General features: G+C 66.6%; 58 protein-coding genes and 4 tRNA genes (2 of these 62 running past the window's edge). 30 read left to right on the forward strand and 32 right to left on the reverse strand.

Translation table 11 applies throughout. From position 1 onward, the window contains the following. Together tsaE and ACSYAO_RS15145 are read right to left on the reverse strand one after the other, a co-directional pair. On the reverse strand, positions 1–292 hold the 5' portion of the coding sequence (tsaE, locus tag ACSYAO_RS15140; RefSeq protein ID WP_032130506.1) for a tRNA (adenosine(37)-N6)-threonylcarbamoyltransferase complex ATPase subunit type 1 TsaE. Its footprint begins 191 nt before the window's first position; only the first 292 of its 483 coding nucleotides appear in the window; it begins with the start codon at positions 290–292; its stop codon lies off the left edge, out of view. After that, on the reverse strand, positions 289–1773 hold the full coding sequence (locus tag ACSYAO_RS15145; protein WP_049463077.1) for an NAD(P)H-hydrate dehydratase: 1485 nt from the start codon (positions 1771–1773) through the stop codon (positions 289–291). The genes tsaE and ACSYAO_RS15145 overlap by 4 nt, the downstream gene beginning before the upstream one ends. A gap of 23 nt (positions 1774–1796) precedes the next feature. On the opposite strand from ACSYAO_RS15145, the gene queG reads away from it, so the two are divergent. The 3 genes from queG (at position 1797) to ACSYAO_RS15160 (ending at position 5782) form a co-directional block, all read left to right on the forward strand. Then, on the forward strand, positions 1797–2867 hold the full coding sequence (gene queG / locus ACSYAO_RS15150) for a tRNA epoxyqueuosine(34) reductase QueG (RefSeq protein ID WP_049463076.1): 1071 nt from the start codon (positions 1797–1799) through the stop codon (positions 2865–2867). A gap of 45 nt (positions 2868–2912) precedes the next feature. Continuing rightward, positions 2913–4244, forward strand: a complete 1332-nt coding sequence (gene xseA, locus ACSYAO_RS15155) for an exodeoxyribonuclease VII large subunit (RefSeq protein WP_049463075.1) — start codon at positions 2913–2915, stop codon at positions 4242–4244. Between the two features lie 186 nt (positions 4245–4430). After that, positions 4431–5782 (forward strand): IS3-like element ISStma2 family transposase gene (locus ACSYAO_RS15160; protein WP_197656034.1). Its coding sequence is split into 2 segments (ribosomal slippage): positions 4431–4878 and positions 4878–5782, totalling 1353 coding nucleotides; the frame shifts between segments, so codons are not numbered across the junction. A 436-nt stretch (positions 5783–6218) separates the two neighbouring features. Here ACSYAO_RS15160 and ACSYAO_RS15165 read toward each other — a convergent pair. Next, positions 6219–7115, reverse strand: a complete 897-nt coding sequence (locus tag ACSYAO_RS15165; RefSeq protein ID WP_049401698.1) for a M48 family metallopeptidase — start codon at positions 7113–7115, stop codon at positions 6219–6221. Positions 7116–7204: 89 nt separating this feature from the next. Further along, entirely contained in the window at positions 7205–9091 is a 1887-nt protein-coding gene (locus tag ACSYAO_RS15170; protein WP_049423890.1) for a formylglycine-generating enzyme family protein, read from the reverse strand. Positions 9092–9175: 84 nt separating this feature from the next. Between ACSYAO_RS15170 and rnd the strand changes: the two genes are divergently transcribed. Both rnd and ACSYAO_RS15180 read left to right on the forward strand, forming a co-directional pair. Further along, the gene (gene rnd, locus ACSYAO_RS15175) at positions 9176–10255 is read left to right on the forward strand and encodes a ribonuclease D (protein ID WP_149909444.1); all 1080 of its coding nucleotides are present in this window, start codon (positions 9176–9178) and stop codon (positions 10253–10255) included. Between the two features lie 156 nt (positions 10256–10411). Next, positions 10412–12451, forward strand: a complete 2040-nt coding sequence (locus ACSYAO_RS15180) for a DUF4034 domain-containing protein (RefSeq protein WP_223224730.1) — start codon at positions 10412–10414, stop codon at positions 12449–12451. Positions 12452–12539: 88 nt separating this feature from the next. On the opposite strand, the gene ACSYAO_RS15185 is transcribed toward ACSYAO_RS15180, so the two are convergent. Both ACSYAO_RS15185 and ACSYAO_RS15190 read right to left on the reverse strand, forming a co-directional pair. After that, positions 12540–14870 (reverse strand): TonB-dependent receptor, encoded by a 2331-nt coding sequence (locus ACSYAO_RS15185; protein ID WP_032130294.1) that lies wholly within the window; start codon positions 14868–14870, stop codon positions 12540–12542. Between the two features lie 180 nt (positions 14871–15050). Continuing rightward, entirely contained in the window at positions 15051–15632 is a 582-nt protein-coding gene (locus tag ACSYAO_RS15190) for a TetR/AcrR family transcriptional regulator (protein WP_049461862.1), read from the reverse strand. Between the two features lie 101 nt (positions 15633–15733). On the opposite strand from ACSYAO_RS15190, the gene ACSYAO_RS15195 reads away from it, so the two are divergent. The 4 genes from ACSYAO_RS15195 to ACSYAO_RS15210 all read left to right on the forward strand — a co-directional run bounded on the left by ACSYAO_RS15195 (position 15734) and on the right by ACSYAO_RS15210 (position 18756). Next, the gene (locus ACSYAO_RS15195; protein ID WP_134951933.1) at positions 15734–16789 is read left to right on the forward strand and encodes a sugar phosphate isomerase/epimerase family protein; all 1056 of its coding nucleotides are present in this window, start codon (positions 15734–15736) and stop codon (positions 16787–16789) included. 20 nt (positions 16790–16809) lie between these two features. Next, complete coding sequence (locus tag ACSYAO_RS15200) at positions 16810–17703, forward strand: alpha/beta fold hydrolase (protein WP_134951934.1); 894 nt, start codon at positions 16810–16812, stop codon at positions 17701–17703. After that, positions 17693–18619 (forward strand): alpha/beta hydrolase, encoded by a 927-nt coding sequence (locus ACSYAO_RS15205; RefSeq protein ID WP_149909446.1) that lies wholly within the window; start codon positions 17693–17695, stop codon positions 18617–18619. Before ACSYAO_RS15200 ends, ACSYAO_RS15205 begins: the two co-directional genes overlap by 11 nt. Before the next feature lie 61 nt (positions 18620–18680). After that, positions 18681–18756 (forward strand) — tRNA-Ala (locus ACSYAO_RS15210). 62 nt (positions 18757–18818) lie between these two features. On the opposite strand, the gene ACSYAO_RS15215 is transcribed toward ACSYAO_RS15210, so the two are convergent. Further along, positions 18819–18989 (reverse strand): hypothetical protein, encoded by a 171-nt coding sequence (locus ACSYAO_RS15215; protein ID WP_165929940.1) that lies wholly within the window; start codon positions 18987–18989, stop codon positions 18819–18821. Between the two features lie 161 nt (positions 18990–19150). On the opposite strand from ACSYAO_RS15215, the gene ACSYAO_RS15220 reads away from it, so the two are divergent. Beyond that, positions 19151–19636 carry a hypothetical protein gene (locus ACSYAO_RS15220; RefSeq protein ID WP_134951937.1) on the forward strand — a complete coding sequence of 162 codons (486 nt, stop codon included), beginning with the start codon at positions 19151–19153 and terminating at the stop codon, positions 19634–19636. A 6-nt stretch (positions 19637–19642) separates the two neighbouring features. Here ACSYAO_RS15220 and ACSYAO_RS15225 read toward each other — a convergent pair whose 3' ends face one another. Then, positions 19643–20404: an SDR family oxidoreductase gene (locus tag ACSYAO_RS15225; RefSeq protein ID WP_032130300.1), complete on the reverse strand. Its 762-nt coding sequence runs from the start codon at positions 20402–20404 to the stop codon at positions 19643–19645. A 132-nt stretch (positions 20405–20536) separates the two neighbouring features. Here ACSYAO_RS15225 and ACSYAO_RS15230 point away from each other — a divergent pair, with 132 nt between their 5' ends. Continuing rightward, positions 20537–21379 carry a bifunctional transcriptional activator/DNA repair enzyme AdaA gene (locus tag ACSYAO_RS15230; protein ID WP_134951936.1) on the forward strand — a complete coding sequence of 281 codons (843 nt, stop codon included), beginning with the start codon at positions 20537–20539 and terminating at the stop codon, positions 21377–21379. A gap of 79 nt (positions 21380–21458) precedes the next feature. On the opposite strand, the gene ACSYAO_RS15235 is transcribed toward ACSYAO_RS15230, so the two are convergent. Continuing rightward, complete coding sequence (locus tag ACSYAO_RS15235; protein ID WP_149909447.1) at positions 21459–22484, reverse strand: NADP-dependent oxidoreductase; 1026 nt, start codon at positions 22482–22484, stop codon at positions 21459–21461. A 336-nt stretch (positions 22485–22820) separates the two neighbouring features. Between ACSYAO_RS15235 and ACSYAO_RS15240 the strand changes: the two genes are divergently transcribed. The 8 genes from ACSYAO_RS15240 (at position 22821) to dxs (ending at position 30050) form a co-directional block, all read left to right on the forward strand. Further along, a tRNA-Phe gene (locus ACSYAO_RS15240) sits at positions 22821–22896 on the forward strand. A gap of 73 nt (positions 22897–22969) precedes the next feature. Further along, a tRNA-Phe gene (locus ACSYAO_RS15245) sits at positions 22970–23045 on the forward strand. Between the two features lie 99 nt (positions 23046–23144). Beyond that, a complete protein-coding gene (locus ACSYAO_RS15250) occupies positions 23145–23720 on the forward strand; it encodes a hypothetical protein (protein WP_134952088.1) in 576 nt (191 codons plus the stop codon). 96 nt (positions 23721–23816) lie between these two features. Continuing rightward, positions 23817–24368, forward strand: a complete 552-nt coding sequence (locus ACSYAO_RS15255; RefSeq protein ID WP_049401708.1) for a lipocalin family protein — start codon at positions 23817–23819, stop codon at positions 24366–24368. Between the two features lie 162 nt (positions 24369–24530). Then, the gene (locus tag ACSYAO_RS15260; RefSeq protein WP_049401709.1) at positions 24531–25007 is read left to right on the forward strand and encodes an LEA type 2 family protein; all 477 of its coding nucleotides are present in this window, start codon (positions 24531–24533) and stop codon (positions 25005–25007) included. A gap of 65 nt (positions 25008–25072) precedes the next feature. Beyond that, a complete protein-coding gene (locus ACSYAO_RS15265) occupies positions 25073–26863 on the forward strand; it encodes an acyl-CoA dehydrogenase C-terminal domain-containing protein (RefSeq protein WP_149909448.1) in 1791 nt (596 codons plus the stop codon). Positions 26864–27371: 508 nt separating this feature from the next. Continuing rightward, the gene (locus tag ACSYAO_RS15270; RefSeq protein WP_019336875.1) at positions 27372–28037 is read left to right on the forward strand and encodes an HNH endonuclease; all 666 of its coding nucleotides are present in this window, start codon (positions 27372–27374) and stop codon (positions 28035–28037) included. A gap of 105 nt (positions 28038–28142) precedes the next feature. Next, on the forward strand, positions 28143–30050 hold the full coding sequence (dxs, locus tag ACSYAO_RS15275) for a 1-deoxy-D-xylulose-5-phosphate synthase (RefSeq protein ID WP_049462121.1): 1908 nt from the start codon (positions 28143–28145) through the stop codon (positions 30048–30050). A gap of 152 nt (positions 30051–30202) precedes the next feature. Here dxs and ACSYAO_RS15280 read toward each other — a convergent pair whose 3' ends face one another. From ACSYAO_RS15280 to ACSYAO_RS15290, 3 genes are all read right to left on the reverse strand, one after another. Continuing rightward, a complete protein-coding gene (locus ACSYAO_RS15280) occupies positions 30203–30406 on the reverse strand; it encodes a hypothetical protein (RefSeq protein ID WP_005417823.1) in 204 nt (67 codons plus the stop codon). 166 nt (positions 30407–30572) lie between these two features. Further along, positions 30573–31136 carry a DUF3011 domain-containing protein gene (locus tag ACSYAO_RS15285; protein ID WP_049401711.1) on the reverse strand — a complete coding sequence of 188 codons (564 nt, stop codon included), beginning with the start codon at positions 31134–31136 and terminating at the stop codon, positions 30573–30575. 132 nt (positions 31137–31268) lie between these two features. Beyond that, complete coding sequence (locus ACSYAO_RS15290) at positions 31269–31475, reverse strand: hypothetical protein (RefSeq protein WP_049423877.1); 207 nt, start codon at positions 31473–31475, stop codon at positions 31269–31271. Between the two features lie 404 nt (positions 31476–31879). Here ACSYAO_RS15290 and ACSYAO_RS15295 point away from each other — a divergent pair, with 404 nt between their 5' ends. The 4 genes from ACSYAO_RS15295 to ACSYAO_RS15310 all read left to right on the forward strand — a co-directional run bounded on the left by ACSYAO_RS15295 (position 31880) and on the right by ACSYAO_RS15310 (position 33415). Then, complete coding sequence (locus ACSYAO_RS15295; RefSeq protein WP_049401204.1) at positions 31880–32164, forward strand: hypothetical protein; 285 nt, start codon at positions 31880–31882, stop codon at positions 32162–32164. 12 nt (positions 32165–32176) lie between these two features. Next, complete coding sequence (locus ACSYAO_RS15300) at positions 32177–32410, forward strand: DUF1653 domain-containing protein (protein WP_049401205.1); 234 nt, start codon at positions 32177–32179, stop codon at positions 32408–32410. Positions 32411–32496: 86 nt separating this feature from the next. Next, positions 32497–33069 (forward strand): TetR/AcrR family transcriptional regulator, encoded by a 573-nt coding sequence (locus ACSYAO_RS15305; RefSeq protein WP_134951706.1) that lies wholly within the window; start codon positions 32497–32499, stop codon positions 33067–33069. Positions 33070–33082: 13 nt separating this feature from the next. Continuing rightward, positions 33083–33415, forward strand: coding sequence for an SMR family transporter (locus tag ACSYAO_RS15310; protein ID WP_005410423.1), 333 nt, complete (start codon positions 33083–33085; stop codon positions 33413–33415). Between the two features lie 22 nt (positions 33416–33437). On the opposite strand, the gene ACSYAO_RS15315 is transcribed toward ACSYAO_RS15310, so the two are convergent. From ACSYAO_RS15315 to ACSYAO_RS15335, 5 genes are all read right to left on the reverse strand, one after another. Next, complete coding sequence (locus tag ACSYAO_RS15315) at positions 33438–33611, reverse strand: DUF1328 domain-containing protein (RefSeq protein ID WP_149909449.1); 174 nt, start codon at positions 33609–33611, stop codon at positions 33438–33440. A gap of 94 nt (positions 33612–33705) precedes the next feature. Beyond that, positions 33706–34347 (reverse strand): LysE family translocator, encoded by a 642-nt coding sequence (locus ACSYAO_RS15320; RefSeq protein ID WP_032128667.1) that lies wholly within the window; start codon positions 34345–34347, stop codon positions 33706–33708. 98 nt (positions 34348–34445) lie between these two features. Next, positions 34446–35054: an ATP-dependent Clp protease proteolytic subunit gene (locus ACSYAO_RS15325; RefSeq protein ID WP_032128666.1), complete on the reverse strand. Its 609-nt coding sequence runs from the start codon at positions 35052–35054 to the stop codon at positions 34446–34448. Between the two features lie 37 nt (positions 35055–35091). Next, complete coding sequence (locus ACSYAO_RS15330) at positions 35092–35442, reverse strand: polyketide cyclase (RefSeq protein WP_149909450.1); 351 nt, start codon at positions 35440–35442, stop codon at positions 35092–35094. After that, positions 35442–35753 carry an ArsR/SmtB family transcription factor gene (locus tag ACSYAO_RS15335; protein WP_032128664.1) on the reverse strand — a complete coding sequence of 104 codons (312 nt, stop codon included), beginning with the start codon at positions 35751–35753 and terminating at the stop codon, positions 35442–35444. Before ACSYAO_RS15335 ends, ACSYAO_RS15330 begins: the two co-directional genes overlap by 1 nt. 86 nt (positions 35754–35839) lie before the next feature. Between ACSYAO_RS15335 and ACSYAO_RS15340 the strand changes: the two genes are divergently transcribed. Beyond that, the gene (locus tag ACSYAO_RS15340) at positions 35840–36532 is read left to right on the forward strand and encodes an aspartate/glutamate racemase family protein (RefSeq protein ID WP_149909451.1); all 693 of its coding nucleotides are present in this window, start codon (positions 35840–35842) and stop codon (positions 36530–36532) included. 24 nt (positions 36533–36556) lie between these two features. Here ACSYAO_RS15340 and ACSYAO_RS15345 read toward each other — a convergent pair whose 3' ends face one another. After that, complete coding sequence (locus ACSYAO_RS15345; protein ID WP_012511691.1) at positions 36557–36952, reverse strand: hypothetical protein; 396 nt, start codon at positions 36950–36952, stop codon at positions 36557–36559. A gap of 240 nt (positions 36953–37192) precedes the next feature. Here ACSYAO_RS15345 and ACSYAO_RS15350 point away from each other — a divergent pair, with 240 nt between their 5' ends. Further along, positions 37193–37702: a DUF3011 domain-containing protein gene (locus tag ACSYAO_RS15350; protein WP_149909452.1), complete on the forward strand. Its 510-nt coding sequence runs from the start codon at positions 37193–37195 to the stop codon at positions 37700–37702. Positions 37703–37787: 85 nt separating this feature from the next. Continuing rightward, positions 37788–38225 (forward strand): GNAT family N-acetyltransferase, encoded by a 438-nt coding sequence (locus tag ACSYAO_RS15355; RefSeq protein WP_149909453.1) that lies wholly within the window; start codon positions 37788–37790, stop codon positions 38223–38225. Here ACSYAO_RS15355 and ACSYAO_RS15360 read toward each other — a convergent pair. From ACSYAO_RS15360 to thrS, 11 genes are all read right to left on the reverse strand, one after another. Next, positions 38204–38545 (reverse strand): low molecular weight protein tyrosine phosphatase family protein, encoded by a 342-nt coding sequence (locus tag ACSYAO_RS15360; RefSeq protein WP_149909454.1) that lies wholly within the window; start codon positions 38543–38545, stop codon positions 38204–38206. The two genes, ACSYAO_RS15355 and ACSYAO_RS15360, sit on opposite strands and share 22 nt — an antisense overlap. After that, the gene (locus ACSYAO_RS15365; protein WP_014037933.1) at positions 38542–38742 is read right to left on the reverse strand and encodes a hypothetical protein; all 201 of its coding nucleotides are present in this window, start codon (positions 38740–38742) and stop codon (positions 38542–38544) included. The genes ACSYAO_RS15360 and ACSYAO_RS15365 overlap by 4 nt, the downstream gene beginning before the upstream one ends. 117 nt (positions 38743–38859) lie before the next feature. Further along, positions 38860–38936, reverse strand: a tRNA-Pro gene (locus tag ACSYAO_RS15370). Between the two features lie 68 nt (positions 38937–39004). Further along, a complete protein-coding gene (locus tag ACSYAO_RS15375; protein ID WP_005410431.1) occupies positions 39005–39361 on the reverse strand; it encodes a MerR family transcriptional regulator in 357 nt (118 codons plus the stop codon). Then, on the reverse strand, positions 39342–39641 hold the full coding sequence (locus ACSYAO_RS15380; protein WP_005410432.1) for an integration host factor subunit alpha: 300 nt from the start codon (positions 39639–39641) through the stop codon (positions 39342–39344). The genes ACSYAO_RS15375 and ACSYAO_RS15380 overlap by 20 nt, the downstream gene beginning before the upstream one ends. 27 nt (positions 39642–39668) lie before the next feature. Continuing rightward, entirely contained in the window at positions 39669–42065 is a 2397-nt protein-coding gene (pheT, locus tag ACSYAO_RS15385; protein WP_149909455.1) for a phenylalanine--tRNA ligase subunit beta, read from the reverse strand. An 85-nt stretch (positions 42066–42150) separates the two neighbouring features. Beyond that, the gene (locus ACSYAO_RS15390) at positions 42151–43146 is read right to left on the reverse strand and encodes a phenylalanine--tRNA ligase subunit alpha (protein ID WP_110712975.1); all 996 of its coding nucleotides are present in this window, start codon (positions 43144–43146) and stop codon (positions 42151–42153) included. Positions 43147–43339: 193 nt separating this feature from the next. Then, positions 43340–43699: a 50S ribosomal protein L20 gene (rplT, locus tag ACSYAO_RS15395; protein WP_006380762.1), complete on the reverse strand. Its 360-nt coding sequence runs from the start codon at positions 43697–43699 to the stop codon at positions 43340–43342. 11 nt (positions 43700–43710) lie between these two features. Continuing rightward, positions 43711–43908 (reverse strand): 50S ribosomal protein L35, encoded by a 198-nt coding sequence (gene rpmI / locus ACSYAO_RS15400; protein ID WP_005410436.1) that lies wholly within the window; start codon positions 43906–43908, stop codon positions 43711–43713. Between the two features lie 266 nt (positions 43909–44174). Next, complete coding sequence (infC, locus tag ACSYAO_RS15405) at positions 44175–44717, reverse strand: translation initiation factor IF-3 (RefSeq protein ID WP_005410437.1); 543 nt, start codon at positions 44715–44717, stop codon at positions 44175–44177. Positions 44718–44765: 48 nt separating this feature from the next. Next, the gene (thrS, locus tag ACSYAO_RS15410; protein ID WP_049401217.1) at positions 44766–46667 is read right to left on the reverse strand and encodes a threonine--tRNA ligase; all 1902 of its coding nucleotides are present in this window, start codon (positions 46665–46667) and stop codon (positions 44766–44768) included. A 429-nt stretch (positions 46668–47096) separates the two neighbouring features. Here thrS and ACSYAO_RS15415 point away from each other — a divergent pair, with 429 nt between their 5' ends. The 3 genes from ACSYAO_RS15415 to ACSYAO_RS15425 are packed head-to-tail and all read left to right on the forward strand — an operon-like array spanning position 47097 to position 49226. Further along, positions 47097–47393 carry a hypothetical protein gene (locus ACSYAO_RS15415; protein ID WP_005410439.1) on the forward strand — a complete coding sequence of 99 codons (297 nt, stop codon included), beginning with the start codon at positions 47097–47099 and terminating at the stop codon, positions 47391–47393. Beyond that, positions 47393–47656 carry a membrane protein gene (locus ACSYAO_RS15420; RefSeq protein WP_032128657.1) on the forward strand — a complete coding sequence of 88 codons (264 nt, stop codon included), beginning with the start codon at positions 47393–47395 and terminating at the stop codon, positions 47654–47656. Before ACSYAO_RS15415 ends, ACSYAO_RS15420 begins: the two co-directional genes overlap by 1 nt. A gap of 10 nt (positions 47657–47666) precedes the next feature. Next, the gene (locus ACSYAO_RS15425; protein ID WP_149909456.1) at positions 47667–49226 is read left to right on the forward strand and encodes a PepSY-associated TM helix domain-containing protein; all 1560 of its coding nucleotides are present in this window, start codon (positions 47667–47669) and stop codon (positions 49224–49226) included. Between the two features lie 129 nt (positions 49227–49355). On the opposite strand, the gene ACSYAO_RS15430 is transcribed toward ACSYAO_RS15425, so the two are convergent. Both ACSYAO_RS15430 and ACSYAO_RS15435 read right to left on the reverse strand, forming a co-directional pair. Continuing rightward, a complete protein-coding gene (locus tag ACSYAO_RS15430) occupies positions 49356–49748 on the reverse strand; it encodes a VOC family protein (RefSeq protein ID WP_049401221.1) in 393 nt (130 codons plus the stop codon). A gap of 90 nt (positions 49749–49838) precedes the next feature. Beyond that, positions 49839–51029: a glycoside hydrolase family 18 protein gene (locus tag ACSYAO_RS15435; RefSeq protein ID WP_149909457.1), complete on the reverse strand. Its 1191-nt coding sequence runs from the start codon at positions 51027–51029 to the stop codon at positions 49839–49841. A 222-nt stretch (positions 51030–51251) separates the two neighbouring features. On the opposite strand from ACSYAO_RS15435, the gene ACSYAO_RS15440 reads away from it, so the two are divergent. Further along, positions 51252–52238 carry a hypothetical protein gene (locus ACSYAO_RS15440; protein WP_223224731.1) on the forward strand — a complete coding sequence of 329 codons (987 nt, stop codon included), beginning with the start codon at positions 51252–51254 and terminating at the stop codon, positions 52236–52238. 134 nt (positions 52239–52372) lie between these two features. Here the strand turns inward: ACSYAO_RS15440 and pnp are convergent, their stop codons facing one another. Next, positions 52373–54360: the 3' portion of a polyribonucleotide nucleotidyltransferase gene (pnp, locus tag ACSYAO_RS15445; protein WP_134951918.1), read on the reverse strand. Its footprint extends 121 nt past the window's final position; 1988 of the gene's 2109 nt are visible here — the last part of the coding sequence; its start codon lies beyond the right edge, outside the window; its stop codon occupies positions 52373–52375.

Consider the following 54360-nt stretch of genomic DNA (forward strand, 5'->3'; position numbering starts at 1 on the left):
TGCCCTCGTCCAGCCCGAGAAAATCGAGCTCGCCGGCCTGGCCGATCCGGTACAGATCCAGATGCCAGGCCTCGCCACCGCTGGCCAGCGGATAGCGCTCGACCAGGGTGTAGGTCGGGCTGCGGATCGCCCCCTGCACGCCCAGTGCGCGCAGCAGTGCGCGGGCGGTGGTGGATTTGCCGGCGCCCAGGTCGCCGCGCAGTTCGACCAGCGCCTGCGGCGGTCGGGTGGCGGCCAGCCACTGCCCGAGCAGTTCAGTGGCATCGCTGTCGGCAAGGAAGAAATCGATCATCGGGAAAGTTCCGGGTTGGCCAGTCGCCGCAGCGGCGACAGCAGATCAGTTGGAAGCAGGCCGCGCGCGCCGTCGGCGGCAGCGACGTCGCCGGCAAGCGCATGCAACAGCGCACCAGCGGCAGCGGCATCGAAGGCGGCCAGGCCTTGCCCACGCAGGCTGGCGATGATGCCTGTCAGCAGGTCTCCCATGCCACCCACGGCCATGCCGGGATTGCCAGCCGCGATCAGTCGTGGCCGTTGCCCCGGCGCTGCGACGATGCTGCCGGCGCCCTTCAGCACCACCACGGCGTGGAAGCGCTCGGCCAGTGCCTGTGCGCAGGTGAAGCGATCGGCCTGGATGTCAGACGTGCTGCAACCCAGCAGGCGCGCGGCCTCGCCCGGGTGTGGCGTAAGGATGGCGTCGGGCAGCGCGCGCGGATCCTGCGCCAGCAGGTTCAGTGCATCGGCATCGACCACCAGTGGCCTGGCGCTGGCCAGCACCCGCGCAAACAGTGCGCGCGCCCATTCGTCCTGGCCCAGACCGGGGCCGATCGCCACCACCCTGGCCTTGTCCAGCAGTGCCGGCAGCGCGTCACCATCTTCCAGTGCATGGGTCATGGCTTCGGGCAGCCGCGCCAGCAACGGGCCAACGTGGTCGCGGCGGGTGCCCAGGCTCAGCAATCCAGCACCCGCGCGCAACGCCGCTTCAGCCGCCATGGCGATGGCGCCGCCGCTGCCATGGTTGCCGCCGACGCACAGCACGTGCCCGGATTCGCCCTTGTGGGTATTGGTGCGGCGCGGCGGCAGCAGGGCTGGCAGGCGCACCTGCGTCCAGAGCTGCGCAGCGGGTGACACGCCCTGCCATGCGGCCGCGGGTAGCTGCAGCGGCGCCAGCGCCTTCCGCCCGCAATGGTCCAGCGCATCGCCGGTGTACAGCCCGCGATGCGGCACGATGAACTGCACGGTCAGCGCCGCCCTCACCGCCTCGCCCGGTACGGCGCCGCGGTCGGCATCCACGCCACTGGGGACGTCCAGCGCCAGAACCGGTGCCGCCTGCGCGTTGAGCGCGGCAATCAGCGTCCGCGCCACGCCCTCCGGCACGCGATCGAAGCCCAGCCCGAACAGTGCATCGACCCAGATATCGGCCTCGGGAAGCGCGCCGTCGAAATCGGTGATGGTGCCGCCGTCGGATGTGAATTCCGATGCTGCACGCTGTGCCAGCGCGGTTGACGGTGGCTTCCCCGGCAAGGCGATCACCGTCACCTCACGTCCGGCCTGCAACGCATGGCGGGCCAGCACATGGCCGTCGCCGCCGTTGTTGCCCGCACCAACCACCACGCCGATCCGCTGCGCCTGCGGCCAATGCTGCAGCAGGCACTGCCAGGCGGCCTGGCCGGCCTGTGCCATCAGGCCCCAACCGCCCTCGGCGGCCAGCGCCGAGGCCTGCGCATCAAGCGCACGCGCGGCAGCGGAATCGAACAGATCGGCAAGGTTGGCCATGCGGGGATTTTATACTGGTGCACATGTCCCCCGTCCCCGCCCCTGTCCATCCGGCCCAGGCCGTGCAGCGCATCCGCGAACTCGCCCGTGCGCATGGCTTCCAGCGCTGTGGCATCGCCGGCATCGAGCTGGGCGAGGATGAAGCGCACCTGGCCGACTGGCTGGGCCAGGGCCTGTACGGCACGATGGACTGGATGGCGCGCCACGGCACCCTGCGCGCGCGCCCGGCCGAACTGCTGCCCGGCACCGTGCGGGTGATCTCGGTGGGCATGGACTACAGCCACAAGGACGACACCGAAGCCTGGGCAACCCTGGCCGACCCGGGCCGCGCCTACGTGGCCCGTTACGCTTTGGGTCGCGACTACCACAAGCTGATGCGCAACCGCCTGCAGAAGCTGGCCACGCAGATCAACGATGAAGTGGCACCGCTGGGCTACCGCGTATTCGTCGATTCCGCCCCCGTGCTGGAACGCGCACTGGCGCGCAATGCCGGCCTGGGCTGGATCGGCAAGCACACCTGCCTGATCGACCGCCATGGCGGCTCCTGGTTCTTCATCGGCGAGATCTACATCGATATCCCGCTGCCGATCGATGCAGCGGCCACAGCACACTGCGGTACCTGCACGCGCTGCATCGATGTCTGCCCGACCCAGGCCATCACCGGCCCGCAGCGGCTGGACGCGCGGCGCTGTATCTCCTACCTGACCATCGAGCACGACGGCGCCATTCCCGAAGAGATGCGGCCGTTGATCGGCAACCGCATCTACGGCTGTGATGACTGCCAGCTGGTCTGCCCCTGGAACAAGTTCGCCAAGCGTACCGACGAAGCCGATTTCCGCGCGCGCAACAACCTCGATGCCGCGCGGTTGGACCAGCTGTTCGCCTGGGATGAAGCCGAGTTCCTGCGCCGTACCGAAGGCAGCCCGATCCGGCGCAGTGGCCATGAACGCTGGCTGCGCAACATCGCCGTGGCACTGGGCAACGCACCGTCCTCTGCCGAAGCGCTCGCCGCATTGCATACCCGCATCAATGATCCCTCGCCGCTGGTGCGTGAACACGTGCAGTGGGCGCTGGGCCAGCACACGGTGCGCTGACGTGCGATCCTGAGCCCCCCGTTCCGCCCGCAGCACGCCGTTCCCATGCAGCCACGCAACAACGACATCCTCACCCCCAGCCAGCTCAACACCCTGGCCCGCGACCTGCTGGAAGGCAGCTTCCCGGCGATCTGGGTCGAGGCCGAACTGGGCAGCGTGGCGCGCCCTGCCTCCGGGCACCTGTATTTCACCCTGAAGGACGCACGTGCGCAGCTGCGCGCAGCAATGTTCCGGATGAAGGCGCAGTACCTGAAGTTCGTGCCGCGCGAAGGCATGCGCGTGCTGGTGCGCGGCAAGGTGACCCTGTACGACGCCCGTGGCGAGTACCAGATGGTGCTGGACCACATGGAAGAAGCCGGCGAAGGCGCGCTGCGCCGCGCCTTCGAGGAGCTGAAGGCACGCCTGGAGGCCGAGGGCCTGTTCGACCCCGCACGCAAGCGGCCGCTGCCGGCGCACGTGCAGCGCCTGGCAGTGATCACCTCGCCCACCGGTGCCGCCGTACGCGACGTGCTGAGCGTGCTCGGCCGCCGCTTCCCACTGCTGGAAGTGGACCTGCTGCCGACCCTGGTCCAGGGCAGCAGTGCCGCCGCGCAGATCACCCGCCTGCTGCAGGCCGCCGACGCCAGTGGCCGCTACGACGTGATCCTGCTGACCCGCGGCGGCGGCTCGCTGGAAGACCTGTGGGCCTTCAACGATGAAGCCCTTGCCCGAGCGATCGCCGCCAGCCGCACCCCGGTGGTGTCGGCGGTGGGACACGAAACCGACTTCAGCCTCAGCGATTTTGCCGCCGACCTGCGCGCACCGACGCCGTCGGTGGCGGCCGAGCTGCTGGTACCCGACCAGCGCGAACTGGCCCTGCGCCTGCGCCGCACGGCGGCGCGCATGGTGCAGCTGCAACGGCATGCAATGCAGCAGGCGATGCAGCGCGCCGATCGTGCCCTGCTGCGCCTGAACGCACAGAGCCCGCAGGCGCGGCTGGACCTGCTGCGCCGCCGCCAACTGGATCTGGGTCGGCGCCTGCATGCCGCCTTCAACCAGCAGCAGGAACGCCGTGCCGCGCGCCTGCGCCATGCGGCGGCGGTGCTACGCGGGCACCATCCGCAGCGCCAGCTCGATGCGATGCAGCGCCGTCTGGCTGCCCTGCGCGGGCGCCCGCAGATTGCGATGCAGCGTCTGCTGGAACGCGATGCACTGCGCCTGCGCGGGCTGGCGCGTTCGCTGGAAGCGGTCAGCCCGCTGGCGACTGTGGCACGTGGCTACAGCATCCTGACCCGCAGCGATGATGGTGCCCTGGTGCGGCACGTCGACCAGGTGCAGCCTGGTGACGCCCTGCAGGCCCGTGTTGGCGACGGCGTGATCGAGGTGCAGGTCAAGTAAAGGGGTGTTCGGCAGGGCTGCGCCCTGCACCTGCAGAAGCGTTCAAGCAACAGCAACAGCCGAAGCAACAGCCAAAGCTTGTACTCCGTGGGATGGCGGGGCGGTGTGGCTGTGCAGGACACGCCGTAAACCCATCCATGAAGTGACCCCCGGGAGTTGGACACCAGATCCAACCCCGAGGGATACATGAACAAATACGACGCGCGTTTCAAACTGCAGGTCGCCAAAGAGGCCTGCAAGACCTCCACATCGGTCAAAGCCATTGCCCGTCGCCACGGCCTGGAGTTCTCCACGGTCAGGCGCTGGGTGGCGACCTATCGGCTGCATGGTAGGCGGGGATTTCATCGCCAGGCCCGGTCCTATGACCTCCCGTTCAAGCTGGCTGTCCTGGAGAAAATGAGCCAGGACGGCCTGTCCGGGCGCGAGGCCACCACCTACTTTCAAATTGGCGATGCCGGCGCGGTGGGGCGATGGCGGCGCCTGTATGCTCAAGGCGGTGCCCAAGCGTTGGCACCCCCTCCGCCGCCGCCCCGAAAGCCGATGAAGAAGACCCGTTCGTCCAAGCCGCCTGAAGATATGAGCCGCGATGAGCTGCTCAAGGAAGTCGCCTATCTGCGTGCGGAGACCGACTACCTAAAAAAACTCGATGCCTTGATCCGGGAAGAGCAGGCGGCGCAGGACGCAAAGCGCAAGCCGTCCAAGGATTGAGGCAGGTTCATACGCTGTCGCTTCTGCTCGAAGCAGCTGAGCTGTCACGCAGTACGTTCTATTACCAGAACCATGTCCTGGCCCATCCGGATCAGGATGAGGCAGCCCTGTGCGAGCGCATCCGTGCAATCTACGATCAAAGCCAAGGGCGCTATGGCTATCGCACGGTGACGCTGGAATTAGCCAATCAGGGTCATCGGACCAATCACAAGCGGGTTCAGCGCCTGATGGGGGAGATGGGACTGAAATCGCGGGTGCGCGTAAAGCGCTACCAGGCCTTCAAGGGGGCGGCCAATGTTGTGGTTGGCAATGACCTCAATCGCCAGTTCCATGCCGAGCGGCCCAACCAGAAGTGGGTGACTGACGTGACCGAGTTCAAGGTGCAGGGCATGAAGCTATACCTGTCGCCGATCATGGACCTCTACAACGGCGAAATCGTGGCTTATCAGATCAAGCGTCGGCCCGTATTTGATCTGGTGGGTCAAATGCTGGAGGAGGCCATCAAGAAGCTTCCCCCGGATGAGCGCCCCATGATCCACTCCGACCAGGGCTGGCAGTACCAGCATGAAAACTACCGGCACATGCTGGAAAAGCACTCGTTGAAACAAAGCATGTCCCGGCGCGGCAACTGCCTGGACAATGCGGCGATGGAAAGCTTCTTTGGGACGCTGAAGTCGGAATTCTTCTACCTGAACAGCTTTGACAGCATCGAGAGTCTGGAAGCTGGGCTGGTGGAATACATCCAGTACTACAACGAAGAGCGCATCAAACTGAAACTGAAAGGTCTGAGCCCGGTAAAGTACCGGGAGCAGGCCCAATCGGCCGCCTGACCCCGTCCAAGTCTCGGGGGTCACTTCACCATGGGGGCTTGATGGCGCCATCCATGGCGCCAACGGTCCTGCACAACCACACCGCCCCGCCTCTGACAGATTCCGGTGGCTGTTGGTAGTTGTCGACCTTGGTCAACACGGTAGATCCACGCATGCGTGGATGAATCTCCATCGGAATCGAATATTTCGAATCGAGATCGAAGAGCATCCACGCACGGCGTGGATCTACTGCAGGTCGCGAGAATCTGTCGAAGGCGGGGCGGGTCCGGTTGCGGGAGTGTCCGCGGCATGGATGCCGCGGCCAAGCCCCCATGGACGGGTTTACGGCGTCTCCCGCAACCGGACCCACCCCGCCATCCCACGGAATGCACGCTGTTGCTGTTGCTGTTGCTCTGGCTTGTAGCAGGTGCAGGGCGCAGCCCTGCCGAACAACCCCCTACTTTGCCTGCTCGCAGAACTTCTGCCGGTACTCGAGCGCCTTCGGCATCAACGCCTGCAGGTTCTGGATGCGGGTACCCGGGTTGGGATGGGTCGAGGAGAATTCCGGCGGTGACTGGCCACCGCTGGCCTGGCCCATGCGCTGCCACAGCGGCACCGCCTCGCGTGGATCGAAGCACGCCGCTGCGGCCAGCATCAGCCCCACTTCATCGGCCTGCGTCTCGTGGCTGCGCGCATACGGCAGCAGATACCCATAACCCATCGCCGACATCATCATCTGTTGCTGCTGCGCATCCATGCCGCTGGCGGCGCCGGCCACCTGCCCGATCTGGGTCAGCTTCTGCTGGGCCATCCGCTGTGCACCGTGGCGCAGCAGCGCATGGGCAATCTCATGGCCCATCACCACCGCCATCGCATCACGGGTGCGCGCCACCGGCACCAGCCCGGTGTAGACCGCCATCTTGCCGCCCGGCAGGCAGAACGCATTGGCCTGCTCGGATGGGATCACATTCACTTCCCACTGGAAATCCCGCGCGAAATGCGCCGGCTGCACGCCGTGCTCCTGGGCCAGCGCGGTCTCCACCACATCGACCTTGGCAATCAACCGCTGGGCGATGTCGCGCACATCGCGCGCGATCGGCGCATTGGGATCCATCGGCCGTTCCTGCGACAGGATCTGCTGGTAGGCCTGCAGCCCCAAAGCGGTCTCCTGCCGCGCATCCAGGCTGCTGTCGATCATCACCTTCTCGCCGGTATACGGATCCACCGTGCGGTTGGAAAACCAGTAGAAGACCGCATAGCCGGCGGCCAGCAACAGCACCCACCAGCGGATGTTGCCGAACAGGCCGCGCCGTTGCGGGCCTTGCGGCGAGCGGGAGAAGGGATCATTGCGCATCGGGTCGGCTTCCAGCAGGCCCCGCCGGCCGGCGGGCACGGCGCAATCTTAGTGCGCCGATGCCAGCAACGGGTGAAGCCGGCCGCCGATCAGATGCCGCGTACCAGGCGGAAGCCGATGCGCGCGTTGGTGGTATCCGAGTCCTGGGATTGCCGCCAGGCGGCACGGGTCTGCTCCGGCGCATTGGCCCAGTTGCCGCCCCGGATCACCCGTGCGCGGCAGCCCGGGTTGAACCAGGCGGCGCCATCGGAGGGCGCGCGCCGGTAGCTGGCATGCCAGCAATCGGCCACCCATTCGCTGAGATTGCCGCCCATGTCGTGCAGGCCGAAGGCATTGGCCTGGAAACTCCCTACCGGTGCCGGCCCCCACCAGCCATCGCCATAGCCGATGAAGGCGTTGTGCCAATGCCGCCCTGACGGCGACACGTCCTTGCTGCCGGTGAAATTGCCGCTGCCCGGCGGCGGCGTGCCGGCATCGCCCCAGGGGTAGCGACCACTGCTGCCACCGCGCAGCGCGTACTCGAACTCTGCTTCACTGGGCAACCGGTAGCTGCGCCCGGTCTGCTCGGACAACCACGCCGCATAGTTTTCGGCATCGCGGATGCTGACGTGCATCACCGGCGAATTGGCCATCGCGCGGCCACCGTCGTAATCCGAGCGCCAGTCCACGCCGCTGCGGCGGATGAAGTTGCCGCTGCGTTCGTCATAGACCACCGAATGGCCGCGCCGCGTCGCCCGTGGGCGCGCATTGGTCGCCTTCACGTAGCGCTGGAAATCGCTGACCGTGACCTCGGTGATCGCCATCGCAAAGCCTCGATCAAAGCGCACATAGTGCGATGGTCGCTCGGCATCGCTCGAGCCCGGCTCGGCATCGCCGGCGCCCATCTGGAAACCGCCATGCGGCACCACCACCATCTGCGGCCCGCGTCCGCCATCGCGCATGGCGTCGCTGAACACCTGTCCAGGGCGGAAGCTGCCGTAGTGGGTGGCCAGGTCGATACGCTCACGCAGCTGGGCCACCACCGCGTCTCCCGGCAGGGCGATGCGCAGGGCCTCGGCCAGTTTCTCGCGCGCCGGCTTCAGGCCCTGCGGCGTGGACAGGTCGCGCAGGCCGTCATCGCGCAGCTGCAGCAATGCCGCCGCGCGGATCTGCTCGATGCGCTCGAACGCGTCGGCGATGGTGGGCGACGAGTCGCGCACCTTGCTCGCTTCGGCCAGCCAGGTGCCGGCGCTGGCGAAATCGCGCGTGCGTGCCGCGTCTTCGGCGCGGCGGATCAGTCCACTTTCGGCCGCGGCCAGTCCCTGCCGTGCGCGGCTGTTGTCCTCATCCAGTGCCAGTGCCTCACGGAAGTTGCCGATGGCCCCATCCCCGTCTTCACCGATCCGGTCCGAGCGCAGGTCCTCTTCGCCGGCGCGGTTATAGGCCACCACACGCTGGGCAAGCTCCACCCGTCCCTGCAGCGCACGCACCTTCTCGTCCTTTGGCGCCAGCGTCAGCAACACCAGCGCCTGGCGGCTGGCCTCAGCCAGCGCCTCGCGCTGCTTCAGCGGCCGCACCAGCAACGCATCCGCCTGCTGCTGCAGGCGCTGGCGGGCGCGCTGCAGGCCTTGGCGAGCCTGGCGGTCATCCGGATCCTCTTCCTGTACCGCCAGCCACAGCGGGATGGCGGCATCGGCATCCTCATAGAGCCGTCCTTCGGCGAACGCCTGCTCGGCGGCGCGGCGCAACTGGGCCAGGCTGCGGCCCTGGCGGTCCACCCGCGGCGGCGTCCACTGCTGTACATCCTCGGCGGCATCCTCACCGGCGATGGTCACGCTGCCCTGCCCGGCCTGCGGGCGCTCGTCGCTGTCTGCGTCCGCGGACGGGCGCGCCTGTTCCCCGGCACTCCGGTCCGTTGCCGTGGGGGGCGACGGCGTGCAGCCGGCCAGGGCCAAGGCCAGGGCGGTGCACAGCACGGGCGACAACGAAAAACGCAAGCAGAGCCTCCTTCGGCACGGACGCGCACCGACGTTAGGCTATTCTCCCCTGCCTGAGCAAACCCGAGTAGTAGGCCCTGACCCGTGGCAACCTGGATCACCACCCCCGCCGAGCTGGATGCGTACTTCCAGCAGCGCCCGACCCGCATCGGCCTGGATACCGAATTCATCCGTGAGCGCACCTTCTGGCCGCAGCTGGCCCTGGTGCAGATGGCGGTCGGGCAGGACATCCTGCTGATCGACCCGCTGATTCCCGGCATGACCGAGGCGCTGGCGCCGTGGCTGGCCGATGAATCCATCACCAAGGTGATGCACAGCGCCAGCGAAGACCTGGTCGCCTTCAAGTGGGCGTGCGGCGTGCTGCCACGGCCGCTGTTCGACACCCAGATCGGTGCTGCGCTGGCCGGCATCGGCGGCGGCATGGGCTACCAGAAGCTGGTGGCGGAAATCACCGGCGTCGCCCTGGCCAAGGGCGAAACCCGTTCGGACTGGATGCGCCGCCCGCTTTCGGAGTCGCAGCTGCAGTATGCCGCCGACGACGTCGAGCACCTGTTCGCGCTGCATGACGCCATTGATGCCAAGCTGCAGGCACTCGGCCGCCAGCAGTGGCTGCACGACGATGGCGAGCGCCTGCTGGCCAGCGTCGCCAATGACGAAGACCGCTGGCCGCATCTGGCGATGCGCTCGGCGCAGTTCCTCGACGCGGCCGCACAGCACCGCCTGCTGCGCCTGCTGCGCTGGCGTGATGTGCAGGCACGCAACAGCGACCGCCCGCGAAGCTGGATCCTGGACAACGAACTGGCCGCCACCCTGGCGCGCACGCCACCGGCCGACGAGGCTGCGCTGGGCAAGCTGTTCGAGCAGTTCCCGAAGGCACCGCGCAAGCTGGCCGGCGCGGTCTGGCAGGCGCTGTCCACACCGCTGGCCGATGAGGCCGGGGCACCGCTGGCGCTACCCGCCAATGACAGCAACAAGCAGGCGGTGAAGAAGCTTCAAGACGCGGTGGCCGAGCGCAGCCGCGAGTTGGGCCTGCCGGATGGCGTGCTGGCCTCCCGCAAGCATCTGGAAAGCTATCTGGAACGCCGCCAATGGCCGGCAGCACTGGCCGGCTGGCGCCAGCAGGAACTGGAATCGCGGTTGCAGGCGCTGCTGCCCGCACACTGAGATCAACCGGCGCCGGGCAACCCGGCGCCGGCGCCGGCGCCGCAAACATGAGCATCTGCCATGCTTGCCGACGCGGGCGCGGGCCTGTCCAATAGCGTCCCCGCTATTGTTGGATTGCATCAGATGACAAATGGACTTGTAAAAGACGGCCTTTCCATGGACGACCTGGCCTGGCGCGCGCAGGCGCGCACCGCGCTGCAGGAACACGACCATGCAGCACTTGAGGCGCTGCTTGCCCCACACGAACAGGCCTGGCTGAACGGCACCCGGCCGCTGCCCGGCATCCGCTGGCGCCTGCGCAACCTGCAGGACACGGCGCTGCCCCTGGATGAGCGCCTGCAGCAGGCGCAACGATGGGTTGCCGCCGCTCCCCACAGCTATTACGCACACCTGCGCCTGGGTGCCTGCTGGGAGTCGGCCGCTGGCGCCCTGCGCAGCGCCGATGTGGCCGCACTGGTGGAAGACAGCCAGTGGCTGGCCGCACAGCAGGCACGCGACCACGCCGTGCATGCCTACCTGCAGGCGATCGCGCTGTCGCAGCGCCCGGCGTTGGCGCTGGATGGCATCAAGCGCATCACCAGCTACCTGCGCGAGCCAAACTGGCTGCGCGCACTGCAGGCGGGGCAATCGCCCGAATCCGATGAAGCCGCCTTGGCCGAGCACTATCCGCAAGCCTGGCCGCAGGCATTGCAGCTGCTTTCGCGCTTCGGTGCCCCGTTGCAGACGCTGCCGGATACGCTGCCCACGTTGCTGCGCGATCGCAGCGAGGACGATTTCGATGCGCCTCTCGCGTACTGGATGCGCCTGGTGCTGGAGCAGCGACCGGACGACCTGGGCACGCTGGAAGACACCCTCTACTACCTGTACCCGCGCTGGGGCGGCAGTCACGAAGCGATGGAGGATTTCATCGATGGCGGCTGGTGTCGTGGCCTGGAGCTGGCACAGCGCAATGCGTTGCGCTGGTGCAAGGAACAGGACTGGATGGGAGACCTGCCGCGCCGCGGGGATGCCGAAGCGGTAGCCGTGCATGAGCGCGCGTATGCACAGATCCTTGACTGGCACCTGGAGGGCTACGTGCGTGCTGAAGTCCTGACCCAGCGTGCTGCACTCCGCTTTCATCTCGGGCGCATCGAGGAGATCGAAGACCAGGTGCAATGGGATGCCGGATGCATGCAGGCCGTGCTTGAGGACCTGCAGCAGGCCTGGGTGCTGGATCGAGACATGGTCCTGCACGGAGGTTTCAGCAGCCTGGAAGCCTGCACCTGGTTCGCCCATGTTGACGGCGCCGAAGCGCTGTTCGCGCAGGTGGTGGACTACGCCGCGCGCGAAGGTGATTCCGCGCTCGGCCTGCTCTGGGCCGCAACCGCCATCGAGCATGGGCTGCTCGGCCAGGCAGCCGATCCGGCACGTGCGCACCCCCTGCTGCAGCGCGCCCTGAAACTGGCGGCGCAGCAGAAGACGTCCACGGTCACCTTCGCTTCCAATCTGTTCTGCGATGTCTCGCAGGCCGCAGGCCTGTCGCTGTTGCAGCGCATGGCCGACGACGGCGACGCCGGTGCGATGGCCGCGCTGTGCGACCTGTACAAAGGCCGGTTGGGCGGCCGCGACCAGCCGGACTTCGTCGATGCCCAGAAAGCCCTGTACTGGCAGGAGCGTGCCGTCGAAGGCGGCGACCTGATCGCCACCTACAACCTGGCCGTGCGCCTCGTCGCTGCAGGCGGCGCGGATAATGAAGCGCGTGCGCGCGAGCTGTACCTGCGCTGCCTGCGCGAAGCCGACGCCGGTGAGCGCGTGTGGGGCCCGACCTGCCGCAACCTGGCCTGCCTGGCATTCGATGGCCAGAGCGACGCGCACAAGCGCGAAGCGGTCGAACGCGCCTTGATTCCGCTGTGGTGGCGCGGTGAGGACGACGACAAACTGTGGGCAGCCGGCTACCTGGCCGACGTCTACCACTTCGGCAACGGCGTCCCGGCCAATGCGTTCCTGGCGCTGACCTGGCTGCAGCGCGCCAGCGAGATCGATCCGGAGTATGTGGACGTGGTGCGCATGGCGCCGCTGATCAACGGCGAGGGCCGCTGGTTCGGTGCCAGCCGCGCACGCAAGCAGCAGGAACAGGACCGCCAGCAGGTGGACAGCGCAACCTGGGCCCTGACCTTCGGCCAGCGCAGCCAGGACAGCGACCTCACTGCGGTCTGACGCAACGAAAAGGGCGGCCCGGATCACCGGGCCGCCCTCTTGATTCAGGCAGTGCGATGGCAGGCTGGCCCGCCATCGCGACAGCGCATTACCAGTTCATGTTCAGCGAGACACCGACGGTACGCGGCTCGTTGTAGACCGCGGCCATGTAGTTCTCGATCACACCCTTGAGGTTCTTCTCGTTGGTGATGTTGCGCGCGAACAGCGCCACTTCGTAGGCACCGTAGTTACCCGAGTAGCCGATCTTCAGGCCACCCTCGAAGTCACCCTTGGAGTTGAACTCCTTGCTGTCGTACAGCACGAAGCTGGTGTAACCCTGCTTGTTCCAGTCGGTGGACACGAACATGGTGCCGGCGTCGCTCACCGGGAAGTCGTAGCGGGCCGCCAGGTTGACGTTGTACTTCGGCGCGTTCGGCAGCGGGTTGCCGTCGATCTGCGCGAAGGTGTTGGCACCGACCTTGATGGTCGGGTCGCCGACGGTGCAGACCACCTGGCCATTGAGGCCGCAGACCTGCGCGTACACGCGCTTGTCCTTGATCTCGCTGTGCAGCAGGCTCAGGCCGGCGCTCAGGGTCAGGTTCGGGATCGGACGCAGCTCCATGTCCGCTTCGAAACCGTAGGCCTTGGCCTTGTCGGCGTTGAACAGCACGCCGTTGCCGTCCGAATCGTTGCCGTTGAGCTGGATGTCGTTGACGGTGTAGGTGAACGCGGTGGCGTTCAGGCGCAGGCGGTTGTCCCACAGGCTGCTCTTCACGCCCGCTTCCCAGGACAGGATGGTCTCGGAATCAGCGGTGGTGAAGTCGGCATTGAACACCGCCGAACGGCCCTGGATGGTCGGGCCGCGGAAGCCGCGTGCGACCTTGGCGTAGACGCTCACGTCCGGCGTGATCTGATACATCGCGCTCAGATCCCAGCTCGGGGTGGTGTCGGACATCTTGACGTCGGTGCGGCCCTTGTAGGTGACCACGCCAGCGGCAGTGTCAGCCGTCTTCAGCAGGCGGGTGTGCTTCTCGTCCTTGGTCTGGCGCAGGCCGGCAGTGACGGTGAACTTGTCGGTGAAGGCGTAGCTGATCTGGCCGAACCCGGCCCACGAGGTGTTCTTGTTGCGCAGGCGCACCCAGTTGTTCGGGTTGCGGGCCGCGCCCTGCAGGAACCATGCACGCTGGTAGAAGTCGGTGGTGTCGCTGCCGTTGAAGTAGAACGCACCGGCCTGCCACTGCAGGGCGCTGTCGTCATGGCTGGCCAGGCGGAATTCCTGGGTCCACTGGTCCAGGTCACGGATGCGGCCCATCGACTGGCCGTAGCCGTTCGGCACGCCGTTGACCGGGAAGTTCACCGCGGCACCGCCGTCGGTGTCGCCACGGCTGTAACCGGAGGTGGTTTCGTAGGCGGTGATCGAAGTGAAGTCGATCGCGCCGAAGTCATAACGCGCCTTCACCGAACCGCCATAGGTCTTGTACGCCTGCGGGTTGTTGCCGGCTTCGTCGTAGGCGACCTTGTCGCGCGGCACGTCGGTCTTGTTCGAGCCCTTGGTCAGCGCACCGCGCAGGAACAGGGTTGAGGTGCCTTCGTAATCACGGGCGTGGGCCGAGGCCAGGATCGAGAACTGGTCGCTCGGGGTCAGCAGCAGCTGGGCGCGCACGTTGCGGTCATCGAAGCCGCCCATGGCGTTCTTCTTCGGGCTGACCGTGCCGTCGGCGCTCGGGCCCTTGTAGGTGTTGTCGACGTAATCGTCGCGGTGCTGGTACAGAGCCGACACACGGAACGAGGCGATGTCGTTGATCGGGCCACCGAAGCCGCCGTCGATCGACACGCTGTTGTAGGACGCGTAGCTGGCGCTGACGCGGCCGGTGTAGTCCTGGGTCGGCTTCAGGGTGTCGAACTTGATGATGCCGGCGGTGGTGTTGCGGCCGAACAGCGAGCCCTGCGGGCCGCGCAGCACTTCCACCTGGTCCACGTCATAGACCGGGTTGGACTTCAGCACCACGTGTTCCAGCACCACGTCGTCCTGGATGATCGACACCGGCTGCGAGGCACCGAGGTAGAAGTCGATGTTGCCCAGGCCACGGATGTAGAAGCGCGGGAAGATGCGGCCGGTGGTGGTTTCCGCATACAGGCTCGGCACACGACCGGACAGCGCCAGCAGGGTGTCGTCGCCGCCGGCGGTGAAGTCGCGCATGCGCTCGCCCTGCACCACGCCCACCGAGACCGGCACTTCCTGCAGGTTCTGCTCACGGTGTTCGGCGGTCACGGTGATCGTGTCCAGGCCGGTCGGGGTCGGCGCGCTGTCCTGTGCGGCGGCGCCGAAGCTGCCGACCAGGGCCAGGCCGGCACAGGCCAGGGCCAGCGGATGGCGGCGGAAGGAAACGAAGGAAGACGACATACCCGACAGGCGGCGGGAATCGGAATGGGAGGGCATGAAATGCTCTGAGGAGGCGTCCGTGCGGCCTGCGCGAGCCGGGCGGCAAAAAGGAGGATAACTGCGCAAGCCGCCATTATCCCCCAAATTGTTACGATTTCGTTGCGCAGCACCCAAACCCGGCGAAACAAGCGGTTTCGGCACAGTCACCGGGCATTCGGCACGCCCCGAAGGCTTGACTCAGGGCAGCGGGGTCAACGCCACATCGACCATCGCCAGCAGCCGCTCGCGGCTGATGCCGTCACGGGCCTGCACCGAAATGCCGTGCAGCACCGTGGCGAAGTGATCGCCCAGTGCCTGCACCGCCACATCGCCGGCCAGCTGCCCTTCGGCCTGCGCCTGCTGCAGCCGCGCAATGATCGCCGCCGTACGCTGGCGACGATGGCTGGCCAGCCAGTCCCGTACGCCCTCGCCATCGGGCGACACGCTGCTGGCCGAGGACACCACCAGGCAACCGTGTGGCCGCCCGCGCCGGGTGTAGGTCAGCACGGCGTCACGCAGCATGGACCCGATCGCCTCGCGCAGCGTGGCCTGCTCCAGCGCGCGCGGCGCGAAGCCGCCCTCGCCTTCCTCATACAGCGCAACGGCTTCGCGGAACAACTGCTCCTTGCTGCCGAACGCGGCATAGATGCGTGCAGAGGCGATGCCCAGTGCTTCCACCAGTGCCGACATCGACGTGCCTTCATAGCCGTGCTGCCAGAACAGCAGCATCGCCTTGCGCAACGCCTGGTCCCTGTCGAATTCGCGCGGTCGCCCTGCCATCTGCCTGCCTGCTCCAGTGAGGCGCGCAGTGTAACGCGGGTGTTGACCACCGCGAGGGTCGCGCCTATTCTTTGTTGATCGACAAACAATTGGAGCAACACATGCAGACCCTCAAGGGCCCCAGCCTGCACCTGGCGCAGTTCGCCGGCGACCAGGCCCCGTTCAACAGCCTCGCCAGCATTGCCGCGTGGGCCGCCGGCCACGGCTTCAAGGCCCTGCAGATTCCCGCGTGGGATGCACGCCTGTTCGACCTGGCCACGGCTGCCGACAGCCAGGACTACTGCGACGACCTCCGCGGCACCCTGGCCGAGCACGGCCTGCAGGTCAGCGAACTGACCACCCACATCCTCGGCCAGCTGGTGGCCGTGCATCCGGCCTACGACGAGCTCTGCGATGGCTTCGCCCCGGAAGCACTGCGCGGCAACCCGAAGGCCCGCAGCGAATGGGCGCAGCAGCAGCTGCACCTGGCCGCCCGTGCCTCGCGACGGCTGGGCCTGCAGGACATGGGCACCTTCTCCGGCTCGTTCGCCTGGCCGTATCTGTTCCCGTTCCCGCAGCGCCCGCCGGGCCTGATCGACGCGGCGTTCGACGAACTGGCACGACGCTGGCGGCCGATCCTCGATGCCTGCGAGGACAACGGCATCAACCTCTGCTACGAGATCCATCCCAGCGAAGACCTGCATGACGGCACCAGCTTCGAGCGCTTCTTCGAACGCGTCGACCAGCACCCGCGCTGCCGCATCCTGTTCGATCCCAGCCACTTCGTGCTGCAGCAGCTGGACTACCTGGAGTACCTGGACATCTACCACCCGCTGATCCGCATGTTCCACGTCAAGGATGCGGAGTTCCGCCCGAGCGGGCGCCAGGGCATCTATGGCGGGTATGCCGACTGGACCGAGCGCGCCGGCCGCTTCCGCTCGCTGGGCGACGGCCAGGTCGACTTCAAGTCGATCTTCTCCAAGCTGGCCCAGTACGACTACCAGGGCTGGGCAACGCTGGAATGGGAGTGCTGCCTGAAGGACCAGGAAGCCGGCGCGCGCGAAGGTGCCGCGTTCATCCGCAACCACATCATTCCGGTCACCGACAAGATCTTCGACGACTTTGCCGGTGCACCGATCAGCACCACACAGATGCAGCAGATGCTCGGCATCGCCTGAGCCCCAACGGAGCAACCCCCATGAACACCCTTTCTTCCGCTGGCACTGCCGGCGACGATGCCCTGCGCCATCACTACCTGCGTATCGACGGCCAGCGCGTGCATTGTGTTTCCGCCGGCCATGGCGAGCCGGTGCTGCTGATTCCCGGTTGGCCGCAGACCTGGTATGCCTGGCGCCACGTGCTGCATGCGCTGGCCGAAGCCGGTTTCGAAGCCATCGCGGTCGATCCACCGGGCATCGGCGAATCCGACCGCCCTGCCCACGGCTACGACACTGGGAGTGCCGCCGCCGTCCTGCACCAGACCATGCAGGCACTGGGCCACGATCGTTACCAGGTGGTCGGGCATGACATCGGCATGTGGATCGCCTATGCGCTGGCCAGCGATCAGCCGCAGGCCGTGCGCCAGCTGGCGGTCACCGAAGCGGTGATTCCCGGCCTGGCGCCGGAACCGGGCATCTTCGCCGCACCGGCTGACAACATCTTCCTCTGGCACTTCATGTTCAACCAGGTGGCCGACCTGCCGGAAGCATTGATTACGGGGCGCGAGCGCGCCTACCTGGAATTCATGTTCGACCGCTGGTCGTACCGGCGCGATGCGGTGGCCGCCGATACCTATATTGCCGCCTACAGCCGCCCTGGCGCACTGCGGGCCGGCTTCGCCTGGTACCGCGCGATTCCGGAGACGATCCGCCAGAACAAGCTGCGCGCGCAGCGCCGGCTGGCGATGCCGGTGCTGGCCATCGGCGCCGAACACGCCACCGCCGATGCGCCGATGCTGACCCTGCAACCGCATGCCGACAACGTGCGCGGCAGCATCGTGCCGGGCTGCGGCCACTTCATCATGGAAGAAGCGCCGCAGGCGTTCCTGGCGCAGCTTCTGCCGTTCCTGCAGGAGGCACGTCATGCGGCTTGAACCCGCGCTGCAGCAGTTCGTCGATGCCGTTGCGGCACATCCGCTGCCTGACGACCTGCGCGAGCTGCGTGCGATCAGCGAGAGTGCGCTGCCGCAGCTTCAGGGCGCGCCGCAGCCGGTTGCGCATGTGATCGAGCATGCGGTGATCGCACGCGACTGCCACGCGCTGGAAGTCCGCCTTTACACACCGGAAGGGCTGCCCGATGGACCGGCACCGGCGTTGTTGTTCGCGCATGGCGGCGGCTGGTTCCAGTGTTCACTGGCGGTCTATGACGGCCCCTGCCGCGCGCTGGCCAATGCCAGCGGCTGCGTGATTGTCGCCGTGGGCTACCGGCTGGCGCCGGAACACCCGTTCCCGATTCCACTGCATGACGTCGCCGACGCCTGGCGGTGGTTGCAGGACAACGCCGAGCGCCTCGGCCTGGACCCACGGCGGCTGGCAATCGGTGGCGACAGCGCCGGCGGCAACCTCGCCGCCGCCGGCTGCCTGCTGCTGCGCGAACAGGGCCTGCCGCAACCGTGCCACCAGTTGTTGCTGTACCCGGCGCTGGATGCCGGCATGGGCAGCGGTTCCTACCGCGACTACGCCACAGGCTATTACCTCAGCGCCGAACTGATGCAGCGCTGCTGGCAGGCCTATCTGGGTGATCTGGCCCAACCGTCGGCGCTGGCCTCGCCCGCCCACGCAACCGACCTGCAGGGGCTGGCGCCAGCCTCCGTGCTCAGCTGCGAGCACGACCCGCTGCGCGACGAGGCCGAGCAGTACGCGCACCGCGTGCAGGCTGCGGGTGTCGACTGCACGCTGGAGCGGCTGCCGGGGATGATCCACGCCTGCATCCACCTGCAGGGCGTGGCCGCTTCCACCGGCATGGCGATACAGCGCGCGGGCGATCTGCTGCGCCAGGCGCTGGCCTGAACCGGCTGGGGGACGGCGCTTGGCAAGCCCGGCAGGCAGCGCTACACTGAAAGCCTGCCGTGGGGCCATAGCTCAGCTGGGAGAGCGCGTCGTTCGCAATGACGAGGTCAGGAGTTCGATCCTCCTTGGCTCCACCACTATTCAGAAGAACCCGTAGATCTCCGTGATCTGCGGGTTTTTTCTTTTCAGCACCCCCGGCTCAGGCCGGCTCCTCGCCGCCGTCCTTGCGCTGCGGGCTGCGCGAGTGCGTATCGCGCACCTGTTGATCGCGCTGCCCCGGCCGCTGCTTGGCCACGTCGTCCTGCTTCCTGTCCTGGCGGCTTTCCTGGATGCCCTGCTTCGGGTCCTGATCCTTGCCTCGCTCGTTCATTGAAATCTCCCTCGCCGGCGGAACGCCAACGTTGCCCATCACGCTAGAGGTTGCCGGGTAAGCCACAGGTCAGTCCTGTGCCAACGTCATGTGCAGGCACTGGCTTGCCGCTGCGGCCCCCGTGCAGCCAGAATCCGAGGCACCACGCCCACCGGTATGCCATGCCCTCTTCTGTCCAGCACGCAGCACACGCCGTGCCGATGCGCCTCGATGCGACCGACGGCAGCATCCAGCTCGGCAATCTGCCGGCCTTGATCTGCCCCACGCTCTCACTGGATGAAGCGCGCATCGCCTTTACCGCCTTGGCAAGTGGGGAGCGTGATGTCGGCACCGGCTATCACTGGCTCAGCCTGCACCGGCTCAGCCTGGGCGGTGCGCCCGCTGGCATCAGCCTGTGCTTCCACGGGCAACAGCTCGACATGGTGACGATGGGCGTCGATCTACCCGGTGCAACACTGGAAGACGGCTGGCCAACCCAGGCAGCGATCGATGCCGAAGTCGCGTTCATGCGCCGCACCTTGGCCACGGCATTGGGGCGAAAACTGACCGGCGGCTGCGCCCGGTTCAACTGGGGCGAAGCCTGGGCCCGTTTCGATCCGAAAGGCTTCATGGCCAGCAGCGGCATTCGCTACTCACCACGCACGTGACCGCGCTCAGGTACGGGTGATCGACACCCCACCCTCCACGCGCATCGCGGTGCCCGTAACGAAACTGCTCTCATCGCTGGCCAGGAATAGCGCCGCATTGGCGATCTCCTCCGGCTCGGCGAGGCGCTTGAGTGCGTGCAGCGAGCGCACGAAGTCGCGGGCATCGCCGGTCGGTGCGGCCTGCCGGCCCATCTCCGTATCGGTGCCACCGGGCAGCAGTACGTTGCTGCGCACGCCGCGCGCACCGTATTCGGCAGCGATCACCTGGCTCAGGCCGATCAGCCCGGCCTTGCTTGACGCATAGGCCGCCATGCCCGGGAATCCCACGGTGTGGCCGACGAAGGTACCGACGAACACCAGCGAGCCGCCGCCGCGCGCCAGCAGTGCCGGCAGCTGCGCGCGTGCCGCATGGAAGGCGGCGTCGAGATTGGTGGCCATCACCTCGCGCCAGGCATCCACCGGAAACTCCGCCGCCGGCACGCCCGGGCCGAGCATGCCGGCATTGTTGAGCGCGATGTCCAGGCCGCCGAATGACTGCTGGGCCAGATCGACCAGCGCCTGCGCCGTGCCCGGGTTGGCCACGTCGGCGGCATGCACCACGGCTTCGCCACCGGCAGCGCGAATCTGCTCGGCCAGCGCCTGCAGCGGCTCCGGCCGCCGTGCGTTGAGCACCAGCTTTGCTCCTTCGGCGGCGAAGCGCAGCGCGCTGGCGCGGCCGATACCGGCGCTGGCACCGGTGATGAGAGCGATCTTGTTGTTCAGGCGCATGGTCGTGGTACCGGTTGTGAAGTGGCCACCACGATGCCGTGCCTTCGGCCCGCCAACACTCCGTTTCCGGGCCTCACAGGTGAGTGCAGGAAACGGAGTTTCCGCAGCACCGGCACGTGCCAGAATCCGGCCATGGACAGTACCGCCACCACCGCCCTCGATGACCGCATCGAACGGGTCTGCCGCCACCTGCAGACCAGCCTCGACGAACCCTCGCTGCAGGAACTGGCCGATATTGCTGGCTGCAGCCCGACGCGCCTGCATCGCCTGTTCAAGCAGTCCACCGGGCTGACCCCCAAGCAGTACGCCGCCGCGCTCCGCGCCGACCGCCTGCGCACCGGGCTGGAACAACAGGAACGCATCACCGACGCCTTCCACGATGCTGGCTTCGGTTCCAGTGGACGCTTCTACGAGAACGCACCGAAGTTGCTGGGCATGACGCCCAAGCAATGGCGCGCAGGGGGGCGCGGCGAAGTCATCCACTTCGCGCTTGCCGAAAGCTCACTGGGCAGCGTGCTGGTGGCCAGCAGCGGGACCGGCGTGGTCGCGATCCTGCTCGGCGACGATCCGGAGACCCTGCTGCAGTCGTTGCAGCAACGCTTCCGCCAAGCCGAACTGGTCGGCGCCGACCAGGGCTACGAGCAACTGGTGGCACAGGTCGTAGGCCTGGTCGAGGATCCTTCGCGAGGCGCCACGTTGCCGCTGGATATCCGTGGCACCGCGTTCCAGCAACGGGTGTGGCAGGCACTGCAGCAGATTCCGCGCGGGCAGACTGCCTCGTATGCGGATATCGCCGCGCGTATCGGCGCGCCGCGCTCAAGCCGTGCCGTCGCACGCGCATGCGCAAGCAATCCGTTGGCGGTGGCCGTGCCCTGCCACCGCGTGGTGCGCCGCGATGGCGACCTGTCCGGCTATGCCTGGGGCGTAGCGCGCAAGCGCGAACTGCTGCGCCGGGAAAAGGCAGCCAACGGCTGATGCAACCCGGTAGCTGCCGACCTTGGTCGGCACACCGCGCGGTAGCGCCGGGCCATGCCCGGCGAATCCCAGCGAACGCTCAATCCAGCTTCACCACCAGTTTGCCGAAGTTGCGCCCCTGCAACAGCCCGAAGAACGCCTCCGGTGCATTCTCCAGCCCTTCCACCACATCCTCGCGGTACTGGATGCGGCCGTCGCGCAGCCACTGCGGCATCTCGCGTTCGAACTCCGGCCACAGGTGGTTGAAGTCGTGCACGATGAAACCACGCACGGTCAGGCGCTGGCGCAGGATCTGGCTGAACAGTGCGGGCAACCGGTCCGGGCCGGGCTGCTCGACGCCCCGCTCGTTGTAGGTGGCGATGGTGCCGCACACCGGAATGCGGGCGAAGTCGTTGAGCAGCGGCAGCACTGCATCCAGCACGTGCCCGCCTACGTTCTCGAAATACACGTCGATACCCCTGGGCACCGCCGCACGCAGCTGCGCGGCGAAATCAGCGGCGCGATGATCCAGCGCCACGTCCACGCCCAGCGTCTGCAGATAGGCACGCTTGGCTTCGCCGCCGGCGATGGCGACCACGCGCGCGCCCTGCAGCTTGGCCAGCTGGGCCACGGTCGCGCCCACCGGCCCGGTCGCGGCAGCCACGACCAGCGTCTCGCCCGGCTTCAAACGGGCGATTTCATGCAGGCTGGAATAGGCGGTGAAGCCGGGCATGCCATACACGCCCAGCGCGGTATTCAGCGGCAGTCCGGCCGGGTCCAGGCGGCGCCCCAGTGCCCTGGCCGGCAGCACCGCGTGGGTCTGCCAGCCACCCGGCGCCAGCACCAGCTCACCTGCGGCTACGCCCTCGGCGTTGGACTGCAGCACCTCGGCCACGGTCTGCCCTTCCATCACCGCGCCCACCGCCACCGGCGCGGCATACGAGGGGCCCTCGTCCATGCGCCCACGCATGTACGGGTCCAGCGACAGGTAGCGGTTGCGCAGCAGCACCTCGCCCGGCCCGGGCGCCGGCAGCGTGGCCTGCTCCAGACGGAAATTGCCGGCGGTCGGTGCGCCCTGTGGACGCGAGGCGAGCACGATGCGGGAGGTGGTCGAGGAATCGGACATGGCCAGGTCTCTGCTGTTGCCAGCATCAGGAGAAAGGAGTGCCGACACTACGCCGCAGCGATCCCCGATGGTGGCCACGAAAACAGCGTTCCATTGCCCGGACCGGCGCGGGTCCGGCACGGCCCTTGCCCTTGCAGCATTGGCGCTTGCGGCGACCTGCTGATTTCCATCGCAGACGATTATCGACTGGCCACGCCCCGCCCCAGAACGGAGGATCAAGCACTTGCGAGCGCGCAGACGGCAATGTGAAGAAATCTTGGCAAAACGCTTGCCGAAGGCAGCCGACCTCCGTAATATACGCGTCCTTGGCAGCGACCTCGCTGCAACGAAAAATGTGGCCGAGTAGCTCAGTTGGTAGAGCAGGGGATTGAAAATCCCCGTGTCGGCGGTTCGATTCCGTCTTCGGCCACCACTTTCGAAGGCCTGCAGAAATGCGGGTCTTTTTTTTCCGAAAACCGGGTTTGATCACGGTTGCCACACAATTTGGCCGAGTAGCTCAGTTGGTAGAGCAGGGGATTGAAAATCCCCGTGTCGGCGGTTCGATTCCGTCTTCGGCCACCATCTTCAGAGACCTGCAGAAATGCAGGTCTTTTTTTTGCGCGACCGTGCCTGCCGTCTCTGTAGTACCGTCCTTGGTTCACTGCATGGAGCACTGATGACATGGATGACACCCCTTCCCTGTCCCAACTACAGCAATCGCTGCGACGCCTGCAATGGCTGGTTGCCGGGCTGTCCGTATTGTTGCTTGGCTTGGCCGCAGTCACGGCCTGGCTGCTTTCGCAGCGCAATGCCCCATTACACGTCGATCATTTGAGCACGCGGCAGCTGCAGGTACTCGACGAGCACGGCGTGGTAAGGGTGGAGATTGGCCAGGACAGCGTAGAAGAAGGGCGACGAAGCCGCGCTGCCGGCATCCTGATTTTCGACGCTTCCGGCGCCGAGCGAGGCGGCCTGAGCACGTTCGAGGACAACAGCGTCGCTCTTGCTCTGGACGCCCCGAAGGGACAGGGCGAGGACCGGTGGCGGGACCGGGCCGGACTCCGTGTGGACGCCGACGGCTCCGCGCAACTGCTGCTGACCGACAATCTGACCCGCGGCGCAGTACGCCTGCATTCCAAGGGAACTGGCGGCGGAGGGCTGGACACCTTCAAATGGGATATGGGCAGCGGCACGTTGCATACGCGGACACTTACCTTTGACGGCGACGAGCGCAGTCAACGCCCGTTCGAGCAGTAGCCCCAACCGACGACGGCAATGGTGCCGGCGCATGGAACCTTTACACGCGCCCGTGGCCGCTCGCCTAAGCTCAGGACTCCTGCCTGGAGCCTGCCGATGCCTCTGCGCCCCACCCTGCTTGCCTGCCTGCTGCTGGCCGCCTCCCCGGTGATCGCCGCCGAACCGGTGCGCGCAGTCGACACGCTGGACATCGACCGCTACGCAGGCCAGTGGCACGAGATCGCGCATCTTCCGGTGTCGTTCCAGAAGCAGTGCGTCGGCGAGATCACCGCCAACTACGGGCTGCGCCGCGATGGCCGCATCAGTGTCACCAATGCCTGCCGCAACGGCGACGGAGAACGCGTGGTTGCTGAAGGCGTTGCACGCCCGGTTGCCGGCCATCCCGGCCAGTTGCAGGTGCGCTTCGTGCCGGACTGGCTGAGCTGGGTGCCGCTGGTCTGGGCCGACTACTGGGTCCTGGCACTGGACCCGGACTATCAGTGGGCATTGGTCGGTGAGCCGGACCGTAAGTACCTGTGGATCCTCTCGCGCCTGCCGGAAATGGATCGCACCCGGTTCGAACAGTTGAAAGAGAAAGCCGAGACGATGGGCTACGACCTCGGCCCACTGCGCCTGATGGCTCCGATTCGCGATACGCCCGCCGACTGAACCGCGTCGTATCCGGCGCACCACGCGCGCGCCATCCGGCGCCGCGCACGCCCGACCGCCATCTTCACGCGCTACCCTCTGCGACGGGTCGCCACAGGCGATCCAAACGACCATACGCCGTAGTATGCTTATCCAACGCACCCCTCCAGAGGACCTGCGCCCATGCTCCACCGCTTCCGTATCGCCTTGATCGTCCTGTGCACCCTCGCCCTTGTTGCCTGCAACAACGGCATCGTCAAGCGTGTTTCGGAACCGGCAGCCAGCCTGCAGCAGCTGACCGTGCGCGCCGACGGCAACTGGACCGTGGCCCTGCGCCTGCAGAACTACAGCTCCATGCCCATGACCTTCGATGACGTCGCGCTGGCGCTGACCGTCGGCGACAGCGACGCCGGCACCCTGCAGGCCAAGCCGGGCATTTCTATCGGCGGCACCTCGGCCGACGTCATCCAGGTCGATCTGGTGCCCAGCTCGGCCGCACGCCTGGTGGTGGCCGATGCGCTGGCCAGCAACCGCACCCTGGCCTATGGCCTGAAGGGAACGGTGGCAGCAACGCCGCAGGAAAAGAAGCAGCGCAGCTTCGACATCAGCAGCCGCAGCACCCTCAACCAGGCCCCGGGCCTGCCGGGCGTGCTGCGCTGACTCCCGCTTTCCGCCGCGGCGCCCGGCGCCGCCCCCCCTGTCCCTGATCAAATCGAGACGTACCGATGAGCAGCTACACCGCCCCGCTTTCCGACCTCCGTTTCGCCCTGCACGATGTGCTCAAGGTCGAACCCCTGTTCGCCCGCCTGGGCTTCACCGACGCCACCGCCGACGTGGTCGATGCCGTGCTGGAAGAAGCCGGCCGCTTCAGCGCCACCGTGCTGGCCCCGCTCAACAGCGTCGGCGACGAGATCGGCTGCGTGCTCGACCAGGCCACCGGTGAAGTGACCACCCCGCCCGGCTTCAAGCAGGCCTACGACCAGTTCGTCGATGGCGGCTGGACCGGCCTGACCGCGTCGCCGGAGCTGGGCGGCCAGGGCCTGCCGCACACCCTGGGCGTGCCGCTCAACGAGATGATCAACGCCGCCAACCTGGCGTGGGGCAACTTCCCGCTGCTCTCGCACGGCGCCATCGAAGCGCTGAAGCAGCACGGCGAGGCCTGGCAGCACGAGGCCTTCCTGAAGCCGCTGATCGAGGGCCGTTGGACCGGCACCATGTGCCTGACCGAGCCGCACTGCGGCACCGACCTGGGCCTGCTCAAGACCAAGGCCGAGCCGAATGCCGATGGCAGCTACTCGATCACCGGCACCAAGATCTTCATCACTGCCGGCGAGCACGACCTGACCGGCAACATCGTCCACCTGGTACTGGCCAAGCTGCCCGACGCCCCTCCGGGTGCCAAGGGCATCTCGCTGTTCGTCACCCCGAAGTTCAAGGTCGACCGCGAAGGCAACGTCGGCGAGCGCAACGCACTGCGCTGCGGCTCGATCGAGCACAAGATGGGCATCAAGGGGTCGGTCACCTGCGTGATGAACTTCGATGGTGCGCAGGGCTACCTGGTCGGCCAGCCGCACAAGGGCCTGCAGGCCATGTTCACCATGATGAACACCGCGCGCCTGGGCGTCGGCCTGCAGGGCATCGGCCTGTCCGAGCGCGCCTACCAGAACGCACTGAAGTACAGCCGTGAGCGCCTGCAGTCGCGCGCCCTGAGCGGCGCCAAGTTCCCGGACAAGCCGGCCGACCCGATCCTGGTCCATCCGGATGTGCGCCGCATGCTGCTGACGGTGAAGTCGCTAGTCGAAGGCAGCCGCCTGCTGGCCCTGCACGCCGCCACCCTGATCGACGTCGCCCACCACGCCGACGATGCCGCCGAGCGCGAGCGCGCCGACACCCTGGTGAGCTTCCTGACCCCGATCTCCAAGGCCTGCCAGACCGAATGGGGCATCGAGAACACCTACAACGCCCTGCAGTGCTTCGGTGGCCACGGCTACATCCGCGAACACGGCATGGAGCAGCTGGCCCGCGATGCGCGCATCACCACGCTGTATGAAGGCACCACCGGCATCCAGGCGCTGGACCTGATCGGCCGCAAGACCGCGTCCAGCCAGGGCGCCGGCCTGAAGCTGATGCTGGCCGAGATCGAGGCGTTCGCCAAGGCCAACGAGGGCAACCAAGCGCTGGCCGAGTTCATCGGCCCGCTGCGCGCCAAGGCCGCCGAATGGGGCAAGCTGACCATGGATGTGCTGCAGCGTTCGGCTTCCAATCCGGACGAACTCGGCGCGGCCAGCTACGACTACCTGTTCTATTCGGGTTACGTGGTGCTGGCTTACTGGTGGGCCCGCAGCGTGGCCGCCGCCGATGCCAGCGCGCACGGCGCCGCTTTCGCTCAGGGCAAGCGCGAGACCGCACGGTTCTACTTCGCCCGCGTGCTGCCGCGCACCCTCGCCCACGCCGCCGCGATCCAGGCCGGCGCCGCCCCGCTGATGGCGATGGACGACGAGCGCTTCGGCGCCTGAGCCGGGCGGCGCCCGGCACCCGCGGTAGTGCCGGCCGCTGGCCGGCAACCGCAACAGCAACAGCAACGGCAAGAGCTGGCTTCCTGCGGGGTGGCGAGGTGGGTCCAATTGCGGGGGACGCTGCAAGTACGTCCATGTAAGCTCGGTCGCCGCATCCATGCGGCTCACGCCCCCGCAACCGGACCCACCCCGCCCTCGACAGATTTCTGCTGCTGGTAGGTGTCGACCTTGGTCGACACCGTAGATCCACGCCATGCGTGGATGGAAACCACCGAAATCCATCTGGAGAAAAGCCCCCTTTTGTTAAAGGGGGCGCGCCGACAGGCGCGGGGATTAGGAAGAATGCGCGGGCAACCCAGCGCGCCAACGGCGGGCTGGGTTGCTAAAGGGGGCGCACCGACAGGTGCGGGGGATAGGAGGAATGCGTGGACCTGAATCATTGCGATTTGGGCATCGCCCTCGGGGCGATACACAAATCGTCAACATTCAGGTATAAGCTGTTCTCCCGATGGAGACAGACACTACACGCTTGGGTCTGATCGAAGCCGGAGCTCCGTTTTCTGCTCCGGGCGCCGAAGCATCGCCCAACGCCACGACGCTGCATCGCCCCGGTTCGGTCCGGCTGCTCTCGCTTGATGCCCACGGACGCGTACTGGACTGGATCACCTGGCAGGATGCGGCGTGCCTCTACGCCCGCGAAGCCGTCGCCTGGACACTCGGCGATCCCTGCCTGCACATCCACGGCGGTACCAACCGCTTCAGCGGACTGCAGAGCGGCATGGACCTGCACCCGATCATCGCCGCCCGCGGCCACGCCCGCTCCCGCGCGATCGACCCCACGCCGAACCTGACCAACCCGGCCCTGTTCGCCCGCGACGCACACCTGTGCATGTACTGCGGCCAGCAGTTCAACCGCCCCACGCTCACCCGCGACCACGTCATGCCGCTGTCCAAGGGTGGCCTGGACTGCTGGGAAAACGTGGTCACCGCCTGCTTCCACTGCAACTCGCGCAAGAGCGACCGCACCCCCCAGCAGGCCGGAATGCCGTTGCTGGCGGTGCCTTACCGGCCCAGCTGGATCGAGCACCTGATCCTGTCCAACCGCAACATCCTGGCCGACCAGATGGCCTTCCTGAAGGCGCAATTGCCCAAGCGGTCAAAACTGAGCACCTGAATCGCTGAAAATGCAACCCTCACCGTCCTGTCACGGGCGGCGGCGTTTGCTTGCCCCACCCCCGTTTGAGGGCGAAAATGGGCGTTCAGAACAAGTGCGAACATGATGATCGACTCTGCCCGCTATCCCCGCCTCGCGCGCATCCAGACACCGGATGACCTGCGCACGTTCGACGAATCCGAATTGAGGGCGGTCGCCGACGAACTGCGCGCCTACCTCATCGAGTCGGTGGGCAAGAGCGGCGGCCACTTCGCCGCCGGCCTGGGCGTGATCGAACTCACCGTGGCCCTGCACTACCTGTACCAGACTCCGCAGGACCAGCTGGTCTGGGACGTCGGTCACCAGACCTACCCGCACAAGATCCTGACCGGTCGCCGCGACGAGATCCACACCGTCAAGCAGAAGGACGGCGTCGCGCCGTTCCCGAAGCGCGAAGAGAGCGAGTACGACACCTTCGGCGTCGGCCACTCCTCGACCTCGATCTCGGCCGCACTCGGCATGGCCATCGCCCGCCAGTCCGAAGGCGACAACCGCCAGGTCGTTGCAGTGATCGGTGATGGCGCAATGACCGCCGGCATGGCGTTCGAAGCGCTGATGCACGCCGGTGGCATGGAGCCCGAGCCGAACCTGCTGGTGATCCTCAACGACAACAACATGTCGATCTCCGAGGCGGTCGGCGGCCTGACCAAGATGCTCGGCCGTGCCACCGGCAGCCGCACGCTCAATGCGCTGCGCGAAGGCGGCAAGAAGATCCTCGGCGACAAGAAGAACAATCCGGCGCGCTTCGTGAAGCGCTGGGAAGAACACTGGAAGGGCATGTTCGTGCCGTCCACGATGTTCGAGGAAATGGGCTTCCACTACACCGGCCCGATCGACGGCCACGACATGCCCGCCCTGCTGTCCACGCTGAAGACGCTGCGCGCCTCCAAGGGCCCGAAGCTGCTGCACGTGATGACCACCAAGGGCAAGGGCTACGAGCCGGCCGAAGGCGACCAGATCGGTTACCACGCCGTCGGCCCGTTCGATCCGGACAAGGGCCTGGTGGCCAAGGCCGGTGCCAAGAAGCCGACCTACACCGATGTGTTCAGCGACTGGCTGTGCGATGCCGCCGCTGCCGAGCCACGCCTGTACGGCATCACCCCGGCGATGCGCGAAGGCTCCGGCCTGGTGCGTTTCAGCAAGGAATACCCGCAGCGCTATTTCGACGTGGCAATTGCCGAACAGCACGCGGTCACCCTCGCCGCCGGCATGGCCACCCAGGGTGGCAAGCCGGTGGTGGCGATCTACTCGACCTTCCTGCAGCGTGCGTACGACCAGCTGGTGCATGACGTGGCCATCCAGGACCTGGACGTGCTGTTCGCGATCGACCGCGCCGGCGTGGTCGGTCCGGACGGCGCCACCCATGCCGGCAACCTCGACCTGAGCTTCCTGCGCTGCGTGCCGAACCTGGTGGTGATGGCTCCGTCCAATGAAGCCGAGTGCCGGCAGATGCTCAGCACTGGCCTGCAGCATCCGGGCCCGGCTGCCGTGCGCTATCCGCGCGGCACCGGCACCGGCGTTGCCGCCGGTACCGACCTGTCGACCCTGCCGATCGGCAAGGGCGAGCTGCGCCTGCAGGGCAGCCGCGTCGCGCTGCTCGCCTTCGGCAGCACCGTGGCCGCCGCTGAGCAGGTCGGCCGCGAACTGGGCCTGAGCGTGGTCAACATGCGCTTCATCAAGCCGCTGGACCGCGAGCTGGTGCTGGCCGTGGCCGCCCAGCACGAGGGCCTGGTCACAATCGAAGACAATGTGGTGGCCGGCGGCGCCGGCTCCGGCGTCGGCGAACTGCTCAACGCCGAAGGCGTATTGCGCCCGATCCTGCACCTGGGCCTGCCCGACAGTTACCAGCACCACGCAAGCCGTGAGGACCTGCTGGCCGAAGCCGGTATCGATGCGGCGGGCATCCGCGCGGCGGTGCTCAAGCGCTGGCCGCAGCTGGCTGCCGGGACCCCGCCGCTCAGCGCGGCAGGCTGAGGCCGGTCACCACCAGTAGATCCACGCATGGCGTGGATCTACTGCGGAACAGGGGTCGATCCACGCCATGCGTGGAGACAGATGCAAAGTAGATCCACGCCGTGCGTGGCTAGCGGGCTCCGGAACGATGATCTGGCCGGAAACCCCAACCCTCAGCCGTAGCTGACCGCTTCCACGAACGCACCGCTGGCCTCCACCCGCACAGCAGCGCGCTGCCCGGTGTCGACGAAGTGGAGGCGTGCAAGGGTTTCAGCGAAATCGTAGGCCCGGGCACCATCGCGGAACTCGATCGGTTCCGGCCGGTCCGGGTGCAGCACGCGCCATTGGCGTTGCTCGCATTGCAGGCGGATCAACATGCAGCTCACTCCTTGAGGCAGCGTATCGACGGTGGCGGGACGGGCGTGCCGGTTTCGGCAGACTTCATCGCGACGGATCAGGGGCACGCAGGGTGCCCTGATCACAGAAGATACGACGTTCAAAATGTGAGCTGTATCAGATTATTCTGATTTTCGATGGGCGAGCTCAATTCACCTGGAACTGCGCCCGGCAGCCGTCGCTGACCCAGATGCCACGACGGTTCCAGCCCCAGGTCTGGCCCTCGATGCAGGCGCTGCGTGAATCCTGACGCACCAGGCGCACACCACGACGGATGCGGGCATCACAGTACTCCTGGCGGTGGCCGTTGGAATGGCAGGTGATCACCTCACCCCCGCCCCAGCCATTGCCACCGTTGCCCCAGCCGTTGCCATGGCCACCACCCCAGCCACCGCCACGGCGGTACTCGCCAACGAACTCGGCACGGCAGCCCTGGGTGACCCACACACCGTAGCGCGATTGCCCCCAGGTCTCGCCTTCCACGCACGGCGAACCGGACAACTGGCGGATCATCCGGGCACGGCCTTCCAGACGGCATTCATTGCTGCGGTTCTTGATCGATTCGCAGCGGACGATGCCGCCGCCATCACGACCGCCATAGCGATCATCGTCATAACCGTAGCCATAGCTCTGCGCCTGCGCGCCGCCTGCGGCCGCCAGCATCGGCAGCAGCGTGCAGGCCAGGGTGCGCCAGGTGAGTGCCTTGCCCATCGGAATCTCCGGATGAATACGATGGCGCAAGCATCCGGGATTCGTGGCGCGGCGCACAGGGGGTCGCACCACGGCGGTTTTTTCCCCATTCAAACAACTCAACCGTGGCTGACTGCGCCTCGGCCGGTGGCGTCACTCCCCGATATGGAGCGCATCCACGGTGCTGCCGAGCGCCTCGACCCGGACCGTGCTGCGCTGGCCGGTGCGACGATGGTGCTCGAGGGCCAGCGCAGCGGCCGCGTCGAAGGCATCGGCACCGCGGGCGTAACGGGTGGCGTCACCCGCCTTCGGATGCAACACGGACCAGTGCCGGGCAGTGCATTGGACAGTAAAGACCATGAGAAGCTCCTGCGGAAGGAAAGAGGCGGTGACAGGCGGCAGAGCCACGTGCCAGTACACCCTCAGGCTATCGATCGCGTCGGAGATGGCCCATCAGATTTGTACGAAAATGCCTCAGGATTCGGTCGGGCGCTTCCCAACCCTCACATCCCTGAGGCTGTTTAGTGAAGGCGTTCCGTGACCCTTGTCACGGAGTTGACGGGGCTTCACACTACCGTCACCAACAGGGGCCCCTTCCACATGCGCACCTTCTTCTCGCAGCAGCGCTGGACGCTGCTGAAGTTCTATTTCGTGGCCAGCTATCTGGTGCTGATTGAAGAGCTGATCCGCGCCGCCATGCACTGAGCGCTTGCTGGAGGGCTATTTGCGACAGACACTGTCGCTTTAGGCACGGAGCCCGCCCGATGAAAGCGCTTCTTCTGATTCCAGCCCTGCTGGTGCTGACCGCGTGCGCCAACCAGCACGACGCCGCCGCACGTGCCGATGCGGCGACCACCTCGTCTGCGATACCGAAGGTGGGCGGCGATCGCGATGCCCACGGATGCATTGGTTCGGCCGGCTACCAGTGGTGCGAGCACAGCCAGCGTTGCGAACGCCCGTGGGAACTGGCACAGGCACAGGGCCTGGCCAATACCGCCGAGGCCATCGCTGCCTACTGCGCGAAGCCGGCCAGCCCGGCACGCAAGTGAGGCGCGCACCCCATGGCTGAGCTGAGCCCGCTACCCACCCTGGCCCCGGGTCGCTACCGCCACTTCAAGGGCGGCGAGTACGAAGTGCTCGATATCGTCCGCAGCAGCGAGACGCTGGAGCCACTGGTGCTGTATCGCGCGCTCTATGGCGAAGGCGGCCTGTGGGTGCGCCCGTATGTCATGTTCGTCGAACAGGTACCGGGCGAACACGGACCGCAGCCGCGTTTCGCCCGCATCGACGCATGACGGTTCCGCTGCCGGCCCTGGCCGGCAGCGCGGTGACACCACGGGCCTGCGTTACAATCGTACCGTCCAGTCGGTTTCTTCCCGCCATGTCCGCATCCCCCTCCCGTTCGCGCCGCAAGGCGCCCGACAGCGTGCGCCAGTCACTGCTGCAGGCCACCATTGAAGTGATCGGCCGTAATGGCCTGGCCGCGCTGACCGTGCAGGACGTCGCGCAGGCCGCCGGTGTCAGCAAGGGTGCGCTGTTCCATCATTTCAGCAGCAAGCAGGCACTGGTGGATGAAGCCATCGGAGCGCTCATCGGCGAATTCGAAGCACGGGTACGTGCCCTGCTGCAGGAAAACCCCGAAGGGCATGGTCGTTTCAGCCGCGCCTATGTGCAGGCCAATTTCGAGCATCTGCTGCAGCAGGAACAGGACAACGACATCGGCCTGACCCTGGGCAACCTGATGGAACCAGCCCTGCTTGCGCATTGGCGTACCTGGAAGCGTGCGATGCTGGCCGAGTTCGCCGGCGAAGCCAACGATCCGCGACTGTATGCGGCGCGCTGCGCTGCCGATGGCTACTGGGCCACGGCCTATGGGCGTCCGCTGGACGAGGAAGAACGCGCCAACGCATTGGCGATGGCCGAACAGGCCCTGAAACTATGCGACCCGCGGTGAGCAGGAGCGCTCAATGAATCCCTATCTCTACCTTGCCGCTGCCATCGTGCTGGAAGTAATTGCCACGTCGCTGCTGAAGGCATCCGACGGCATGAGCCGGCTGGCGCCGACACTGGGCGCGCTGGTCGGCTATGGACTGTGCTTCTACCTGCTGTCGATGACCATGAAGTCGATCCCGACCGGCATCGCCTACGCGATCTGGTCCGGCGTCGGCATCGTGCTGATCTCGCTGATCGGGCTGGTGGTGTTCAAGCAGCGCCTGGATGCACCGGCGTTGATCGGCATCGGCCTGATCTGTGCTGGCGTACTGGTGATCAATCTGTTCTCGCGCAGCAGCGCACACTGAGTACGCTGCTGCGCGATCAACGCTAGCTGACCTTCTTCGCTACGGTCATGCCGAGCAGGAACAGCACCACGGCGATGATGATGCCGGTCCAGAACAGGAACTTGGCGATGCCGACCGCGGCGCCGGCAATGCCGCCGAAGCCGAGCACGCCCGCAATGACGCCGATGATGGCGAAGATGATGGCCCACTTGATCATGTCAAACCTTTCCCCGTGGGGACTGCGTACTGGATGATCAGGCTAGGCCGTAGCCGATGCGGCAGTCGTGAACAGGCCGCGTGCGCAGCGTGAATCAGCGCGGGCGGAAACGCAGCAGGGCCACTGCAAAGGCCAGGAAAACGCTGCCCACCAGCCGCTCGAACCAGCGCCGCGCGAAGGGTTTGGCCAACCATCGGCGCAGGCCATGGCCACCGGCGGCATACATCACATACCAGAACAGTTCGCAGCCGGCGAAGGTGGCGACCAGCACGCTGTACTGCAGCGCCTGGCCACGCGACGGGTCGACGAACTGCGGCAGGAACGCCGCAGCGAACAGCAGCAGCTTGGGATTGCTCAGGCCCACCAGAAGGCCACCACGGAACACCTTCCACGCGCCCAGCGACGCCGCAACCGGCAGCGCGGCATCGACCGTCACCGGTGGTGCCGGCCGGCAACTGTCACGCCATGCCTTCAGGCCCAGCCAGGCCAGATAGGCCACGCCCAGATAGCGCAGCACCTCAAACAGCATCGGCGAGGAATGCAGCAGCGCACTCAGGCCTGCTGCGGAGGCCGCCAGCACCAGCAGCATCGCCAGCAGGCAGCCAGCCATCGCCGGCACGCTACCGCGAAAGCCGAGCCCGACGCTGCGACCGAGGATATGCAGCATGTTCGGCCCCGGCGTACCACACAGAACGAACACCGTGGCGAGAAACCACCACCAGGTATGCAGGGCCATATCGGACATCCACTTCAGAAGATCCCACCAGCATAGAGTGCGCCGGCCTGGCGCGGCACACACAGCGCAGCATGGATGCGGTGGTTACAGAGGCAGGCTCAGGCCGCGAGCGCGTCGCGCCGTACCAGTACCTGATCGATCAAGCCCCATTCGCATGCCTGCTCGGCACTCATGAAACGATCGCGGTCCAGGGTCTGCTCGACCTCCTCGACACTGCGTCCGCAATGCTGCGCATACAGCCGGGTGATGCGCTGCTTGGTGCGCTGCATTTCCTCGGCATGGATGAAGATGTCCGACGCCTGGCCCTGCACCCCGCCCAGCGGCTGATGCACATGCAGGCTGGCATTGGCCAACGCCGCACGGTGACCGGGCTCGCCGGCCATCAGCAGGAACGAACCCATCGACCGCGCGGTGCCCATGCACAGCGTATGCACCGGGGCCGAGATGTATTGCATGGTGTCGTACATCGCCAGGCCGCTGGAGATCACTCCACCCGGCGAGTTGATGTACAGATGGATCGGCTTCTCCGGGTTTTCCGATTCCAGGAACAGCAGCTGCGCGCAGACCAGCGCCGACACAGTGTCATCGACTTCACCGTTGAGAAAGATGATGCGCTCGCGCAGGAGCCGCGAGTAGATGTCATGGGAGCGCTCACCGCGCTCGCTGCGTTCCACCACCATTGGTATCAGCTGCATTCTGTCCCGCATGTGCCTGCTCCCTGTAGCGTTCGATCCAGGCGCCGGCTCAGGCCGCGCGCATCATGGTGCGATGATCGTCGTTGGCGGCCAACGGCAGCAGCGCGCGCAGGTCGGTGAGCCGATGCACGATGGTCAGCACCGTCCCCCCGCCGTCATCCGCGCGCAGCCGGAAACACACCAGGCTGTGCAGATGCGGGGGCTGCGCATCGCGCAGGCGGAACCCCAGCTCCCGCCCCTCCTCGCACAGGCAGGGCTGCGGATCGGCAAGATCGGCCGCCGGCAACCAGCGCTCACGAAGTGCCGGATCGAACAGTGCGCGCCAGACCCGTTCCGGTGGCGCTGGCAGCCACTGCTCCATCACCAACGCGGGAGTCGCTTCGTGCAGAACATCGTCCATCAGTCCATCTCCTTCAGCAGATCCTGCAAGGCATCCATCCGCGCGGGCCAGTAGGCCCGGTAGCGCTGCAGCCAGTTGCCGATGTGCGCCAGCCCGCGCGGATCGACCTGGTAGTGGACAAAGCGGCCTTGGCGCTGTTCGCTCACCAGCCCGGCATCGCGCAGCACCGCCAGGTGCTGGGACATCGCAGACTGGCTGATCGCCATGCCCTCGCGCAGCGCGCTGGCATGCTGCCCGCCCTCGGCCAGCTTTTCGAAGATGTGGCGGCGGGTAGGGTCGGCCAGCGCTTTGAAGAGGGCGTTCTCGATCATGACCAACACATTAGCAATCACTAATGTGTAGTGCAACTCCCGCATCGGCTGTGCTGCAATGACGGCTCCCCGGCATGGAGCTGTGCATGAAGACCCTTGGCCTGATCGGCGGCATGAGCTGGGAAAGCTCGGCGCAGTATTACCGGCTCATCAACGAGGACGTGCGGCAGCGCCTCGGTGGCGCACATTCGGCGCAGCTGCTGCTATGGTCGGTGGATTTCGCCGGCATCAAGCAGCTGCAGCATGACGGCGACTGGGATGCGCTGGGCGACCACATGGCCGACGCTGCACGGCGCCTGCAGGCCGGTGGCGCCGATCTGCTGTTGATCTGCACCAACACCATGCACAAGCTGGCCGACCGCATCGAGGCGGTCTGTCCACTGCCGCTGCTGCATATCGCCGACCCCACCGCCCAGGCCATCGTGCAGGCAGGCGCACGCAAGGTGGGCCTGCTCGGTACCGCCTTCACCATGGAACAGGACTTCTACCGCGGCCGGCTGCAGGATCGCTTCGGATTGGAGGTGCTGGTTCCCGAAGCCGATGATCGTCGCAGCGTGCACGACATCATCTACCAGGAACTGATCGCCGGTGTGGTCAGCGAGCACTCACGACAGGTCTACGCCGGCGTGATCGCGAGACTGGTGGCGCGCGGTGCCGAAGCCATCATCCTGGGCTGTACCGAGATCATGCTGCTGGTACGACCGGAAGACAGCGCAGTGCCGCTGTTCGATACCACTGCACTGCACGCACGGGCTGCGGTGGACGCGGCGCTGGCGTGAATCGATGCGCGCCGGAGCGCGGAATCAGTCCGCGCCCTGCACTTCCAGCGCGGTGATGAGCCACTCGACCACCGCCTGTGAATCGCACAGGAAAAAGATGGCATCGCCGGAGCGCGCCTCGGTAAGCAGGCGATAGACCGTGATCGCCACCGCCGACTGGTTGGCGATGAACACTTCCGGGCTGCGCGGCCCCTCGCTGTGGCCGGCAACCGCGTGCAGCGCCTTGCGTGCGGCCACGGTGGCAGCCGGGTCCGCGCTACGGGTCAGTTCCGGCCCGCGCAGGCCCCAGGCAATGAACACATGCTTGCCCTTGAACGTGGTGTCCAGGACCCGCACCTCGGCGCCGCCTGCGTCGGCCGAGCGATGAATGACGGTACTGCTGATCAACGCAACCCCCTGTGGTCGTCGTGGTCCGCGCATCCTCCTCCACGCGCCGGCCGCATGCCAGTGACAACAGCCACAGGCTGTGCCGACCGGCGTGGGAGACATGTAAGAGGGTGTAAACCGATGCGATCGGATGTGCAGCGATGATACGGGATGTAAGCCTCTGCATGGGCCCGCGCGTACTACTAAACCGCCACTGAGCCATCTTCGGAACGAAGCGTTCCGGCAGCCCCGGACTGGGCCATTCTTGCCGCCCCATCCCCACCGAGCCTGCACATGTCCCATCGCCTGCTGCTGACGATCACCGGCACCTCCCTTGCCCTGCTGCTGGCCGCCACCACCGTGGCCGCACAGGACTACGACACCGATCACATTCCGGCGCTGCGCTGCGAATCGCAGTTCAACAAGACCGCGCAATGTCCGATCGAAGGCCCCATGCGCCTGGCCAGGCAGCTGTCGGTGACCCGGTGCGTGGAGAACCAGAACTGGGGCCAGAGCCGCCGCACGTTGTGGGTGACCGACGGCTGCCGCGCCGAGTTCGTCGCCGACGGCTATGGGCGCGGACGCTGGCCGGGCCGCGGCAGGGACCGTGACAATGATGGCGAGCGCCTGGTCTGCGAGTCCTACGAAAAGAAGGACAGGGAATGCCGTATCCGTGTGCGCCACGAGGTGCGCCTGGTCAAGCAGAAGTCGGTGACGGCCTGCATCGAGGACCGCAACTGGGGCTGGGACCGCCGCGGCGTGTGGGTCAGCGACGGCTGCCGGGCCGAGTTCCGCGTGTACTGACTGCCGAGCACGCGCTGGCTGCGGCGGGTGCGGCTGCACCTGTGGCATAGCCGATAGACTGGCCCCTCCTGTCAGGAGCCCGACCATGCCCGCTGCGACTGCGCTGCGCCTCCGCGACGCGACGCCCGCCGATGCCTCCGCGCTGATCGCACTCGACAGCGTGGCGGCAAGCGACGCTCGACGGGCGGAGCAGATTGGCGAGTGGCTGGCGCGGGGCAACGTGCATGTTGCCGAGCAGGAGCGCGAGATCGTCGGCTACATGACCCTCCATGAGCACTTCTTCGGCGAAGCCTTCATCGAAATGCTGATGGTCACGCGCGAGCGGCGCAGCCAGGGCGTCGGCGCTGCACTGCTGCGGCACGCGATTGCACAGCGTGGACAGCGCAAGCTGTTCACCTCGACCAATGCCTCCAACATCGCCATGCAGCGCCTGCTCGTTGCATCGGGCTTCATCGACAGCGGCATCGTGCATGGACTGGATGACGGCGACCCGGAGCTGATCTACCGCTTTGCCGGCTGCTGATCGAGATACGCGGTCACCTTGGTGTCCAGCAGATCCATCAGCACGGGATCCATGCAGCGATAGTCGTCCGGGATATCCAGGCAATGCAGGCGCTTGTGTTCCAGCAGGCGCGCGTATGCGGCCTGCAGTCGATGCTGATGCTTGGCCTCCATCACGAAGATGACATCGGCCCAGCGGATGTCCGCCGGGCCGATGGGGCGTCGTGCATGCGGGCTGGTGCCGGCCGACAGCGCAGTGAAGCCGGGCCGCCGTCGCCACATGGCTTCGGCGGTTGGGCTGCGCAGCTGGTTGCGGCTGCAGACGAACAGCAGGTTGATCATTCCTGTTCCTGCAGTTGGCGGGCGCTGAGCACCGGATAGGTGAAGCCCAGCTGGCGTGCGCGCGCAAGCTTGGCATCGCGCGTGTACAGCAGCTTCCAGTTCTTCTCTGGCTTGTAGCTGTAGGCGGTCGTGGCGCGGTCGCCACCACGGTTGCGCGCCTGGCTGCGACGCCAGGCACGGTTTCTTGCAGATTCCATGATGTGTTCTCGTGAGTACCGGGTTCAGCAGCCGCGGTAGTACGAGTGGCGCGCAGCATACACCGCGCGCACAAAAAAGCCCACGCATCGCTGCGCAGGCTTCTTGATTCATCACAGTGGTCGGGACGGCCGGATTCGAACCGACGACCCTCTGCCCCCCAGGCAGATGCGCTACCAGGCTGCGCTACGCCCCGACTGATGCTGCGATGTGCCCGCCAGTGCGGCGGGCCGTGAAGTATAGCGGATTACGATGGAAATGGGATCAGCGGCGCAACAACTGCAGCACTTCTTCCAGCTCCATGCGCACCTGCTTGATGATCTGGTTGCTCAGCGCCGATTCCTCGCGGGCATCGGGACCGTCCAGACGCAGGCGTGCACCACCGATGGTGTAGCCCTGTTCGTACAGCAGGCTGCGGATCTGCCGCACCATCAGCACGTCGTGGCGCTGGTAGTAGCGGCGGTTGCCTCGGCGCTTGGCCGGCTCAAGGCTGGGAAACTCGGTTTCCCAGTAGCGCAGGACGTGCGGCTTGACGTCGCACAGCTCGCTGACCTCACCGATGGTGAAGTAGCGCTTGGCCGGGATCGGCGGTAGTTCGCGGTTACTGCCCGGATCCAGCATAAGCTTCCACCCTCTCCTTGAGCTTCTGGCCCGGACGGAAGGTGACCACCGTACGGGCGGAAATCGGAATTTCCTCGCCGGTCTTGGGGTTGCGACCCGGGCGCTGGTTCTTGCGCCGCAGATCGAAATTGCCGAAGCCCGACAGCTTCACCTGACGTCCCTGTTCCAATGCTTCACGCAGCACATCGAAAAACGCGTCGACGAATTCCTTGGCTTCCCGCTTGTTCAGACCGACTTCGTCGAACAGCTTTTCCGCCATCTCCGCCTTGGTCAATGCCATTGCCTGCTACCCCCGAGTGCTGCCCGCTCAGCCGCGGATCCGGGCGTGATGTTCACGCTCGATGGCAGTGACCGCCTCGGCCACCACCGCATCCACGTCGCGGTCCGTCAGAGTGCGCGACTTGTCCTGCAAAATCAAGCCCATAGCGAGACTCTTGAATCCCGGCTCGACGCCCTGGCCGACGTAGCGGTCGAACAGGTTCAGGTCGCGCAGCAGCGGACCGGCGGCCTGGCGGACGGTGGCCGCGAGGTCGGCCCAGGCCACCTGTTCAGGCACCAGGAATGCCAGGTCGCGACGCACTGCCGGGAAGCGCGACAATTCGCCGGCACGCGGCAGGCGGCGGGCGGTCAGCGGCTCCAGGTCCAGCTCGAAGGCATAGACGTCGGCTTCGATGTCCATTGCCTTGGCCAGGCGCGGATGAACCTGGCCGATCCAGCCGATCGCCACGCCATCACGGAACACCTCGGCTGAACGGGCCGGGTGGCCGTAGGGGCGGGCCGACGGGCGGAACTCCAGTACCGCACCACTGGCAGCGGCCAGCGATTCCAGATCGCCCTTCAGGTCATGGAAATCGACCTTGCGGGCCGGCAGGCCCCACTGCAGTGCCTGTGCATCGCCACAGACCGCAGCGGCCACGCGCGGGGTCTCCAGCGGCGCCGGCCGGCTTTCGCCGAGCGACGCGTCGCCGGCCTGCTGGGCGAACACGCGGCCCAACTCGAACAGGCGCACGCGGCCGATCTGGCGGGCGGCGTTGCGGCCCAACGTGGCGACCAGGCCTGGCAGCAGCGACGGGCGCATCACCGCCAGTTCCGCCGACAGCGGGTTGGCCAGCGGTACCAGGCCGTCGCGCAGCTGCCACTGGCTCAGCAGCGCATCGTCGACGAAAGCGAAATTGACGGTTTCCTGCTGGTCACGGGCGATCAGCTGGCGGCGCACGCTCAGTGCGTCCAGCTGGGTCTCGCTCGGCATCGCCACGCGCGAGGCGCCGCCCGGCAGCGTGGTCGGGATCTGCTCGTAACCGTGGATGCGCGCCAGCTCTTCGATCAGGTCTTCTTCGATGGCGATGTCGAAGCGGCGGCTCGGCGCCGTGACCTGCCAGCCGTTGGCGGTGGCAACCACGTCCATGCCCAGCGCGCGCAGGATGCGCTCGACTTCCGCATCGTCGATGGTGATGCCGAGCACGCGGGTGATGCGGGCGCGGCGCAGCACGATGGTTGCCGGCTGCGGCAGATCGGCCTCACGCACGGCCTCGGTGACCGGCGCCGGGGTACCGCCGGCCAGGTCCAGCACCAGGCGGGTGGCGTACTCGATCGCGGTACGCGGCAGTGCCGGATCGACACCACGCTCGAAACGGTGGCCGGCATCGGTGTGCAGGCCCAGCTTGCGGCCACGGCCCATGATCGATGCCGGGGCGAAGTGCGCGGCTTCCAGGAACACGGCAGTGGTGACGTCGGTGACGCGGGTGTCGAAGCCACCCATCAGGCCGGCCAGGCCGACCGCGCGATCGGCGTCGGTGACCACCAGGAAGCTGTCGTCCAGCGCGGCATCGCGGCCATCCAGCAGCTTCAGGCTCTCGCCGGCACGCGAACGGCGCACGGCGATGCTGCCCTGCAGGGTGCCCAGGTCGTAGGCATGCATCGGCTGGCCGAGCTCGAGCATCACGTACTGGGTGATGTCGACCAGCAGCGAGACCGGGCGCACGCCACTGCGGCGCAGGCGCTCGGCCATCCACAGCGGGGTCTTGGCGGCGGCGTTGACACCTTCGATGACGCGGCCCAGGTAACGCGGTGCTTCGGCGCCGGCGTCGAGCTGGATGGCCAGCTCACGGCTGCCGATGGCGGGAATCGCCTCGGCGGTGAAATCCAGCACGTCGCTGCGGGTGGCCGCGGCGACGTCGTAGGCGATACCGCGCAGGCTGAAGCAGTCGGCGCGGTTCGGGGTCAGCTTGATCTCGATGCTGGCGTCCGGCAGGCCCAGGTACTCGACCAGAGCCTGGCCGACCGGTGCGTCATCCGGCAGCTCCAGCAGGCCGGAGGCATCGTTGTCCAGGCCCAGCTCCCTGGCCGAGCACAGCATGCCGTTGGACTCGACACCGCGCAGCTTGGCCGGCTTGATCTTCAGCTCGCCAATCTGCGCGCCGACCATCGCCAGCGGCGCAACCAGGCCCGGACGTGCGTTCGGTGCGCCGCACACGATCTGCAGCAGCTCGCCCTGCCCGGCATCGACCCTGCACACCTGCAGGCGGTCGGCTTCCGGATGGCGTACGGCGTCGACGATGCGCGCCACGACCACGTGCTCGAGGCCTTCGCCCAGCGCGGTCACGTCTTCCACTTCCAGGCCGATGGCGGTCAGCACCGCACTCAGTTCATCGCGCGAAGCGCGGGTCGGGACGTGGCTGCGCAGCCAGTTTTCGGAGAATTTCATGGTGTCACCCTGGTGGGCCCGGCGCATGCGCCTGGGCCTGCGAATTTAGAAGCAGTCGAGCAAGCTCGACTCTACGGACCGGCGCTTACGCGAACTGCTTGAGGAAGCGCACGTCGTTCTCGAAGAACGCGCGCAGATCGTTGACGCCGTAACGCAACATCGCAAAGCGCTCCACGCCCATGCCGAAGGCAAAGCCGGTGTAGCGCTCCGGATCGATGCCGACGTTTCGCAGCACGTTCGGATGGACCATGCCGCAGCCGAGCACTTCCAGCCAGCGGGTGCTGCCATCGGGCTGCTGCCAGGCGATGTCCACTTCCGCGCCCGGTTCAACGAACGGGAAATAGCTGGGGCGGAAGCGCATCTCGAAGTCGCGCTCGAAGAAGGCGCGCACGAACTCGGCCAGCGTGCCCTTCAGGTCGGCGAAGGTCGAATGCTCGTCCACCAGCAGGCCTTCCACCTGGTGGAACATCGGCGAATGGGTCTGGTCGCTGTCGCTGCGGTACACCTTGCCGGCGGCGATCATGCGCAGCGGCGGCGCGTGGTCGCCCATGTAGCGCACCTGCACACCGGAGGTATGCGTGCGCAGCAGGCGGCCGTCGCCGAAATAGAAGGTGTCGTGCATGGCGCGCGCCGGATGGTGCGGCGGGAAGTTCAGCGCCTCGAAGTTGTGCCAGTCGTCCTCGATCTCCGGCCCTTCAGAGAGCTCGTAGCCCAGCCGGCCGAAGATGCCGGTGATGCGCTCCAGGGTGCGGGTGATCGGATGCAGGCCGGCGCGGTCGCCATTGCGGCCCGGCAGGGTGATGTCGATGGCTTCGGCAGCCAGGCGCGCGTCCAGTGCCGCGTCTTCCAGCAGCGCCTTGCGCTCGCCCAGCGCGCGGGTCAGCGTGTCGCGGGCCTGGTTGATCGCTTCACCGGCGGACTTGCGCTCGTCGGCCGGCAGGGCACCGAGCTGCTTGAGCTGCGAGGTGATGCTGCCACTCTTGCCAAGCAGGGCCACGCGCAGCTGTTCCAGCACGTCGGGGCTCTGTGCGGCGGCCACATCGGCCAGCGCCTGGGTGGTGAGGGATTGGATGTCGCTCATGGGGGGCCGGAACTCCAGTCGATCTGCCATCGCGATGCGCGAAGGGCCGACCCCTGTCGCCACCGCCGTCCCCGCGCTGCCGTCATGGCCTCACCGGGACCCAAAAAAGAATGGGGAAGGACTTGCGCCCTTCCCCATGCATTGCCTTGACCTGACACCGTTCCGAGTGAACGGTTACGGCATCGGGAAGGACTTATGCCGCCAGCGCGCCCTTGGCCTTTTCGGCCAGCGCGGTAAAGCCGGCTGCGTCGTGCACGGCGATGTCAGCCAGGACCTTGCGATCCAGGGTGATGCCGGCCTTCAGCAGACCGTTCATGAAGCGGCTGTAGCTCAGGCCGTTGATGCGGGCAGCCGCATTGATACGGGTGATCCACAGCGAACGGAAGTTGCGTTTCTTCTGCTTACGGCCGATGTAGGCGTACTGCTGTGCCTTGATGACCGCCTGCTTGGCGACGCGGAAGACCTTGCGACGGGCGTTGTAATAGCCCTTGGCGAGATCCAGAATCTTCTTGTGGCGGCGACGCGCCTGTACGCCACGCTTAACTCGTGCCATTTTTCAGTTCCTCAGAGGTAAGGGAGCATGCGGTCCAGACGGCCTGCGTCTTCTGCACGGACATGGCCCGTCTGACGCAGATTACGCTTACGCTTGGTCGCTTTCTTCGTGAGGATGTGGCTACGGTTGGCGTGGCCGCACTTGTACTTGCCCGAGGCGGTCTTGCGGAAACGCTTGGCCGCTGCCCGGTTGGTCTTGATCTTGGGCATTGCAATGTCCTTGATGGGATATGACCCTGGTTTCTGACTGATCTGGCGGCGGCCTGGGCCGCTCTTTCCGTCCTGCCATGATCGGCGTACGACCCGTCCTGGGTGGGTCGAGCCGGGCATGATACAGGCAAAACCGCCCTGCCACCAGCCCCTGCAACCCTTTCGCCGGCAATTCACCGGCGTCCTGCAAAAGCAAAGGGACGCCCATGGCGTCCCTCTACCCTGAACCATTCAGCCAGGCGCCCCGGAAGGCGGCCCGTCAGGCCTCAGGTCTTCTTCTTCGGCGCGATCATCATGACCATCTGACGCCCTTCCAGGCGCGGACGGGATTCAATGACGATGTCCTCGCCCAGATCGGTCTCGATCCGGTTGGCCATTTCGCGGCCCAGTTCCTGGTGGCTCATTTCACGGCCACGGAAACGGATGTTGACCTTGATCTTGTCACCATCCTCGAGGAACCCGCGCATCTTGCGCAGCTTGATCTGGTAGTCGCCCTCGTCCGTGACCGGACGGAACTTCACTTCCTTGATCTCGACCTGCTTGGTCTTCTTCTTGGCCTCGCTGGCCTTCTTCTGCGCTTCGAACTTGAACTTGCCGAAGTCCATGATCTTGCAGACCGGCGGATCGGCCTGCGGCTGGATTTCGACCAGGTCCAGGCCTTCATCTTCGGCCATGGACAGCGCTTCGTCGCGCGACAACACGCCGATCATTTCTCCGTCACTGCCGATCACGCGGACGCGCGGCACACGGATTTCCTGATTCTTGCGGTTCTGTTTGTTGTCAGGGGTGCTGATATTACGTTCTCCCAAGGGTATCGAACCGGTCCGGGTGCCTGTGCCCCCGGACCGGACCTTTGCTTACGCGCCCTCGGCCTGGAGCCGCTCGATGAAGGCCTGCAGGCTCATGCTGCCCAGGTCTTCGCCAGAACGCGTACGCACCGCCACAGCCCCATTTTCCTTCTCGCGGTCACCAATGACCAGCAGGTAGGGCACGCGCTGCAACGTATGCTCGCGGATTTTATAGCCGATCTTCTCGTTACGCAAATCCGAGCTGACGCGGAAGCCTTGCTCCGCAAGGGTTTTGGTCACGCCCGAGACGTACTCGGCCTGAGCGTCGGTGATGTTGGCCACCACCACCTGGGTCGGCGCCAGCCAGGTCGGGAACTGGCCGGCATGGTGCTCGATCAGGATGCCCAGGAAGCGCTCCATCGAGCCCACGATGGCGCGATGCAGCATGACCGGGTGCTTCTTCTGGCTGTTCTCGTCCACGTACTCGGCGCCCAGGCGGCCCGGCATCATGAAGTCGACCTGCATGGTGCCCAGCTGCCAGGTACGGCCGATCGCGTCCTTCAGGTGGTACTCGATCTTCGGGCCGTAGAAGGCGCCCTCGCCCGGCAGCTCCTGCCACTCCACCCCGTTGCTGGACAGTGCCGAGCGCAGCGCGCCCTCGGCCTTGTCCCAGGTGGCGTCATCGCCCAGGCGCGATTCCGGACGCAGCGCGATCTTGACCTGGATCTCATCGAAGCCGAAGTGCTGGTAGACCGCCAGCGCCTGCTGGTGGAACGCGGTCACTTCCGCCTCGACCTGGTTTTCGGTGCAGAACACGTGGCCGTCGTCCTGGGTGAAACCACGCACGCGCAGGATGCCGTGCAGCGCGCCGGACGGCTCGTTGCGGTGGCAGGCACCGAACTCACCATAGCGGATCGGCAGGTCGCGGTAGCTGTGCAGGCCCTGGTTGAACACCTGCACGTGGCCCGGGCAGTTCATCGGCTTGAGCGCGTAGGTGCGCTTCTCCGATTCGGTGAAGAACATCGCGTCCTGGTAGTTGTCCCAGTGGCCGGATTTCTGCCACAGGCTCACGTCCAGGATCTGCGGGCAGCGCACTTCGCCGTAGCCGGTCTTGCGGTACACCTTGCGCATGTACTGCTCGACCACCTGCCACAGTGCCCAGCCCTTCGGGTGCCAGAACACCAGGCCCGGCGCTTCTTCCTGCAGGTGGAACAGGTCCTGCTGCTTGCCGATGCGGCGGTGGTCGCGCATCTCGGCTTCTTCGATGCGCTTGATGTACGCCTCGAGCTGCTTCTTGTCGGCCCAGGCGGTGCCGTAGATGCGCTGCAGCTGCTCGTTCTGCGCGTCACCGCGCCAGTAGGCACCGGAGATGCGGGTCAGCTTGAAGGCCTTCAGGAAGCGCGTGTTCGGCACGTGCGGGCCGCGGCACATGTCCACGTATTCCTGGTGGTAATACATGCCCATCGCCTGGATGTCGTCGGACATGTCCTCGATCAGGCGCAGCTTGTAGTCCTCGCCACGGGCCTTGAAGATCTCGATCACTTCGGCGCGCGGCGTCACCTTCTTGATCACGTCGTAGTCCTGGGCGATCAGTTCACCCATGCGCTTCTCGATCGCGGCCATGTCGTCCGGGGTGAACGGGCGCTCGGAGTAGATGTCGTAGTAGAAGCCCTCGGCGATCACTGGGCCGATCACCATCTTCACGTCCGGGTACAGCTGCTTGACGGCGTGGCCGACCAGGTGGGCGCAGGAGTGGCGGATGATCTCCACGCCCTCCTCGTCCTTGGCGGTGATGATGCGCAGGCTGGCATCGTGGTCGATGACGTCGCTGGCATCGACCAGCACGCCATCCACGGCACCGGCGATGGTGGCCTTGGCCAGGCCGGCGCCGATCGACTGGGCGACCTCCATGACGCTGACGGGGTTTTCGAATTCGCGGCGGCTGCCGTCGGGAAGAGTAATGTTGATCATCGCAGTGGCTTCGTGCGGGGCCCGCGGGGCGGGCTGGAAAGCGTTCCCGGGGCGGCGCCCGGGCAATAAAAAAGCGCCACGAGGGCGCCTGGAACACAGGGCCTTCGGGGGCAGGTCAACAGTGGGCGGTGGTAGTGCTCATGTCGCACGCTCGGCCGGCGCTGGGCGCGGGCCACCTTGTTCCAGTCAGGGTTCTGCGATGATCTTAAACCAGCCCGGCGGAAAGCCCAAGGGCTACCGTACGGTCCGCTGAATGGGTCTCGCTGGCGGCGTGAAATTGCAATGATTACCATGTCGGCGCAGGCCGCCCTGTGCCAGCCTGCCCGCTTTCCCCCAGGACCCCGTGATGCGCCACCCGCTCCGACCGGCTCCCGCCGGCCCCGCCCGTGCCCCGCGTTCGCCGGCCCGCTGCCACGCTGGCCGCCCGCGATGATCACCGTCGGCCTTTCCACGCTCGGCTTCTGCAGCCTGGGCATGCTGGCGGCGATGTTCTCGGCGCTGGCGTTCTATGCCGCCTCGCCGCACTGCCGCTGGCCGCGCCTGCGCCGTGCCGGCCGCCTTGGCCGCCAGATCGGCCTGGTCGCCGCTGCCGCCGCGCTGTGGCTGTGGATGGCCGAGCTCGGTTTTGCCGCCGGCCTGGTGGCGATGCTGTGCACCTGGATGCTGGCCGCCATGCTGCTGCCGGCGCTGGCGGCCTGGCACCGCCCCGGTACGGAGTCGCCCTGATGTGGCCGCGTGCCCTTGCCGGCATCATCGCCGGCTTCCTCCTCGCCGCCGCCGTCACCGGCCTGCTGGCGTGGCTGCCGCCCGGCCCGTGGCAACGGGCGCTGGTGCCGACCCTCATCGCCTTCATCCCGCTGTGGATGCTGGCCGCCCTGTGGGCGTTCAGTTTCCGCAGCGCGCTGCGCGCCTGGCTGGTGCTGGCCGGCAGCGCCGCCGCCGGCTTTGCCGTGCTCGGGCTGCTGCGCCTGACCGGCGCGGTGCAATGAGACCTTTCCCATGAAGTTCAGTTCGCAGACGCTGCGCACGTTCACCACCCTGCACACCTGGGTCGGCCTGGTTGCCGGCTTCGGCCTGTTCGTGGCCTTCTACGCGGGTGCGCTGACCCTGTTCCACCACGACCTGCCGCTGTGGCAGACGCCCGGTGCAGCCACCGCACTCCCCGCCGGCCTGGACGACGCGCAGTACCTGCTGGAAGACGTGCTTGCCGCGCATCCGGAAGCGCGCCGCCACGTCGGCATGACCTTCCCCGGCACCGAACACCCGCAGCCACTGGCCTACTGGCAGGCCGATGACGGCAGCTGGCGCTACGCCTGGCCGGGACAGATCGCCGGCAGCACCACGCCGCCACAGACCGGGCTGGCCGAACTGGTCAACGAGCTGCATTACAGCCTCGGCCTGCCGGTGGCCGGCATCTACGTGATGGGCATCGTCAGCCTGCTGTATGGCATGGCCCTGCTCAGCGGCCTGGTGATCCACCTGCCGAAGCTGTTCGGTGATCTGTTCGCGCTGCGTCCGGGCCGCAACCTGAAACAACTGTGGCAGGACGCGCACAACGTGATCGGCGTGCTCAGCCTGCCCTTCCACCTGATGTTCGCGGTCACTGGCGCCCTGCTCTGCCTGGTGTTCGTGCAGATGGCCCTGCTCAACCCGCTGATCTACGACGGCAAGGCCCTGCAGGCGGTACCGACCGCAATGGACACCGCGCCCGTGCGCGACGCCAGCGGCATCCCGGCACCGCCTGGCAGCCTGCGCCTGCTGCATGCACGCGCGCTTGAAGTGGCCCGCGCACAGGGCGTGGCCAATTTCGAACCGGCCTACCTGAAGCTGGCCAACGCCGGCGATGCCAACGCCACCATCGAGATCACCGGCGAATCCACCGGCACGCTCGGCCCGCTCGGCGCGGTGGCACTGGACGTGGCCACCGGCAACGTCCTGGCCTCGCAGCTGCCCGGCCAGCGCGACGCCAACCACGCCACGCTCAGCGCCGCCTACGCGCTGCACTTCGGCGAGTTCGGCAACGGCGTGGTGGTCTGGCTGTACTTCCTGCTCGGCCTTGGCGGTGCCTTCCTGTTCTACTCCGGCAACCTGTTGTGGATCGAATCGCGGCGCAAGCGTCGCCAGCCGCAGCAACCGCGTGCCGGGGTGAACATGGCACGGGCCACGGTCGGCGTCTGCATCGGGCTGTGCGTTGCGATTTCGGTGGCGTTCGTCACCGCACTGGTGCTGGAGCGGCTGGCACCGTCCGCGGTCGACCACGGCATCCGCTGGGCCTGCTTCGGCAGCTGGGCGGCCTGTGCGCTGTGGGCCGCGCTGCGACGCCCGGCGCAGGCGGCACGCGAACTGCTGTGGGCGGCGGCGATCAGCACCGCGCTGGTGCCGATCCTGCATGGCGCGCTCAATGGTGACTGGCTGTGGCGTGCGGCCGCGCGTGGCCACTGGCCGCTGTTCTGGGTCGATGCCATCGCGCTGGCCATGGCCTTCGGCTTCGCCCGCCTGGCTGTGGCCAGCCAACGCCGCGCCCGCAATGGCGACCCCAACAGCGTCTGGGCCAACTGAGCCGTCGCCGGGCATGGCCCGGCGCTACCGACCGTTACGCGCAACGCCCCCTGTAGCGTCGAGCATGCTCGACAGCTGTTGATCTCGCGCCAAGCTCCGTCGAGCAAGTTCGACGCTACCCAAGCAGGATCATGCCTCGCCGGGGTAACGACTCACTTCGATCAGGTTGCCATCCGGGTCGCGGAAGTACACCGATTCGATCGGCCCCAGCGCGCCGGTACGTGCGACCGGCCCCTCCTCCACTGCAACGGACTGCGCCTGCAGGTGAGCCAGCACATCGGTCGTCGCCGTGCGCGTGACCAGGCACAGATCGGCGCTGCCCGGCATGGGCCGCAGCGCATGCGGTTGCAGCGGGGCGCTGGCCGGATGCAGGTTGATCTTCTGCTGGCCGAACTGCAGCGCGGTACGACCGGCGCCGAAGCGCACGACCTGCATGCCGAGCACGCGCTGATAGAAATCACAGCTGCGGTCGATGTCGGCGACGGTGAGGACCAGATGGTCCAGGCGTTCGAGATGGATCATACCCGCAGCATAGCGCTACGGGCATGGACATGCTGTGCGGGGTCGGGCCGATGGCGTTGCGGCGTTGCGCCGGACATCGCCTGATGCAGCTCAATCGCCGATGCGCGCCTTCTGCCAGGGGCCCAGCATGGCGTTGAGCAGGCTGGCCTGTTCGTCGTCGCCGGTCAGCTCCCACATGAAGACGCCGGCCAGGCCCTGCTCGCGGGCGAACTGCGCACGCAGGCCGATCGAGCGCGGGTCTTCATAGCTGATGAAAACCTTCTGCTCGGCGTTGTACAGCCACGGGCTCTGCGCCTGTGGTTGCCAGTGCTTCGTCCAGCCCGGCTGGTCGAGATAGCGCGCCTTGATCACGCGCCAGTCGCCGGCATCGGCCGGTGCACTGTAGGACTGGTACAGCCCATCCGGCGCATCGCCGGTGACCTTGAAGCCGCGCCCGTAGAACGGCACACCCAGCACCAGCTTGTGGGCTGGCACCCCGCGCTCGCGGTAGTACTGCACCGCGCCGGCAACGTTGTTCCAGCGCCGCAGTTCCGGCGCCAGCGGATCGGTCGGCACTTCATGCAGGGGCGCATTGAACGTCGACACCGCCGAGAAGCCGGTGCCCATGTCGTAGCTCATCAGGTTGATGAAATCGAACACCTTGGCCAGCGCCGGCAGGTCATAGCTTGCGGCTGGATCATAGGGGCCATCGGTCTGCAGGCGACCGGCGGCCAGTGCGGCGGTCAACAGCATCGGCTGCCCCGCCTTGCGGCCATGCGCATCAAGGGCCACGCGGAACGCCTGCGCGAGCCGGGTCAGATTGGCGCGGTCCTGCGGGCGGTGTGCCAGCTCCTTCGGTCCGCCACTGACCGGGAACTCCCAGTCGATGTCCACGCCATCGAAACTGCCAGCATGACGATCGAAGAACAGCGCCATGCATGAGTCGACCAGGCGCTTGCGGCTGCCCTCGGTCAGCGCTGCATCGGAGAATCCACCTGCGCCCCAGCCACCGATCGAAATCAACGTGCGCAGATGCGGGTGCGCCTTCTTCAGCTCGGCCAGCGCCGCGAAATTCTTCGGCGCTTCCGCACCGATCGTGCAGCGCCCGTCCTCGATGGTGGAGAACGCGTAGAACAGGTGGGTGAGGCGCTCGGCCGGAATGCTCGACACCGGGTAGCGCTCGGCCGAACCACCGGGGTAGTAGGCACCGAAGATCGGCGGCTGCGCGGGTGCCGCATGCACGGCTATGGGCAAAGCACCGGCAATCAGCACGGCAAGGGCAACCACAGTCTGGCGGAACATGGGATCTCCCGGTTCGAAGGCGCAGCCACGTTAGCAAACGGATGGGGCTGTGGGACGGTTGTCGTGGCATGTCGTCCAGTGGACAAGTGCATCCCGCCGGATGACGACAACGCACCAGTCATGCAACGACCCTCATGCACTGCAGCAGGACACACGCCGACGCTGCGTTCGCGGGCTCGCGCATCGGCTAAGGTAGCCGCGGACCTTCAACCGCGCATGGACATGAGCACCGACCACGACAACCTCGACGACGGCGACCTGCTGGACGACGAAACCCTCGACGAATGCCAGGCCCTGGAGGCACGCGCCTACGCCGCCTTCCGAGAGGGCGACCTGCAGCAGGCGGTGGCGCTGTTCGGCGAGCTGATCGCACTCGCCCCCGAAGTGCCGTACCTGCATTACATGCGCGGATTGGCGCACAAGTACCTGCGCGACTGGGCTGCCTCACTGCAGGACAACCTGCAATCGGAGCAGCTGCGTGGGGAATTCGATGTCGCCACCGCCTGGAATGCCGGCATCGCGGCCACCGGCATGGGCAACTGGGCCGAAGCACGGCGCCAGTGGGCCCGCTGTGGCATCACCCTGCCCGAAGGCGAGGGCCCGATCGAGGGCCACTTCGGCGTGGCCTGCGTGCGCCTGGCGCCATGGTCCGACGCCGAGGTGGTGTACATGAGCCGCATTGATCCGGTGCGTGCACGCATCGACAACGTACCGCTGCCCGAAAGCGGCTTCCGCTTCGGCGACATCGTGCTGCACGACGGCGCATCAACCGGCCATCGCACCTACGGCGAGCGCCAGGTGCCGGTGTTCAACGCGATGCAGCGCCTGCAGGCATCGGACATGGCGACCTTCACCGTGTTCGTGCAGTGCGATTCGGCCGATGACATCGCTGCGCTGGAGGCAATCACCCTGCCCGGCATCGGCATGGTCGAGGACTGGACGGCTACCGTGCGCCGGCTGTGCCGCCGCTGCAGCTACGGCACGCCGCACCAGCATGGTGATGAGGCGCCAGATGAAGACCAATGGAGACGCGAACGTGACCTCGGCGTGGCCGCACAGGGCCGGGCTGCGGTGGAAAAGCTCATGGCGGTGTGGGTCGCTGCAGCCCCCGGCCGGGTGCTGGAGGCCATCGAACAGCGCGAGCACCCGATGAGCGACCCGGAGCCAGGCCAGGTCTGGTGGCTGGGGGAGGACGAAGAAGACGCGTAAGTGCAAGGACCAACGGTCCTCATCCACAGGATTCCAGGCAAAGAAAAAGCGGGCCGAAGCCCGCTTTTTCATTTCAGCGATTCCAGGAGCGTGTCAACCAAGGTTGACACCTACCGTAATCGACCGGAGGTCGATTATTCGGCGCTGGCGGCTTCGCCTTCTTCAACGGCCTTCATCGACAGGCGGATACGGCCCTGCTTGTCGACTTCCAGCACCTTGACCTTGACCACATCGCCTTCCTTCAGCACGTCGCCGACCTTCTCGACGCGATCGCTGGAGATCTGCGACACGTGGACCAGACCGTCCTTGCCCGGCAGGATCGTGACGAACGCACCGAAGTCCATGATCTTGGCGACCTTGCCTTCGTAGATGCGGCCCGGCTCGACGTCCGAGGTGATCTGCTCGATGCGGGCCTTGGCGGCCTGGGCAGCGATGGCATTGACCGAAGCGATGACGATGGTGCCGTCGTCCTGGATGTCGATCTGGGTGCCGGTTTCCTTGGTGATGGCCTGGATGGTCGAGCCACCCTTGCCGATCACTTCGCGGATCTTGTCCGGGTGGATCTTGATGGTCAGCAGGCGCGGCGCGTAGTCCGACAGCTCTTCACGCGGAGCGGTCAGGCCGTGGGCCATTTCGCCCAGGATGTGCAGACGGCCAGCCTTGGCCTGCTGCAGGGCCTGCTTCATGATCTCTTCGGTGATGCCTTCGATCTTGATGTCCATCTGCAGGGCGGAGATGCCCTCAGCGGTACCGGCCACCTTGAAGTCCATGTCGCCCAGGTGATCTTCGTCACCCAGGATGTCGGACAGGACGACGAAACGCTCGCCTTCCTTGACCAGACCCATGGCGATACCGGCAACCGGCGCCTTCACCGGCACGCCGGCGTCCATCAGGGCCAGCGACGAACCGCAGACCGATGCCATCGACGAGGAACCGTTCGACTCGGTGATTTCCGAGACGACGCGGATGGTGTACGGGAAGGCTTCCAGCGACGGCATGACAGCCAGCACGCCGCGCTTGGCCAGGCGACCGTGGCCGATTTCGCGGCGCTTCGGGCCCATCATGCGGCCGCACTCACCCACCGAGAACGGGGGGAAGTTGTAGTGGAACAGGAAGTTTTCCTTGTACTCACCGGCAACGGCGTCGATGACCTGGCCGTCACGGGCGGTGCCCAGGGTGATGGTCACGATGGCCTGGGTTTCGCCACGGGTGAACAGCGAGGAACCGTGGGTACGCGGCAGCACGCCGGTCTTCACGGCGATCGGGCGGACGGTGTCCAGCGCACGGCCGTCGATACGGACCTTGGTGTCCAGCACCGAGTCACGCATGGTGCGGTATTCCAGCTCGCCGAATTCCTTCGACAGCTCGGCCGGGTTCCAGCCTTCGGCGGCCACGCGGCCAGCCAGGGTTTCGAACACGTCCTTCTTGATTGCCGAGATGGCGTCGCGGCGCTGCAGCTTGTCACGCACCTGGAAGGCTTCGCCCAGGCGCGGGCCGATGGCTTCCTTCAGGGCGGAGATCAGCGCGTCGTTCTTGGCCGGGGCTTCCCAGGTCGACGGCTTGGTGCCGGCTTCGACGGTCAGCTCGTTGATCGCGTTGATGACCTTCTGCATTTCGCGGTGACCGAAGGTCACGGCGCCCAGCATCACTTCTTCGGACAGCAGCGCGGCTTCGGATTCAACCATCAGCACGGCGTTGGAGGTACCGGCGACGACCAGTTCCAGCTGCGAGTCAGCCAGTTCGCTGACGGTCGGGTTCAGGATGTACTCGCCGTTCTTGTAACCGACCTTGGCAGCGCCGATCGGACCCATGAACGGGGTACCGGCCAGGGCCAGGGCAGCGGAGGCACCGATCAGGGCCGGGATGTCGCCGTCCACGTCCGGGTTCAACGACATGACCGTGGCGATGATCTGCACTTCGTTCTTGTAGTCTTCCGGGAACAGCGGACGGATCGGACGGTCGATCAGACGCGAGATCAGGGTTTCCTTCTCGGTCGCACGGCCTTCACGCTTGAAGAAACCACCCGGGATACGGCCGCCGGCGTAGAACTTTTCCTGATAATCGACGGTCAGCGGGAAGAAGTCCTGGCCTTCGCGCGCGCTCTTGGCGGCGACGGCGGTGA

The sequence above is a fragment of the Stenotrophomonas sp. STK16_22 genome, from assembly GCF_051984505.1.
GTDB classification, from domain to species: domain Bacteria; phylum Pseudomonadota; class Gammaproteobacteria; order Xanthomonadales; family Xanthomonadaceae; genus Stenotrophomonas; species Stenotrophomonas maltophilia_A.

Excerpts from the sequence above, each read along its gene's own strand:
- ACSYAO_RS15145 (WP_049463077.1), bottom strand. The coding sequence starts at position 1,773 with ATGGCCAACCTTGCCGATCTGTTCGATTCCGCTGCCGCGCGTGCGCTT.
- queG (WP_049463076.1), top strand. The coding sequence starts at position 1,797 with ATGTCCCCCGTCCCCGCCCCTGTCCATCCGGCCCAGGCCGTGCAGCGC.
- xseA (WP_049463075.1), top strand. The coding sequence starts at position 2,913 with ATGCAGCCACGCAACAACGACATCCTCACCCCCAGCCAGCTCAACACC.
- ACSYAO_RS15165 (WP_049401698.1), bottom strand. The coding sequence starts at position 7,115 with ATGCGCAATGATCCCTTCTCCCGCTCGCCGCAAGGCCCGCAACGGCGC.
- ACSYAO_RS15180 (WP_223224730.1), top strand. The coding sequence starts at position 10,412 with ATGGACGACCTGGCCTGGCGCGCGCAGGCGCGCACCGCGCTGCAGGAA.
- ACSYAO_RS15185 (WP_032130294.1), bottom strand. The coding sequence starts at position 14,870 with ATGCCCTCCCATTCCGATTCCCGCCGCCTGTCGGGTATGTCGTCTTCC.
- ACSYAO_RS15190 (WP_049461862.1), bottom strand. The coding sequence starts at position 15,632 with ATGGCAGGGCGACCGCGCGAATTCGACAGGGACCAGGCGTTGCGCAAG.
- ACSYAO_RS15195 (WP_134951933.1), top strand. The coding sequence starts at position 15,734 with ATGCAGACCCTCAAGGGCCCCAGCCTGCACCTGGCGCAGTTCGCCGGC.
- ACSYAO_RS15200 (WP_134951934.1), top strand. The coding sequence starts at position 16,810 with ATGAACACCCTTTCTTCCGCTGGCACTGCCGGCGACGATGCCCTGCGC.
- ACSYAO_RS15205 (WP_149909446.1), top strand. The coding sequence starts at position 17,693 with ATGCGGCTTGAACCCGCGCTGCAGCAGTTCGTCGATGCCGTTGCGGCA.
- ACSYAO_RS15215 (WP_165929940.1), bottom strand. The coding sequence starts at position 18,989 with ATGAACGAGCGAGGCAAGGATCAGGACCCGAAGCAGGGCATCCAGGAA.
- ACSYAO_RS15220 (WP_134951937.1), top strand. The coding sequence starts at position 19,151 with ATGCCCTCTTCTGTCCAGCACGCAGCACACGCCGTGCCGATGCGCCTC.
- ACSYAO_RS15225 (WP_032130300.1), bottom strand. The coding sequence starts at position 20,404 with ATGCGCCTGAACAACAAGATCGCTCTCATCACCGGTGCCAGCGCCGGT.
- ACSYAO_RS15230 (WP_134951936.1), top strand. The coding sequence starts at position 20,537 with ATGGACAGTACCGCCACCACCGCCCTCGATGACCGCATCGAACGGGTC.
- ACSYAO_RS15235 (WP_149909447.1), bottom strand. The coding sequence starts at position 22,484 with ATGTCCGATTCCTCGACCACCTCCCGCATCGTGCTCGCCTCGCGTCCA.
- ACSYAO_RS15250 (WP_134952088.1), top strand. The coding sequence starts at position 23,145 with ATGGATGACACCCCTTCCCTGTCCCAACTACAGCAATCGCTGCGACGC.
- ACSYAO_RS15255 (WP_049401708.1), top strand. The coding sequence starts at position 23,817 with ATGCCTCTGCGCCCCACCCTGCTTGCCTGCCTGCTGCTGGCCGCCTCC.
- ACSYAO_RS15260 (WP_049401709.1), top strand. The coding sequence starts at position 24,531 with ATGCTCCACCGCTTCCGTATCGCCTTGATCGTCCTGTGCACCCTCGCC.
- ACSYAO_RS15265 (WP_149909448.1), top strand. The coding sequence starts at position 25,073 with ATGAGCAGCTACACCGCCCCGCTTTCCGACCTCCGTTTCGCCCTGCAC.
- ACSYAO_RS15270 (WP_019336875.1), top strand. The coding sequence starts at position 27,372 with ATGGAGACAGACACTACACGCTTGGGTCTGATCGAAGCCGGAGCTCCG.
- dxs (WP_049462121.1), top strand. The coding sequence starts at position 28,143 with ATGATCGACTCTGCCCGCTATCCCCGCCTCGCGCGCATCCAGACACCG.
- ACSYAO_RS15280 (WP_005417823.1), bottom strand. The coding sequence starts at position 30,406 with ATGTTGATCCGCCTGCAATGCGAGCAACGCCAATGGCGCGTGCTGCAC.
- ACSYAO_RS15285 (WP_049401711.1), bottom strand. The coding sequence starts at position 31,136 with ATGGGCAAGGCACTCACCTGGCGCACCCTGGCCTGCACGCTGCTGCCG.
- ACSYAO_RS15290 (WP_049423877.1), bottom strand. The coding sequence starts at position 31,475 with ATGGTCTTTACTGTCCAATGCACTGCCCGGCACTGGTCCGTGTTGCAT.
- ACSYAO_RS15295 (WP_049401204.1), top strand. The coding sequence starts at position 31,880 with ATGAAAGCGCTTCTTCTGATTCCAGCCCTGCTGGTGCTGACCGCGTGC.
- ACSYAO_RS15300 (WP_049401205.1), top strand. The coding sequence starts at position 32,177 with ATGGCTGAGCTGAGCCCGCTACCCACCCTGGCCCCGGGTCGCTACCGC.
- ACSYAO_RS15305 (WP_134951706.1), top strand. The coding sequence starts at position 32,497 with ATGTCCGCATCCCCCTCCCGTTCGCGCCGCAAGGCGCCCGACAGCGTG.
- ACSYAO_RS15310 (WP_005410423.1), top strand. The coding sequence starts at position 33,083 with ATGAATCCCTATCTCTACCTTGCCGCTGCCATCGTGCTGGAAGTAATT.
- ACSYAO_RS15315 (WP_149909449.1), bottom strand. The coding sequence starts at position 33,611 with ATGATCAAGTGGGCCATCATCTTCGCCATCATCGGCGTCATTGCGGGC.
- ACSYAO_RS15320 (WP_032128667.1), bottom strand. The coding sequence starts at position 34,347 with ATGGCCCTGCATACCTGGTGGTGGTTTCTCGCCACGGTGTTCGTTCTG.
- ACSYAO_RS15325 (WP_032128666.1), bottom strand. The coding sequence starts at position 35,054 with ATGCGGGACAGAATGCAGCTGATACCAATGGTGGTGGAACGCAGCGAG.
- ACSYAO_RS15330 (WP_149909450.1), bottom strand. The coding sequence starts at position 35,442 with ATGGACGATGTTCTGCACGAAGCGACTCCCGCGTTGGTGATGGAGCAG.
- ACSYAO_RS15335 (WP_032128664.1), bottom strand. The coding sequence starts at position 35,753 with ATGATCGAGAACGCCCTCTTCAAAGCGCTGGCCGACCCTACCCGCCGC.
- ACSYAO_RS15340 (WP_149909451.1), top strand. The coding sequence starts at position 35,840 with ATGAAGACCCTTGGCCTGATCGGCGGCATGAGCTGGGAAAGCTCGGCG.
- ACSYAO_RS15345 (WP_012511691.1), bottom strand. The coding sequence starts at position 36,952 with ATGCGCGGACCACGACGACCACAGGGGGTTGCGTTGATCAGCAGTACC.
- ACSYAO_RS15350 (WP_149909452.1), top strand. The coding sequence starts at position 37,193 with ATGTCCCATCGCCTGCTGCTGACGATCACCGGCACCTCCCTTGCCCTG.
- ACSYAO_RS15355 (WP_149909453.1), top strand. The coding sequence starts at position 37,788 with ATGCCCGCTGCGACTGCGCTGCGCCTCCGCGACGCGACGCCCGCCGAT.
- ACSYAO_RS15360 (WP_149909454.1), bottom strand. The coding sequence starts at position 38,545 with ATGATCAACCTGCTGTTCGTCTGCAGCCGCAACCAGCTGCGCAGCCCA.
- ACSYAO_RS15365 (WP_014037933.1), bottom strand. The coding sequence starts at position 38,742 with ATGGAATCTGCAAGAAACCGTGCCTGGCGTCGCAGCCAGGCGCGCAAC.
- ACSYAO_RS15375 (WP_005410431.1), bottom strand. The coding sequence starts at position 39,361 with ATGCTGGATCCGGGCAGTAACCGCGAACTACCGCCGATCCCGGCCAAG.
- ACSYAO_RS15380 (WP_005410432.1), bottom strand. The coding sequence starts at position 39,641 with ATGGCATTGACCAAGGCGGAGATGGCGGAAAAGCTGTTCGACGAAGTC.
- pheT (WP_149909455.1), bottom strand. The coding sequence starts at position 42,065 with ATGAAATTCTCCGAAAACTGGCTGCGCAGCCACGTCCCGACCCGCGCT.
- ACSYAO_RS15390 (WP_110712975.1), bottom strand. The coding sequence starts at position 43,146 with ATGAGCGACATCCAATCCCTCACCACCCAGGCGCTGGCCGATGTGGCC.
- rplT (WP_006380762.1), bottom strand. The coding sequence starts at position 43,699 with ATGGCACGAGTTAAGCGTGGCGTACAGGCGCGTCGCCGCCACAAGAAG.
- rpmI (WP_005410436.1), bottom strand. The coding sequence starts at position 43,908 with ATGCCCAAGATCAAGACCAACCGGGCAGCGGCCAAGCGTTTCCGCAAG.
- thrS (WP_049401217.1), bottom strand. The coding sequence starts at position 46,667 with ATGATCAACATTACTCTTCCCGACGGCAGCCGCCGCGAATTCGAAAAC.
- ACSYAO_RS15415 (WP_005410439.1), top strand. The coding sequence starts at position 47,097 with ATGATCACCGTCGGCCTTTCCACGCTCGGCTTCTGCAGCCTGGGCATG.
- ACSYAO_RS15420 (WP_032128657.1), top strand. The coding sequence starts at position 47,393 with ATGTGGCCGCGTGCCCTTGCCGGCATCATCGCCGGCTTCCTCCTCGCC.
- ACSYAO_RS15425 (WP_149909456.1), top strand. The coding sequence starts at position 47,667 with ATGAAGTTCAGTTCGCAGACGCTGCGCACGTTCACCACCCTGCACACC.
- ACSYAO_RS15430 (WP_049401221.1), bottom strand. The coding sequence starts at position 49,748 with ATGATCCATCTCGAACGCCTGGACCATCTGGTCCTCACCGTCGCCGAC.
- ACSYAO_RS15435 (WP_149909457.1), bottom strand. The coding sequence starts at position 51,029 with ATGTTCCGCCAGACTGTGGTTGCCCTTGCCGTGCTGATTGCCGGTGCT.
- ACSYAO_RS15440 (WP_223224731.1), top strand. The coding sequence starts at position 51,252 with ATGAGCACCGACCACGACAACCTCGACGACGGCGACCTGCTGGACGAC.